The sequence below is a fragment of the Methylobrevis albus genome (assembly GCF_015904235.1).
GTDB lineage: Bacteria > Pseudomonadota > Alphaproteobacteria > Rhizobiales > Pleomorphomonadaceae > Methylobrevis_A > Methylobrevis_A albus.
The window spans coordinates 455,176-510,462 of the sequence record NZ_JADZLT010000049.1; the positions used below are offsets into that span (position 1 = coordinate 455,176).

Below are 55,287 nucleotides of genomic sequence, written 5' to 3' on the forward strand. Positions count from 1 at the left end.
CTACCGCAAGCCGCTCGCCGGCCTCGGCCTCGAGGAATCGCTGCTGCTGCGCTGGCTGAGGGCGCGGGGCACCTGAGCGAGATGCGGGGCGGCGGGCGCCGGTCCAGGCGCCCGCCGCCTTTTTCACTGCCCTGTCAGAGCAGGTGTTCGATCCGGATCGGCAACTCGTGCAGTCGCCGGCCGGTGGCGTGGAAGATCGCGTTGGCGATCGCGGGCGACGCGCCGACCATCGCGACCTCGCCGAGACCCTTCAGACCGGCCGAATTCGCAAGCGGGTCGGGCTGGTCGATGAAGCCGACGTCAATCGCGCCGATGTCGGCGTTGACGGCGACGACATAGTCGGCGAGGTCGTTGTTGAGGTAGCCGCCATAGCGCGGGTCGACCTCGGTCGCCTCGCGCAAGGCCGCGCCGATCGCCCAGACCACGCCGCCGCGCACCTGGCTCTCCGCCGTGCGCGGGCTGATCACCCGGCCGCAGTCGACGATGCTGACGACCCTCGGAACCCGCACCCGCCGCGTGGTCGGCTCGACCCGCACCTCGACGAAATGGGCGATGTAGCTCATCGTCGTGAAGGTCGGATACGCCGGCCCGGCGACGGCCGGCGCGCCGTACTGCAGGGCCTGCAGCACGTCCTGGCCCTGTCCCGGACCGACCTCGGAGACCTCGATCTCGAGAAAGGGCCGGCGTACCGTGGCGAGCCGGCGGTGCAGGTTGCCGGCGATCTCCCGGCCGTCCAGCAGTTCGGCGACCGCCTCGCGCATCCGTGCGGCAGCCCGCATCGCCACCGGCACGGCGCCGGCGCTGCCCCACGAGCCGGCGGTGATGTGCTGCGGCGCGGCCGTGGTGTCGCCGATCAGGATCTCGAGCCGCTCGGGGTCGATCTCCAGGCTCTCGAGCAACACCGATGCGATCGCCGTGCGGATGCCCTGGCCCATCTCGTGGCCCGAGGCGGCGTAGCGCGTACTGCCGTCCGCGCCGATGCGCAGCGTCGCGACCGCCGGCACCATCATCGAGGGATAGGAGCCGCAGGCGACGCCCCAGCCGACCAGGCTGCCGTCGTCCGCCGTCATCGAGCCGGGCTCGGCGGTGCGGCTCGACCAGCCGAAGCGGCGCGCGCCTTCCTCGAGGCAGGCGTTCAGATGGTTGGACGAGAAGGGCTGGCCGGTGCGGAAATCGACGTCGCCGGTGTTGGCGAGGCGCAGCGCGACGGGATCCTGGCCGAGCCGGTAGGCGAGTTCGTCGACCATGCTCTCCATGGCGAAGCCGGATGCCTGAGGGTGCGGTGCGCGCATCCAGCCGGGCGGCTGGCGATCGATGCGGACGTCGGCCGACGTGCCGAGATAGTTCGCGATGCCGTACATGCGCGAGGTGGTCTCGTGATACTCGGCCGAGGGGAAGATGCCGTGGCGCGACTGCTCCTGCTCGGCATCATACTGCATGGCGACCATGCGGCCCTCCGCGGTGGCACCGAGGCGGATCCGGTGGCGGCTCAGCGGCCGATAGGTGGCGAGGTGGAAGATCTGGCCACGCGGCGTCACCAGCTTCACCGGCCGGCCGAGCAGCATCGAGGCATGGGCGATCAGCGCCGTCTGACGCTGGCCGAGGCCGCCCTTCTGGCCGAAGCCGCCGCCGACATAGGGGCTCTTGACGTCGACGACGCCGGGATCGATCCCGAGGGCGCGCGCGGTCATGCCCCGGGTGCCGCCGGCGCCCTGGGTCGCTTCGTGCAGCGTCAGCCGCCCGGCTTCCCAGACTGCGGTGGTGGCCAGCAGCTCGATCGGGTTGTGGTGCTGCGTCGGGGACAGGAACTCGCCCTCGACGACCACTGCCGCGCTCGCGAGCGTCGCCTCGGCATCACCGAAGACGATCTCCTCGCCCATTTCGCGCACGCCGCCCTCGCTGTCGATCAACGCCGCGAACGGGGCCGCGGCATAGGTGCAGACCACCGCCGCGGCACCCTCGATCGCCGCCTCCAGCGTTTCCGCGACGACGAGCGCCACAGGCTGGCCGCGATAGGCGATCTCGCGCTCCAGCGTCGGCGGCGGCGGGGGAGGTCCGTTCTCGATCACGGGCGGCGGCGCCGGGAAATCCGCCTCGGTCAGCACACGCACCACGCCGGGCACGCGCAGTGCGGCAGCGGTGTCGAGGCCGGTCAGCGTGCCCTTCGCGATGCGTGCCGGCACCATCATGGCATACAGAACGCCCGTGACCGGCACGTCGGCGGAAAAGCGGGCGACGCCGAGCACCTTGTCGCGGGCGTCGATGCGGGCGCGGTCGGGGAACGAGGCGGGGATCATGTGCGGCTCCTTTCGGCGGCGATCAGAAGGGCGTCGGCAACGGTGCGCGCGCCAAGTTCGAGCTTGAAGCCGTTGTGATGGCCAGGGGTGGCGGTGCTGAAGGCGGCGCGCCCCGCCGCGAGGGCGGTTTCGATCGTCAGCGGCTGCCCGACGAGCAGGTCCTCGGCCTCCGTGGCGCGCCAGGGGCGGGTCGCGACGCCGCCGAGGGCGATGCGGGCACGGGAGACGAGGTCGCCATCCCGCTGCACGACCACAGCGGCCGACGCGAGGGCGAAGGCGTAGGATTCCCGGTCGCGGATCTTGTGGTAGGTGGAGCCGCTGCCGGCGGCCGGTCGCGGAATCTCGATCCCCGTGATGAGTTCGCCGGGGGTGAGGGAGAACTCGAGGTGCGGCGTGTCGCCGGGCAGGCGGTAGAGGTCGGCGACCAGCATCCTCCGCGCGCCGGCCGGGCCGACGATCTCGACACTGGCGTCGAGGGCCGTCAGCGCCACCGGCCAGTCGCCGGGCGACACCGCGGTGCACGAAGCGCTGGTGCCGAGCACCGCCTGGCCGCGGTCGAGCCCGTCGATGGCGGCGCAGCCACTGCCTGGCTGGCGCTTGTTGCAGGGGAAGGCACCGTCGGCGCCGTTGCGGAAATACATGCAGCGGGTTCGCTGCAACAGGTTGCCGCCCACCGTCGCCATGTTGCGCAGCTGCTGCGAGGCGGCCTTTGCCAGCGACTCGGCGAGCACCGGATAGTCGCGGCCGATGTCGGGGTCGGCGGCGATCGTGCTCATCGGCACCAGCGCGCCGACGCGGAGCCGCTCGTCGCCGATGTCGACCTCGCCGAGGCCGGCGATGGCGGTGACGTCGATCAGGAGCGGCGGCCGCTCGATGTCGAGCTTCATGAGGTCGTAGAGCGTGGTGCCGCCGGCGATGTAGCGGGCACCCGCTTCGGCATTGGCGAAGGCGGCGACGGCGTCCTGCGGCGTCGCGGGCCGGATGTAGTCGAACGGGTGCATCAGCCCCTCCCCATCGTGGCGGCGGCGTCCTCGATCGCGGCGACGATGCCGACATAGGCGCCGCAGCGGCAGATGTTGCCGCTCATGTATTCGCGGATGCGCTCGGGCGACGTGGCGTTGCCCTCGGCGACGCAGGCGACCGCGGCCATGATCTGGCCCGGCGTGCAGTAGCCGCACTGCAGGGCGTCGTGGTCGATGAAGGCCTGCTGCATCGGGTGCAGCGTGCCGGGCTCCGACAGGCCCTCGATGGTCAACACCTCGCGACCCTCGAGCTTGGCGGCGAGCGTCAGGCAGGAGGCGACACGGCGGCCGTCGACGTGGACGGTGCAGGCGCCGCACTGGCCGTGGTCGCAGCCCTTCTTCGCGCCGGTGAGGGCGAGACGCTCGCGCAATAGGTCGAGCAGCGAAGTGCGGGTGTCGATGTCGACCGACACCGCGGTCCCGTTCACGGTCGTTTGCAGCCGGAGCCCATGCCGGGGCGCGGAGGGCAGCGGGGCGACATCGGTCGCGGCAGCGGCCGGGCCGGGCGCGGCGCCGGTGAGCGCCGCCGCGGCGACGACGGCGCCCCCTTTCAGGGTGTCGCGGCGCGACAGGTCGAGACCGTTGCGGGGCGGTACGCGGTCGTCGACGGAATGGTCGTCGGTCATGATCTCTCCTCAGGGCGAGCGAAGGCGATGCGGGGCGCTTGCCCTCGCCTGCAGTGCGGTTCGACGGAATGGGCGCGGCCCTGCCGCACGGGCGCGGCGCCGCAACCCGCGAAAAGCGCAAAAACGCCGAATTTCCGGCAAGATGCAGTCTTCGCGTCAATCCAACATAGGCCCGGGTCGTGCCGGGCGACTTGCCCGCAACTGCAGAAAACTTGCCCGATTCTTCAGCCCCAGGTGACTTCGGCAGCGGGGGCGATAAACTGTCCGTGAGAGGGAGGCGGCGCGTGGAAAAGCTGAAGCAGGCGGTCCGGAACTATGCGCTCCGGCATCGCAACCATGACGGCCTCGCCCTGACGCCGGTGCCGGGCCTCAAGCTCAAATGCGTCGAGGCCCCGCAGGGGCGGCACTATGCGGTGTTGCGGCCCTTGGTCGTCTTTGTGCTGCAGGGCGCCAAGCGCATGACGATCGGGCTCGAGAACCGCACGATCACGGTCGGGCATTCGGCGATCGTCAGTGTCGACATGCCGGTCGTCACGCATATCGAGCGGGCGAGCCCGGAGCAGCCCTATCTCGCCGTCGCGGTTGAACTCGAGATGGCGATGCTGGCGGAAGCCGCGACCTATCTCGCGCCGGCCCGGACGGAGGGCCGTGCGCCGCCGCTTTTTGCCGACGATGCCGAGGCGGCGGCGCTCGACTGCGTCATGCGTCTCGTCGGGCTCTGCGACCGGCCGGCCGCCATTGCTCTGCTTCGGCCCGGCATCATGCTCGAGCTGCACTACTGGCTGCTTCGCGGGCCGCACGGCGCCGACCTCGGCGTGCTCTGCGATCCCGCCAGCCAGGCGAACCGGCTCGCCGCGGCGATCGCCATCCTGCGCACCGAGTTCCGCACGCGGATCTCGGTCGAGCGCCTCGCCGCCGAGGCCGGCATGGGCCTGTCGACGTTCCACACGCATTTCAGGCGCCTGCTGTCGTTGTCGCCCGGGCAGTACCAGAAACGGCTGCGGCTGATCGAGGCGCGCCGGCTGATGCTGGAGGAGGGGGTCTCGGCGAGCAGCGCCGCCTATGAGGTCGGCTACGAGAGCGTGTCGCAGTTCACACGCGAATATGCCCGTCTGTTCAACGCGCCGCCGAAGCGCGACGCGCAGCGTGCCCGCTCCGCGTCGGGCGGCCTTGGCACACGCGCCGGCGACGGCCGCATGCCCGGCCCGGCGGTTGAGGCTGGAACCACCCAGGCCGCGCCGCCGCGCTGAGCGGCGGGGAAGGCCCGCCCGCCCTGCGGCTCACAGGCACGCAAGCGTCGTCGAGGTGAGCAAGTGATACGCCGGCAGGCGTGTCTTCGAGAGCATCAGGCCGCGCCGAAGCCGCGCGCCTGCTCGCCGAAACGATCTACCCTGCCGCAGCGAGATGCGCATTTCGCCTGTCTCGAGGGTTCACGCGCGATCCAACGGACGTCGCCGGGACGACGGATGCGCTTCGGGGCGATCCGGAGAGGCATTCCTGATATCTCGCAGCGTATGCTGACCCTGACCCTTCGAAATCTCGAGAGGGATGGCCTCGTCGCCCGCCACGACTACCCTGAACTGCCGCCACGGGTTGAATACGAGCTGACGGACCGGGGGAAATCCATGCTGAAGCCGCTGGCCGGATTTACCGACTGGATCCGGGATACCTGGCAGGAGATCGAAGCGTCGCGGGCCGAATTCGATGCTGCGGAACGCCGAGCCGAGCGCTGACGAGAAGCCGCGAGCGACCACGATCGCCCGGACGCCCCGCCGCAGAGGCCGGCACGGGTCGCTCGACGTCGAGGCCGGCCGTTACCGCCTGCAGGACGGAATTCCCGGTCAATCAGAATGCCTGGACCGCTTGGTTTTCAACACCGGCCGACGCGCACTCGAACCGAGAAACCTCGGACGGCTCCGAAAAAATGGTGCGGGTGGTCGGGGTCGAACCGACACTCCTTGCGGAACCGGATTTTGAGTCCGGCGCGTCTACCAATTCCACCACACCCGCACGGGTCCGGACCCGCACGGCCGACGCCGCAGGGGAACGCCTCGTTGCTATAATCGAGGCGGCGGACAATTTCCAGATGCCGCGATCGGGGCCGGACATCGCCGCCGGGAGCCGCGGTCGGCCCGGGATGACCGCGCGCTTAAGCCGGACTTAACCGGGCGGGTGCGAGAATCGGCCGACCGACCTCTGGCGGCAGCGTGGCGGCGATCGCCGGAAGCTCACCATTGCCGTGCCCGCCGCCCCGGCTTGCGGCCACCAAAGCCGATGGATCCTTCGCGTGGATGATGTCGTCCGTCCCGACCTGACCGAGACCGGCGCGACCCGCCCGGCGCCGACCGTGGCCGGCGGCGGCGCTGCGCCCGCGACGCCGGACCCGACCGCGATCGTCGGGCACGAGCTGCGCGGGCCGCTCGGCGCGCTGCTCGCCTTCGCCGACATGCTGGTCGACCGGCTCGGCGAGCGGCCGGAGGAGCGACGCCTCGCCGAACTCGTCCGCATCGCCGGCGCCCAGGCGCTCGGCATCGCTGACGACCTCGTCGACGCGGCGAGCCTTTCCGCCGGCCGGTTTCGAACCCACGACGCCGCGTTCTCGCCGGCCGGCCTCGTCCGCCGCACGGCGGAGCTCTATGCGCCGCTCGCCCGGCTTAAGCACGCGCGGATCAGCGTCGAGGTGGCGGCGGACGTGCCCGACCTCGTCGTCTCCGACGAGCGACGCATCGCGCAGATCCTGACCAATTTCATCCAGAACGCGCTGAAGCACGCCGCGGCGAGCCCGGTGCGGCTGTCGCTGCGGCGCGGTCCGGCGGCAGGCACGCTGTGGTTCGAGGTCGCCGACGACGGGCCGGGGCCGGCGGAAGCCGCGCGGCTCGCCCCGTTCGCGGCGCGGCCGGCCGACCGGCCGCCGCTCGAGGGCGCCGGCATCGGCCTCTGGATCTCGGCGCGGATCGCCGCGGAACTCGGTGCCGGGATCCGCATCCTCGACGGCAAGCCCGGCACCCGGGCGGTGCTGGAGACCGCGCCGCTCGTCGTCGCGGTGCCGCCGGCGACGACGCGCAACCCGCCGCTGGTGCCCGGCACGCCGGCCCCCGGCCTCGCGCTCGACGGCCTCTCGGTGCCGGCCCGCGGCGCACCCTATTCCGGCCGTCTCGCACTGGTGGTCGACGACAGCGCGGTGTCGCTGTCGCTGACGACGGCGCTGCTCGCGAGCTTCGGCTTCGAGGTGGTCACCGCCCGCTCGGCCGCGGAGGCCGAGATCGTCGCGGCGCGGCGGATGCCCGACGTGGTGCTGATCGACTGGTCGCTGGTCGGCGAGACCGGCGCCGACGTCGCCGACCGGCTGGTCCGGGCCTTCGGCGCGCAGTTGCCGCCGATGGTCGCCGTCACCGGCATCGACCGGCTGCCCGCCGACCGCCGCTTCCGCGCCGCGCTGCGCAAGCCGTTCGCGCCGCGCGACCTCTACGACATGCTCGGCGGCGTGCTCGGCCGCGGCATCGCCAGCGGCGGCGCCGGCTGAGGCGGGTGCCTGCCGGGCCGCGGCGCGCCGGCGGCCCGGCGCCGTCTTCTGGAATCAGTCGCTCAGGCCGCGGCGACCTCGCCGAGGAAGCCGTCGATCATGCGCTGCAGGGTGGCGGCGGTGGTGGCGGCGTCGCGGGCCGAGCCGGACACTTCGCCGGCCGAGGCGCGCGTCGCGTCGGTGGCGGCGTTGACCCCGGCGACGCTCTCGTCGACCCGGACGACGCCGCCGGTGACGCGGGCGACGGTGGCGCTGATCTCGCCGGTCGCGGCGCCCTGCTGCTCGACGGCGGCGGCGATCGCCGCGGTGAAGCCGGCGACCTCGCCCATCAGGGCCGTGATCTCGTGCGTCGCGGTCACCGCGCCGCGGGTCGAGGCCTGGATGGCGCCGATCTGCTGGGCGATCTCGGCGGTGGCCCGCGCGGTCTGGCCGGCCAGCGACTTCACTTCCGTCGCGACGACGGCAAAGCCGCGGCCGGCCTCGCCGGCCCGCGCCGCCTCGATGGTGGCGTTGAGGGCGAGCAGGTTGGTCTGCGCCGCGATGTCGGAGATCAGCGTCACCACCTCGCCGATGCGGCCGACGGCTTCGGCGAGGGTGCCGATCGTCGTGTTGCTGGTTTCGGCGCTCTGGGTGCCGCGGGCGACGACGTCGTTGGTGCGCGCGACCTGGTCGGCGATGGCGCCGATCGAGGCGGCGAGTTCTTCGGCGGCGGTGGCGACGGTCTGCACCCCGGCCGTCGTCTCGGCCGAGGCTCCGGCGGCGGCGGCGGCGCGGCCCGCGGTGTTCTCGGCGACGCGGATCAGGTCGTCGGCGGTGCCGCGCATCGCGTCCATCCGCGCGGCGACCGAGGCGAGCGCGTCGGCGACCTCGCGGCGGAAGCCGTCGATCAGGGCGTCGATCCGGTGCTGACGCGCCGCGCGGGCGGCGGCGTCGCGGGCGGCGTCCTCGCCGAGGCGGCGCCGTTCCAGGGCGGTGTCGCGGAAGACGGCGACGGCGCGCGCCATGGCGCCGGCCTCGTCGCGGCGCGCCGTGTCGGGCACTTCGGGCAGGCCGCCGGCGGCGAGGTCGACCATCACGGTGCGCAGCCGGGCCAGCGGGCCGGTGATGCCGCGGCCGATGGCGAGGCTGAGCGCGAGGCCGGCGAGCGCGGTGACGGCGGCGCCGATCAGCAGCAGCCGCAGCGTGCGGGATTCCGTTTCCGCCGCGGTTTCCCGGGCGTCGCCGCGCACCCGCGCCACGTCTTCGAGGATCGCCGCGGTCATGCCGGGGACGAGGTCGAACTCGAGCGCCAGCTGGTCGGCGATCGGGGCGCGGCGCACGATGGCTGTCGCCCAGGCGTCGAAGGCGGCGGTGAAGGCGGCGAGCCGCGTCGTCAGCTCCGCCTTGTCGGCGTCGGCGATCTCGGCGCGGTCGATGTAGCGCTGCAGCCGCCCGGCGGCGGCATCGACGCCGCCGCGGGCGGTGTCGTTGCCGGTGAGTTGGAACTCGGCCCGGGCGAGGCCGAGCTGGGCGTTGCCCTGCACGATGCGGACGGTGGCTTCGTTCATGCCGCTCTTCGAGAGCTTCGCGATCAGGCTGCCGAGATCGGTGCCGGCCGCCTGCAGCGCCCCGGCGAGGCCGGCGTCGGCGGCGTAGCCGATCTCGCCCTGCAGGGCCGACAGCGCTTCGAAGTGGCGGGCGACGGTGGCGAGCGAGACGACGATGGCCTCGGCCTCGGCCTTGTCCGCGCCGATCGCTGCGACGTCGTCGACGATGGCGGCGGCGATGGCGCCGACTTCGGCGACGCCGCTGCTGATGCGGGCCGCGCCCGCGGCCGAGGGCAGGCCGAGGAAGGCGCGCTCCTCGGCGACGAGGCCGTTCACCCGGGCGCGGAGGTCGAGCACCGTCTCGCCCAGCACGGCCGCCCGGTCGGTGGCGGCCGCGGCGCGGCCGATCTGCTCGAGCCCCGACCAGGCGAACAGGGTGACGGCGGCGAGGCCGGCGAGCCAGACGGCGCAGGTGAGCGCCAGGCGGACGCGCAGCGAGAGCCGGCCGAAGACGTCGGCGGCCCGGCGGGAGAAGGCGATGGTCATCGATGACGTCCCGGGAAGTCGCGTTGCAGTGCGAGTCGGACCGACGATAGGGACTTCAATCTTAACGGGAGGTGTTCGGGGGGTGCTCAATTTTTCGGCCGATACGTATGCGATGCATACGATCGCCGTGCCCGGCCCAGGGGGAGTCGGCGGCTAGTTTCCGGCGGCTTCGGCCGCAACCTTGTCGCGGAAGGCGCGGCGGATCACCTTGCCGGTGGTGGTGAGCGGGATCTCGTCGACGAAGGCGATCTCGCGCGGGTATTCATGGGCCGACAGCCGGCCGCGCACGAAGGCCTTGATCGCGTCGGCGAGCGCCGCGTCGGGCTCGACGCCCGGCTTCAGCACCACGAAGGCCTTGACGATCTGGGTGCGCACCGGGTCGGGCTTGCCGACCACGGCGGCGAAAGCGACCGCCGGATGGGCGCCGAGGCAATCCTCGATCTCGCCCGGGCCGATGCGATAGCCGGCCGAGGTGATCAGGTCGTCGTCGCGGCCGACGAAGCTGATGTAGCCGTCCTCGTCGGCGATGCCCTGGTCGCCGGTGAGCAGGTGGTCGCCGCGGAACTTCGCCGCCGTCGCTTCCGGCTGGTTCCAGTAGCCGAGGAACATCACCGGGTCGGGCCGGGAAATCGCGATCTCCCCGGCCTCGCCGGGGGCGGCAACGCTGCCGTCCGGCTTCAGCAGCACGACGTCGTGGCCGGGGATCGGCTTGCCGATCGCGCCCGGCCGCGTGACGCCGAGGCCGGCGGAGGAGCCGATGACGGCGTTGCACTCGGTCTGGCCGTAGAACTCGTTGACCGGAACGCCGAACGCCTCCTGCGCCCAGAGGCAGGTCTCGCGGCCGAGCCGCTCGCCGGCCGAGCCGATGGCGCGCAGATGCAGCCGGGCGGCGCCCGCCACCGTCTCGCCGGCGCCGCGGATCATCTTCAGCGCCGTCGGCGGCAGGAAGGCGTTGGTGACGCGGTGGCGGATCATCAGCGCCACCGCGCGCTCGGGATCGAACTTCTCGAAGCGGAAGGCGACCACCGGCACGCCGACGTAGAGCGCCGGCAGCAGCGCATTGAGCAGGCCGCCGGCCCAGGCCCAGTCGGAGGGGGTCCACATCACGTCGCCCGGCCGCGGCAGGCCTTCCTGCGCGAGCTGGATGCCCGGCATGTGGCCGAGCAGCACGCGGTGGCCGTGCAGCGCGCCCTTCGGCGGGCCGGTGGTGCCGGAGGTGTAGATCATCAGCGCCGCATCGTCCGGGCGCGTCTCTTCGGGGTCGAAGGCGTCGGAGGCGCGGGCGATGGCGTCGGCGAACGCCACCGTACCGGCGCCGGGGCCGGGGCCGCCGACGGTGAGAACGAGGCGGAGGTCGGGCAGGTCGGTGCGCAGCGGCGCCACCGTCTCGGCGCCGGCGACCGTGGTCACCAGGGCGGCGACACCGGCGTCGCGCAGGCGGTAGGAGAGGGCGTCGCTGCCGAACAGGATCGCCAGCGGCACGGCGATGGCGCCGAGCTTGTAGGCCGCGACATGGGCGATCAGCGCCTCCGCCGACTGCGGCAGCAGGATGCCGATGCGGTCACCCGGCTGGATGCCGGCGGCTTTCAGCGCGTTGGCGAGGCGGTTGGAGCGGGCGGAGAGGTAGCCGTAGGTGGCAAAGCGCGGCGAGCCGTCCTCGCGGTGGATGATCAGCGCGGGCCGGTCGGGCTCCACCGCCGCCCAGCGGTCGATCACGTCCGTGCCCATGTTGAACCACGCCGGCAGCGCGAAGCGGAAGCGCCGGTCGAAGTCCTGATGGCTGGTCGGGCGGGTCAACATGCCGCGGGCTCGGGACCGGACGGATGAAGGGATGTGGCGAATTCGGCGCCATCATGACCTTCGCATGCGCACAAATCAAATGGATTGTGCGCTGCACAATTCCGTCATCCGGCTATCATTCGTGCAGACGCCGGCGGTTTCTGCCGAGCATCGGTCATTCCGTTCACCGCCCGCGCCCGGGCCGCGCGCCGCCGATCCCGGCGCGCCGGGCGGCGGTCCGCCGCGCGCCGCCCTCCGCTGCCTATTGTCCGGGCGTCACGCCCGGCATCGCGGCGGCCAGGGTGCCGGTGTCATACGGCCGGGCGAAGATCACGCTCCAGTAGACCTTGTACTTCGAGTTCGGGTTGTAGGCGGTGCCGATGCCCATCACCGTCATCTCCGGGTCCTTCATGCCGCGGTCGTGCGGCGGCGAATCGCGCCAGCCGGAGAAGGCCTCCGCCAGCGTCCGGTAGCCCGAGGCGATGTTCTCGCCGGCGGCCTGGCCGCGATAGCCGGCGTCGTTGAGGCGCTTGTTGAGGTTGCCGAAGGGCGGGAGGCTGTGGCTCAGCTTGTCGGCGTCGGCCATCTGGCGCGCGTAGGTCGCGGCGATGCGCGACAGTTCCGGATCGACGCGCAGCGGCCCGACCCCGGCACGCGCCCGGTATTCCGTGATCATCTGCGCCGCCTTCTGCGCATCGACCCGCGCCGTCGGCGAGGCGAGGTCCTGATAGAAGCTCGGCCGCCCGGTCGGCGGCGGCGAACTGCTGGCGACGCAGCCGGCCAGAGTGGCGGCGGCGAGAACGGCAAGGGCGGCGAGCCCGAAGGGGGAGGCGGTCATGGGCGGGTCCTGTCGGTCATTCGCATCGGGGCGGCGGGGGGAGAGTGCCGGACTGCGCCCGATTCGTCGCCCCGGAACGGCACGGCGGACCGGAGGCGACGATCACGTCGGCTTGAGCCGGGGATGGACTTCCGCCGCGCACGACCGTCCGAGCGCCGTCCCAAGCGAGAGCACGAGGCACCGGATCACCTGACAGGGCGACTGTGGCGCCGGCGCGGCGAAGACCGGTCTGGCGCCGGTGAACGACGTCTTTCGCAGTGCGCCGCACGCGTGCGGCAGACGGGTTTCTTCGCGCTGCATCATGCTCTAGGGTCGGTCATCCCACCGCAGGAAAGCCGTCATGCCGATCGTCAACCGCATTGCCGCCGCCGCCGCCGAGCACACCCTCTGGCGCCGCGATTTCCACCGTCATCCGGAACTCCAGTACGACGTCCACCGCACCGCGGCGACGGTGGCGGAAAAGCTCCGGAGCTTCGGTCTCGACGAGGTGGTGACGGGGGTCGGCCAGACCGGCGTCGTCGGCGTGCTGCACGGCCGGCGCGGCCCGGGCGGGCGCTCGGTCGGCATGCGCGCCGACATGGACGCGCTGCCGATCCGCGAGGCGACCGGGGCGGAATGGTCCTCCACGGTGCCCGGCAAGATGCACGCCTGCGGCCACGACGGCCACACCACCATGCTGCTCGGCGCGGCGGAATATCTCGCCGAGACGCGCAATTTCGACGGCACCGCCGTGTTCATCTTCCAGCCGGCGGAAGAGGGCGGCGCGGGCGCCAAGGCGATGATCGACGACGGCCTGTTCGAGCGCTTCCCGATCGACGAGGTCTACGGCATGCACAACCATCCGGGCATGCCGGTCGGCCGCTTCGGCATGCGCTCCGGGCCGATCATGGCCGCCGCCGACGTCATCGGCATCCGCATCGAGGGCCGCGGCAGCCACGCCGCCGAGCCGCACGCCGGCGTCGACCCGGTGCTGGCGGGGGCCGCCATCGTGCAGGCGCTGCAGCAGATCGCGTCGCGCAACGTCGACCCGCTGCAGTCGGCGGTGGTCTCGGTGACCTGTTTCCACGCCGGCGAGGTCGACAACGTGCTGCCGCAGGTGGCGGAACTGCGCGGCACCGTGCGCACGCTCGATCCCGCCGTGCGCGACGCCGTCGAGGCGCGGTTGAAGGCGATCATCGCCGGCATCGCCGCGGCGCACGGCGTTGCCGCCGAGGTGTCCTATCGCCGCGGCTATCCGGTGACCGTCAACCACGGGGCCGAGACCGCGCTGACGGCGGCGATCGCGCGCCGCGTCGCCGGCGACGACAAGGTCGACGAAGCGGTGCCGCCGATGATGGGCGCCGAGGATTTTTCCTACATGCTGGAGCGCCGCCCCGGCGCCTTCATCCTGATCGGCAACGGCGACAGCGCCAACCTGCACCACCCCGCCTACGACTTCGACGACGCCGCGCTGCCCTATGGCGCGTCCTACTGGGCGACGCTGGTGGAGACGGCGCTGAAGGCGGCGTGAGGGGGGCCTTCGGACGGGGCGTGCAGGGGCCGCCTGGTTCAGCATTTGTGGCGAGGCCGGCGCGCCCGGCCTCGCCCTTCGAGACGGCCCTTCGGGCCTCCTCAGGATGAGGCCTTCGGGAGTTTTCGCCCTTATTGTCAGTCGCTTGATCGGTTTCTGCTCTGAAGTCCGTCCTTTCCCTCACCCTGAATTCGTCCTTTTCCCTCACCCTGAGGAGGTCGCGGAGCGACCGTCTCGAAGGGCGAGGGAAAAGCCGGGGCGTTGGCGGGCCAATGTCCTGATTCCGAGGTCTGTGCGCCAAATCGGCCAGTGAGTGGCACCACCAGGGAACTCAGAAATCTTTTCAAGATTGCATGATGCATGCACTTGTCATCTGTGTTGCCGCTGGCCTTACCCTGCTCCCTGCTCCCTGCTCCCTGCTCCCTGCTCCCTGCTCCCTGCTCCCTGCTCCCTGCTCCCTGCTCCCTGCTCCCTGCTCCCTGCTCCCTGCTCCCTGCTCCCTGCTCCCTGCTCCCTGCTCCCTGCTCCCTGCTCCCTGCTCCCTGCTCGTCACCCCTCGCCGTCCCAATAATCGACCGCATCCGCCGCCCGCAGCGTGAGGCTGACGCGCCGGGCCGTCTTGTCGCCGCCGGGGGCGGCGCCGGCGAAGACGGTGACCTTGCCGCTGTCGGGATATTGCATCACATCCGGGTCGTGCATGGAGCTGACGGCAAGGTAGCGCAGCGCTTCGGTGGGGCCGGCGATCAACTGGTGCGCCGTCTCGGGGCCGCCGGCCGGGCAGACGACGACGTCGCCGGCGGCGACGGCGTGGGTCTCCTCGCCGTAGCGCAGCGTGCCGCTGCCGCCGAGGATGACAAAAAGCTCGTCGTTGGCGTGGTGGCAGTGGTGCGGCCAGCCTTTGCGGCCGGGCGGGATCTCGACATAGCGCGCGCCGAGGCGGCGGGCGCCGAGCGGCGCGGCGATCGCGGCGAAGCGGGCTTCGAAGGCGTCGCCGTGCGCCTGGGTGATGAGGGGAAGGTCCGCCGGGCGGAGGATCGGCCGGGTCATGACGGGCTCGCTTTGCTGGAAAGGTCGGGCAGGGGGCTTCCCTACTGAAGCGCGCCCGCGGGCGCGGCACAACGGGGCGAAGAGGGGCAAGGCGAAGAGGGCGCGAGCGAAGAGGGGCCGGGGCGACAGACACCGGGGCGAGAGGGACCGGGGCGAAGAGGGACCGGGGCGGCGCGGCCGGCTCAATGAAAATCCCGCGATTTGGGGATGACGCGGACGTGGCGCGGGTGGCTGGAAGCGCGCGAGTGCTGCGGGTGCAGGAACTCGTCGGCGCGCGACAGCTGGAAGCGCGGCTTGTCCTCTTCCGACAGGCGCTGCAGGTCATGGGTGCGGTCGACGAGGTCGTCGGCGACGAGGTGGACGATGTTCTCCGGGCTGCGCTGGATGCGGCCGCGGATCTCGATCAGCCGGGCGCCCATCACGACGCGGCGGTAGCGCTCCAGCATGCGCGCCCAGATCACCACGTTGCAGACGCCGGTCTCGTCCTCGATCGTCATGAAGACGACGGTGCCGTTGCCCGGGCGCTGGCGCACCAGCACGACGCCGGCGGTGCGCGCGGCGCGGCCGTCGGCGAGGGCCGCGACGGCGGCGCAGCTCGCGAGGCCCTCGCGGCCGTAGTCGGCGCGCAGGAAGGCCATCGGGTGCGCCTTCAGCGACAGCCGCACGGTCTGGTAGTCGGCGACGACCTCCTGCGCCAGCGGCATCGCCGGCAGCGCCGCGTCGGGCTCGGGCGCAAGTTCCGCGGCGTCGGCGGCGGCGAACAGCGGCAGCGGCGCATCATCCGGCAGCCGGCGCACCGCCCACAGCGCCTCGCGCCGCGAAAGGCCGAGCGAGCGGCAGGCATCGGCATCGGCGAGCTTTTCCAGCGCCGCCCGCGGCAGCGCGGTGCGCCGGGCGAGGGTCTCGAGGTCGGGGTAGCCGGCGCCGCGCCGGCTCGCCAGCACCTCGGCCCAGACCTCGCGGAAGCCGTCGATCTGGCGCAGGCCGAGGCGGAGCGCCGGGCCGCGTGTCCCCGCCGTGCGCCAGCCGCGCGCGCCGGACGCCCCGGCCGGGCCGTCGGCGGCGCGGCGCGGCTCCAGCGTGTTGTCCCAGCGGCTGTGGTTGACGTCGATCGCCCGCAGCGGCACGCCGTGCTCGCCGGCGTCGCGCACGATCTGCGCCGGGGCGTAGAAACCCATCGGCTGGGCGTTGAGCAGCGCGCAGGCGAAGACGGCCGGGTGGTGGCACTTCAGCCAGGCCGAGACGTAGACGAGGTGGGCGAAAGCGGCGGCGTGGCTTTCGGGGAAGCCGTAGCTGCCGAAGCCCTTGATCTGCTCGAAGCAGCGGCGGGCGAAATCCGGCGCATAGCCGCGCGCCACCATGCGGTCCACCATCTTCGCCTCGAAGGCGCCGATGCCGCCGACGTTGCGGAAGGTGGCCATGGCGCGGCGCAGGGCGTTCGCCTCCTCCGGCGTGAACTTCGCCGCCACCATGGCGAGCCGCATCGCCTGCTCCTGAAACAGCGGCACGCCCTTGGTCTTGCCGAGCACCTGGTGCAGCTCGTCGGCCGGCCCGTGCTCGGGCGCGGGCGCCGGGAACTCGATCCGCTCGCGCCCCTGCCGGCGGCGCAGGTAGGGGTGCACCATGTCGCCCTGGATCGGGCCGGGACGGACGATCGCCACCTGGATGACGAGATCGTAGAACTCGCGCGGCCTCAGCCGCGGCAGCATGTTGATCTGGGCGCGGCTCTCGACCTGGAAGATGCCGATGCTGTCGCCCTCGCACAGCATGTCGTAGACGACCGGGTCGCCGGCCGCGATCGAGGCGAGGTCGTGCTCGATGCCGACGTGGTCGCGCAGGAGGTCCAGCGCCTTGCGGATGCAGGTCAGCATGCCGAGCGCCAGCACGTCGACCTTGAGCAGGCCGAGTTCGTCGATGTCGTCGCGGTCCCATTCGATGAAGGTGCGACCCTCCATGGCGGCGTTGCCGATCGGCACCGTCTCGTCGAGGCGGTCGCGGGTGAGGATGAAGCCACCGACGTGCTGGGAGAGGTGGCGCGGGAAGCCGATCAGCCGGCCGGCGAGGCGGATGGCGCGGGCGATTTCCGGGTTATGCGGATCGAAGCCGGCCTGGGCGACGTGGGCGTCGGGGATCTTCTCGCCCCAGCCCCAGGCGGTGCCGGCGATGGCGGCGGTGACGTCCTCGCTGAGGCCGAGCACCTTGCCAACCTCGCGGATCGCGCTGCGCGGGCGGTAGCAGATCACGGTGGCGGCGATGCCGGCGCGGTGGCGGCCGTAGCGTTCGTAGATGTGCTGGATCACCTCCTCGCGGCGCTCGTGCTCGAAATCGACGTCGATGTCGGGCGGTTCCTGGCGCTCCTTGGAGATGAAGCGGGCGAACAGCACGTCGATCTCCTCGGGATCGACGTTGGTGATGCCGAGCAGGAAGCAGACGACGGAATTCGCCGCCGAGCCGCGCCCCTGGCAGAGGATGCCGCGGCTTTCGGCGAAGCGGACGATGTCGTGGATGGTGAGGAAGTAGCGGGCGTAGTCGAGCTCCTCGATCAGGGCGAGTTCGCTGACGAGCAACTGCTCGACCTTCGCCGGGATGCCGCCGGGATAGCGCAGCACCGCGCGGCGCCAGGCGAGGTCGGCGAGGTGCTGCTGCGGCGTGCGGCCGGGCGGCACCGGCTCGTCGGGATAGTCGTAGCGGAGTTCGGAGAGGGAAAAGTCGATGCGGGCGAGGAGGTTGGTGGTCTCGGCCACCGCCTCGGGGGCGTCGGAAAACAGCCGGGCCATCTCGCCCGGCGGCTTCAGGTGGCGCTCGGCGTTCTCCTCCAGCCGCCGGCCGGCGCTCTCCAGCTTCAGGCCCTCGCGGATGCAGGTGATGACGTCCTGCAGCGGGCGCTGCGCGGGGTCGTGGTAGAGTACGTCGTTGACGGCGAGCAGCGGTACGCCGAGCCGTTCGGCGAGGCGACGTCGCTCGGCGAGGCGGCGGCGGTCGGCGCCGCGGCGCAGCATGGTGGCGCCGAGCCAGAGCGCGCCGGGCGCCGCCTCGGCGAGACGCGTGAGCGCGGCCGCCTCGGCGCCCGCCACGGCGGGCGAAACCGCGCCGGCCAGGCCGGCGGCCGCGCCCGTGGCCGGCATGGCGATCAGCAAGAGGTCGCCGGTGTGGGCGAGGAGATCGTCCAGCACGAGCGGGCATTCGCCCTTGGCGCCGCGCAGGTTGCCGGTGGTGAGCAGCCGGCAGAGCCGGCCCCAGCCGGCGCGGTTCTCCGGATAGGCGAGGATATCGGGGGTGCCGTCGGTGAAGGCGAGGCGGGCGCCGACGACGAGGCGGAAGCCGAGCTCCGCGCCGGTCGCCTCGCGGTAGCGCCGCTTCAGCACGCCGAGCGCCGCATGGGCGCGGACGACGCCGGCAACGGTGTTGCGGTCGGCAAGGCCAAGGCCGGCGAGGCCGAGGGCGGCGGCGCGGGCGACGAGGTCGGCCGGGTGCGAGGCGCCGCGCAGGAACGAGAAGTTCGAGGCGGCGGCGAGTTCGGCGTAGATCACGGGCGGCCTCCTCGAGGCGAGACGGTTGCGGGCAGGCGAAAGGTCGGCCGAAGTTCAGGATCAGGCGAAGAGGCCGTGCACGAACCAGCGCGGCCGGGTCTCGGCGGCGACGAGGCCCGGCAGTTGCTCCGCGTCACTGCCGCGGCCGGGCCGGGCGGCGCGCAGCGGCGCCGCGCCGTAGAGCCCCTCGCGGAACAGCCAGAAGCGGCGGCCGCCGCGGTCCTCGACGCGGAAATAGTCGCGGGCCGGGCCGGCGCCGGCGCTCTCGATGCCGCCGCTCTCGCCCTCGTCGCCCGCCGGCACCAGCCACCATTCGGCGGCGATCCGTTCCGGACCTTCGGCGGCGACGACGTCGTGGATCAGCCGGCGCCAGCGGAAGCGGATCGGCGGGCCGTCCGGCACCTCCGCCATCGCCTCCACCGGCTCGGGCGGATCGAGCAGGCGCAAGGGGCGCAGCGGCGGCTCGCCGGGGGGCAACTGCGGCCAGCCGCCCGGCGCCTGCCGATGCGGGGCACCGGCCGCGAGCGCCGGCACGGCGCGGTAGGCGCGCTCGGGCACGTGGCTGCCGGCGGCGCCGAAGCGCAGCACGCGGTCCGGGCCGAAGCGGGCGCCGAGGCGGTCGACGAGGTCGGCCACCGCCTCGGCCTCGCCGCTGGCGCCGCCGAAGGCCTGCTGCGCCGGGTCCAGCGGCTCCACGGCGAGGGCGGCGAGGCGGATCATGTCGAAGCCGAAGCCCGGGTCGAGCGGGTCGGCGAGGCTGCCGAGCCGGTCGGCGAACAGGCGCATCACGGCGGCGGGGTCGCGCAGCGGCCGGCTGGTGGCGACGGCGACGCGGTGCACGGCGCCATCGGCGCGAAATAGGCTCGCCTCGAAGCTGCGGCCGCCGAGGCCGTCCTCCTCGAGCCGCTCGGCGAGGCGGCGGGCGAGGCTCGCGAGGCTGGCGAGCACGTCGTCCATCAGCGCGACGGGTTCGGGAAAGCCGCGCTCGGCCATCAGGGCGGCCACCGGGCGCTGCGGCGAGATCGGGTGCTCGGCCTCGCCGAGGGTGCGGGCGAGGCGGCTTGCGAGATCGGCGCCGAAGCGGGCGACGAGCGGGGCGCGCGGCCGGTCGGCGAGGTCGGCGATGCTGCGCAGCCCGGCGCGGGCGAGCGCGGTGACGCGGTCGGCGTCGAGGCCGAGGGCGGCGATGGGCAGCGGGCGCACCGCCGCGGCCTCGCCCCCCGGCGCGACCACGCCGCCATCCGGGCCGCCGGGGCCGAAGCGCGCCACCGCCCGGGCGGCATCGGCGGTGCCGGCGACGGCGACGCGGGCGGTGAGGCCGGCGCGGGCGAGGCGGGCGGCGACGTCGCGGCTCATGGCGGCCTCGCCGCCGAACAGCGCGGCACAGCCGGTGACGTCGAGCATCAGCCCGTCGGCGCCGTCGCGGCCGACCAGCGGCGTGAAGCGGTCGCACCAGTCGGCGAGGCGACCGAGCAGCGCCGCGTCGGCGGCGGGGTCGTCGTCGGCGACGACGAGGTCCGGCACGCGGGCGCGGGCGTCGGCAAGGCTCAGGCCCGGCGCGAGACCCAGGCCGCGGGCGACGCCGTCGGCATGGACGACGCGCAGGGCGCCGCGCTGCTTGGCGAGCAGCAGCAGCGGCCGGTCAGCCGGCATGCCGCCGCGGCGCCGCAGCCGGTCGGTGGAGAGGAAGGGAAACCACAGGGCGAGGTAGCGCCGGCTGGCGGAAAACAAGCTCGTCATGGTCCCACTCCAGGCTGAAGCGGCCGGGCGGAAAGCCGGCCCGGTGCCTCTGCAGTTCGATCTCGAAGGCCGGGCGGCCCGGCGCGTTGGCGCCGAGGCGGATGGACGGGCCGGCGGCGACGCCCCAGCGGCTGAGCCCGGCGCTCGGCTCGGGCGCCGCGCCGCTGCGCACCAGCACGCAGCCGACGCCGGATTTCGCCGCCGCCGCGGCGAGGCGGCGCGAGGCGGTGAGGTCGAGCGCCCGCGCCGGGCCCCAGAGCTCGAGCACGACGGCGGCGAGCGCGGCGCAGCGCAGCGCCTCGTGCGCCGCGCGCAACGCCCCGGTCGCATCGCGCACCGCGACCAGCACCAGCCGCTCCGGGTCGGCGCCGAAGGCGGCGAGCCCGGGCGGATAGAGTGCGCCGTGCTCGCGCCCGGCCATCGCCTGCTGCACCCAGACGGTGGTGCGGCCGGGCGCCGCCGCGCGGGCCGGGCGCGCCGCGCCGCCCGCCGCCAGCCCCCGCCCGTCCTCGGGTTCCGCCGCCCGCGCCATGCAGAGCGCCATGGCGAGGCCGAAGCCGGCCGCGGCGGCGCCGTCGCCGGCCTCGTGCGCGAACACCTCGTGCAAGGCGGCCCGCGGCAGTCCGCCGCCGACGGCCGCGTCCAGCGCCGCATGGCCGAAGCCGAAGCGGGCGACGGCCGGCGGGCCGAGCTGGTCGCTCTCGATATGGGCAAGGCTCCGCCGGAGCCGGGTCAGGATGTCCTGCACGGGTCTCTACTCACCAGTTCATGATTTGTTCTAGAAAGACTCCGTCGCCGGAGAGAGTCAAGACGGAGTCTTGGACGGGGCGGCCGGGGACGGGACACGGCTGTCCGGTTCAGCTGTTTCAAACCCGGCCCAAGTAATTGGAGTCGTTGACAAATTGCGATGCTTGACGAAGCTGGACACGGCCGCGAGCCGCCAGCGCCCCGGCTTTTCCCTCGCCCTTCGAGACAGCCGTGGGGACGGGAGGGCGGTGATGCCCAGCCGCAGGACTCCCCCCGGTGGGCGGAAAGCCGGGTGCGGCGACCTCAAAACGCAGCACGGCCCGCCTCGGGGTCGAGGCGGGCCGCGTCGGCAGATCGTTGGCCGGAAAACCGTCAGCCGTTGGCGATGTACTGGCCGCCGTTGATCGTCAGCACCGCGCCGGTCATGAAGCCGGCCGATTCGGAGGCGAGGTAGACGGTGAGGGCGGCGATCTCCTCGGCCTTGCCGAGGCGGCCGACCGGGATGCCCTTGATGATGCCCTTCAGCACGTCTTCCGGCACCGCCGAGACCATGTCGGTGTCGATGTAGCCCGGGCAGATGCAGTTGACGGTGATGCCCTTGAAGGCGCTTTCCTGGGCGAGCGCCTTGGTGAAGCCGATCACGCCGGCCTTGGCGGCCGAATAGTTGGTCTGGCCCATCTGGCCCTTCTGGCCGTTGATCGACGAGATGTTGACGATGCGGCCGAAGCTGCGGGCGCGCATGCCCTCGATCACCGGCTTCGTCATCGTGAACATCGAATCGAGGTTCGTCGAGATCACGGCCTTCCACGCGTCGAACGACAGCTTGTGGAACATCGCGTCGCGGGTGATGCCGGCGTTGTTGACGAGGATGTCGACCGGGCCGAGTTCGGCCTCGACCTTGGCGAGGCCGGCGGCGCAGGCCGCGGCGTCGGCGACGTCCCACTGGTAGACGGCGATGCCGGTCTCGGCCTTGAAGGCCTCCGCCTTCTCGACGTTGCCGGCGAAGGTGGCGGCCACGGTGTGGCCGGCGTTCTTGAGGCCGATCGAGATGGCCGCGCCGATGCCGCGCGTGCCGCCGGTGACGACTGCAATGCCCATGGTGTTCTCCCCTAGCTGGATGTCGCGCCGCCCTCCGGCGCGGTGCCGCATTCTTCTTATCTGCCCGGCGGCCCGGGGCGCCGCGACCTGTCGTCCCGGCGACGAAAGCGGGACGACGGGTCGCAGATCGCGCCGAGGCCGGCGGTGCCGGCCTCGGCGCGCGTGTTTCAGCGCTCGACGGTGAGGGCGACGCCCATGCCGCCGCCGATGCACAGGGTGGCGAGGCCCTTCTTGGCGTCGCGGCGCGTCATCTCGTGCAGCAGCGTCACGAGGACGCGGCAGCCCGAGGCGCCGATCGGGTGGCCGATGGCGATGGCGCCGCCGTTGACGTTGACGATGTCGGGGTTCCAGCCGAGGCTCTTGTTGACGGCGCAGGCCTGCGCCGCGAAGGCCTCGTTGGCCTCGACGAGGTCGAGGTCGCCGATCGCCCAGCCGGCCTTTTCCAGCGCGCGCTTCGAGGCCGGGATCGGGCCGGTGCCCATCACGGCCGGGTCGACGCCGGCGGTCGCCCAGGAGGCGACGCGGGCGATCGGGGTCAGGCCGCGCTTCTCGGCCTCGGCGGCCGACATCAGCAGCACCGCGGCGGCGCCGTCGTTGAGGCCGGAGGCGTTGGCGGCGGTCACGGTGCCGTCCTTGGTGAAGGCCGGGCGCACCTTGGTGACGCTGTCGAGGGTGGCGCCGTGGCGGATGTACTCGTCGTTCTCGACGACGGTGTCACCCTTGCGGCCCTTCACGGTGAAGGGCGTGATCTCGTCCTTGAACTTGCCGGCCTTCTGCGCCGCCTCGGCCTTGTTCTGCGAGCCGACCGCGAAGGCGTCCTGGTCCTCGCGGCTGATCTGGAACTCCTTGGCGACGTTCTCGGCGGTGATGCCCATGTGGTAGCCGTTGAAGGCGTCCCAGAGGCCATCCTTGATCATGGTGTCGACCATCGCGTAGTCGCCCATCTTGACGCCGTTGCGCAGGTGCTGGCAGTGCGGCGACAGCGACATGCTCTCCTGGCCGCCGGCGACCACGATGGCGGCGTCGCCGGAGGCGATCTGCTGCATGCCGAGGGCGACGGCGCGCAGGCCCGAGCCGCAGACCTGGTTGAGGCCCCAGGCGGTGGTGCCGATCGGCAGGCCGGCGGCGATGGAGGCCTGGCGGGCCGGGTTCTGGCCCTGGCCGGCGGTGAGCACCTGGCCGAGGATCACCTCGTCGACCTCGCCCGCCTCGACGCCGCTGGCGGCGAGGAGGTCGCGGATGACGGCGGCGCCGAGCTCGTGCGCGGAGGTGCCCCCGAACGCGCCGCCGAACGACCCGACGGCGGTACGCTTGGCTGAGACGATGACGATGTCGGACATGGAATGGCTCCCGGTTGCGGCACTTGCGGCCGATCGATGGCGCCGGTCCGCTGCGAGCCGGCATGCGGCCGGCGATCTCGCGCGGCCGTCGTTCGCCGCACTAGAGGCGCTTCGCTTCGGGTCTGTCAACCGCAGGGCGGGTCGACTTAGGGGGGTTGCGGCCGGGGGTCGCGCCGGCGGATGCGGCGGCGGGGTGCCCGCCGGGCCGGGGTGCGCAAAACCCCGCATAGGCCTCGCCCATACCTCGCCCGTGCCTCGCTGCACCGCGGGGTGCCGGCGTGTGCCGCCCGTGTCATGCTGCGGCCGTGCTGCGCAGCAAAAAGCGCTTGGCCGCGGCTGCGAAAAGCCCTTACTCTGTTGCCAAGACAGCGGGTTCGCCGGTGGCCGGTGGGGCTGGCGCAAGGGCCGGACGGCATCGCCGCATCGGTCCGCGATCACCGCTGCGGTGCGAAGGGCGAGGGAGGCCCATCCGATGGCGAAGAACGACGAACCGACGGTCATCAAGAAATACGCGAACCGGCGCCTCTACAACACCGGCACCAGCACCTACGTCACGCTCGAGGACCTCGCGTCGATGGTGAAGGGCGGCGAGGATTTCGTCGTGTTCGACGCGAAATCCGGCGACGAGATCACCCGGTCCGTATTGACCCAGATCATCTTCGAGCAGGAAGGCAAGGGGCAGAACCTGCTCCCCGTCACCTTCCTGCGCCAGCTGATCCGCTTCTACGGCGACAGCATGCAGCAGCTGGTGCCGAGCTATCTCGAGCAGTCGATCGCCTCGCTGACGCGCGAGCAGGAGAAGTTCCGCCATCAGATGACGCAGGCCTTCGGCGGCACGACCATCGAGACGATGGAAGAGCAGGTCCGGCGCAATGCGGAGATCTTCGAGCGGGCGGTGCGGATGTTCATGCCGTTCGGCCCGTCCGGCGTGGTCGATCCGGCCGACGCCCGCGGCGACACCGCAGCTCCGGCGAAGCCCGCCCGCGACACCGACATCGACGCGCTGAAGCAGCAGCTCGAGGCGATGCAGCGCCGCCTCGACCAGCTCGCGCCCGACCGCGCCAACTGAGAGCTCGCCGCCGGGTGCCCCGCGACCGGAGCCCGGTCGCGGGCGACGGACAGGCTCGCGCCGTCAGCTGCCTTCGGTGAACGCCTTGCGGCTGGAGCGCTTGGCTTTGGCGCGCCGGGTGCGGGCGGGGAAGCCGGTCTGGGTCGCGACGATCGGCCCTTCGAGCAGCCCGACGAAGGGCGGATAGCCGGTGCTGCCGCTGTCGGCGGCGCGGATCTCGGTCGTGCCGAGGGCGGCGCGGACCGCCGGGGTGATGCGCAGCATCGGGTCGCCGGCAAAGCGGCCCTGGAAGGCATCGACGCCGATGCCGCGCAGGATCTGCGCCGAGACGTCGTCCTTCACCCATTCCGCCACCGAGCGGATGCCGAAATGGTCGGCGAGCGTCACCAGCGCGCGCACGAAGATCGCGCTGTCGGGATCCTCGGCGATGTCCGCGATGTAGGAGCCGTCGATCTTGACCCAGTCGACCTCGATGTCGCGGAGCAGCACGAACGACGTGTAGCCGGCGCCGAAGTCGTCGATGGCGATGTGGCAGCCGAGGTCGCGCAGCATGCCGGTCAGCGCCGCCATCTCGGCGACGTTGCGCATCGCCGCCGTCTCGGTGATCTCGATGGTGAGGCGGCCGGGAATCGAGCGATCGGCGGTGACGGCGGCGAGCAGGCGCTCGATCCAGGCCGGCTCGCGGGCGCTTTCCACCGAAACGTTGACGGAGAGCTTCAGGTCGCTTTCGGCGGCGAGGTCGGCGAGGGCGAGGTCGAGCACGCGGACGTCGATGCGCCGCATCATGCCGATGCGCTCGGCGGCGGCGATCAGCGGGCCGGCGGAGACGACGGAGCCGTCCTCGCGCACCAGGCGGCACAGCGCCTCGTAGTGGATCAGCCGGCCGCTGCCCGCCTCGACGATCGGCTGATAGGCGAGCACGAAGCGGTTGCCGGCGAGACCCGAGGTGATGGCTGCGGCGAGGTCGAAATTGCGCCGGCGCAGCGCGTCGCGCTCGGGCGAGGGCTGGTAGAATTCGAAGCCGCCGCGGCCGCGCTGCTTGGCCATGCCCAGCGCCTCCTCGGCGCGGGTCAGGGCCTGCTCCACGTCGCGGGCGTGGCGCGGGAACACGACGCCGCCGATCGAGATGCTGACGTTGAGGTTGGTCTGCGGCGTCGCGACCACCACGCTCTCCACCGCCTCGCGGAAGCGCGCGGCGGCGACGGCGAGCGCCGCCTCGTCGCACTCGTGCAGCAGGGCGCCGAACTTGTGGCCCGACAGGCGGCCGAGCAGGTCGACCTGGCGCATGTCGCGGCGAATCCGCTGCGCCACCGTCATGATGATGCGGTCGGCGACGTCGTAGCCGAAATTGAGGTTGATGCCGGCGAGATCGTCGATGGCGATCGAGAGAAACGCGCCGGAGCCGCGCTGGTCGCGAACGTAGCGGTCGATGGTGGTGCCGAGCGCCGCGAGCAGCGAGGTGCGCGACAGCGTGCCGGTGAGCGGGTCGATGGTGCCGATGTGGTCGGGTGCGACGCCCGAGCCGCCGAGGTCCTCGACCCGGCGCAGCACGCCGGTGACGCCGAGCGGCTGGCCGGTGGCGTCGAGCTCCCAGGTGCCGGCGTCCTCGATCCAGACCGGCAGATCCGTGCCGGCGACGTCGGGGCGGATCGCGAAACCCGAGCGGTAGCGCCGCACCGGCCCGAGGTCGCCGTCGAGCGCCGGCAGCGGGAAGGCCATGCCGCGGGCGGCGAGCGTTTCGGCCGTCATCAGCCGGCGCAGGGCGCGGCCGGTGCCCGGCAGGTCGATCGGCTGCAGTTTCAGCAGGGCGGCGGCGCCGGGGCCGAGCGCCAGGCGGTCCGAGCCGATCTCCCAGCGGAATGCGGCAAAGCCCGCCGCGCACATCAGCTCGGCGGCCGCGTCGCTGGAGAGTGCCGCCGTGATTGCGGTCTCCTCGCCCATGGGCCTCGCCTCCGAACGTGATCTTGCCGCCATGATCGCGTGCGCCGCCTGCATTCCGTCCGCACCCAGTTCTGGCCGCGGCGCCGACGCCGGAGCCGGCGAGGACGCGGGAGTGAACGATCCCCGGCCGAGGATCAAAACCTACGCTATCCCGGTTAAGGAAGCGCGAAGGCTGCTTTGACGCACGCAGGGCTTGTCTGTTAAGGTTTTGTTAACCAATTCATGCGGGCGGCCCGCCGCTTGCTGGGTTGAGCGCAGGAGGACCCGCAGCGTCGCTGCGGCTGTCCCACACCGAGACCCGGCCGCATTCCTGTCCCGAAACGGGACGGGCGGCCGCCCGAGGAGAGACTGGTCATGATCGACGGCATCGGCCGTGCAGGCGGGGCGGGACGGATGGGGATCGGGCGCAGCGCCGCGCTCCGCCCGACCGGCCGTGTCGCGCCCGCCGACGCCGACGGCTCGGTCGCCGACGACCAGCCGCGCGAGGATCGTCCGGCGAGCCGGGCGCTCGCACTGGTCGAGCCCGCCGCCGACCGGGCCGGGACCGATTTCGGGCCGCGCTTTGCCGCCGCGGCGCCGTTCCTGACCCAGCTCATCGTCGACCGTGAGGGCGGCCCGCTCGCCGGCGAGCGCCGCCGCCAGCGCAGCACCGGCCTGGTCGGCACCCGCGCCAGCGCCGCCTATGGCGCCACCGAGCGCCTCGCGACCCGCATCGAGCCCGGCTTCCTGCTGCGTCGCAGCGTCTGAGCGGGCCGGCTCGTTCTCACCTCCGACGAAATCTTGCCCGCTGGGGCACATGGCTGCCGCTCGGCACCCATCCACGCGCGGGGACGAGATCCCTCCCGGACACCGGACATGAAAAAGCCGCCCCGGAGGGCGGCTTTCGGATGGCGCGTCGGCGCCGGTCGTTCGAGGCAGCACGCCCGCCGGTGGCGGGCGAAGGATCCCGTCAGACGGTTTCCTTCGGCTCCAGGATCTGGCGGCCACGGTACATGCCGGTCTTCAGGTCGACATGGTGCGGGCGGCGCAGTTCGCCGGAGGTCTTGTCTTCGACGTAGGTCGGGGCCTTGAGCGCGTCCGCCGAGCGGCGCATGCCGCGCTTCGACGGCGAGGTCTTTCGTTTCGGCACAGCCATGGGGAGTACTCCAGATCGTCCACTTGGCGCCGCGCCCGCCGTGATGCCGCGCAGCGTCATGAGACTGCGGGCGCCACGGGGAGTTCCCGGCACCGGAATTTGGCGGCTTATACAGAGATCGGGCGGCTTTGACCAGAGCGGCGGCCCGAAAAATCGCCGCGCCGCGCCGCCGGGTCCCGGCGACGCCCGGTTCCGGGGACGGCTCAGGGGTCGAGCACGCAGCCGACATAGGCGCCCGACTGGCGCTCGCGCTGCTCGATGATGCGGGCATAGTTGGCGTGGCCGCGCGAGGGCTTCGCCGGGTTGCGGGCGATCGGGTTCGGCAGCGCCGCGGCGAGCAGCGACGCCTCGCGGCGGCCGAGATCCGCCGCCGGCTTGCCGAAATAATGCTGCGCCGCCGCCTCGGCACCGAACAGGCCCGGGCCCCATTCGGCGACGTTGAGATAGATCTCCACGGTGCGCCGCTTGGTCCAGACGAGGTCGGCGTAGGTGGCGATCGGGATCTCCAGCGCCTTGCGGACATAGGAGCGCGACGACCACAGGAAGAGGTTCTTCACCGTCTGCATCGAGATGGTGCTGGCGCCGCGCGACGGGCCGCCCTCGGCCTCCAGCACCAGCGACAGCGCCTGCCAGTCGACGCCGCCGTGCTGGCAGAAGCGGCCGTCCTCGCCCATGATCACGGCGCGCACCAGATAGGGCGAGATCGCCTCGATGCCGACCCAGTCGCGCTCGTAGCCGCCGAGGCGCACCGCGTCGCGCAGCATCAGCGTCGAGACCGGCGGCGCCACGGCATAGACCGGCACCAGCACCAGCGGCAGGGCGACGAGCGCCGCGACGAAGAACAGCGCCAGCCGCCACAGGCGGCGCAGCGGCCGGCGGCGGGGGGGATCGAAGCGTGGTTCGATCCGGTCGTCGAGGCTGTCGTCCTGCATCATCGCCCGCCCGGTGCGTCGTCGCCTTCCTCTGTAGCCTCCGGGCGGGCGGCGAGACAAGGCCGGCCGCCGCACCGTCCGCCCGCCGGACCCTCGCAGCCCTCGTCCGCCCCCGGCGCGCCGGCATGGATTCGGCCGCCGGCATCGGCTAAGCAGGCGGCCGGGACGGCCCGGCATCGGGCCGGCGGCAAGGATGTCGGCGCGGCGGGCTACGGATGACTGAGGACGAACTCGGAGGGCGGCTGGCGGCGACCGCCGAAGCGGCCGTTCAGCGGCTGGCGGCGGCGCTCGGGGCTGCCCCGCTCGCCGGCGAGACGGCGCGCCCGGCGCGGCTGCTGGCGGCGATGCGGCACGGTGTGCTCGGCGGCGGCAAGCGGCTCCGGCCGGCGCTCGTCGTCGAGACGGCGCGGCTGTTCGGCCGCGACATCGACGACGGCCACGGCGATATCCTGCTGGCCGCGGCGGCGCTCGAATGCGTGCACTGCTATTCCCTTGTCCACGACGACCTGCCGGCGATGGACGACGACGACATCCGCCGCGGCCAGCCGACGGTGCACCGCGCCTTCGACGAGGCGACGGCGATCCTCGCCGGCGACGCGCTGCTCACCCTCGCCTTCGACCTCCTCGCCGACCCGGCCGGCGAGCCGGATGCGGCGATCCGCATCCGGCTGGTCACGCGGCTGGCGCGGGCGGCGGGCATGGGGGGCATGGTCGGCGGCCAGATGCTGGACCTCGCCGCCGAGGGGCGCTTCGATGCCCCGGCGGCGCCGATGGGCGAGGCCGAGGTGCGCAGCCTGCAGGCGATGAAGACCGGGGCGCTGCTGCGCTTTGCCGTCGATGCCGGCGCGATGCTCGGCCGGGCGAGCGGGGCGGACGCCGCGTGGCTCGCCCGCTACGGCGATCTCGTCGGCCTCGCCTTCCAGCTCGCCGACGACCTGCTCGATGCGACGGCCGATGCCGCCACCGTCGGCAAGGCGACGGGCAAGGACGCCGGCCGCGGCAAGGCGACCCTCGTCGCGCTGCACGGCGTCGAGGCGGCGCGGCGACGGCTCGACGATCTCGTCGCCGAGGCCGAGGCGGTGCTGCAGCCGTTCGGCGAGCGCGCCGACGCGCTGGTGGCGATCGCCCGCTTCATCGCCGCGCGGCCGAGCTGATGCGGCGGCGTCCGGGTGCGGAGTTGATGGTCCGATGGCGTTTCCCCGCAGCCTGCTGATCGGCGTGCTCGGCTTCCGGCGCCGGCGGCGGCTGCTCGCCGCGGTGGCGATCGGGCTCGTCGCGGGGGCGGGATTGCCGGCGATGACGCCGCTCTCCGCCATCGAGGGCGCGCTGCTCGGCTGGAACCTCGGCGTCGCCGCCTATCTCGGGCTGGTGGTGCAGCTCTTCCTCGCCACCGACGTCGCTGGCATCCGCCGCCGCGCCGCGGCCGAGGACGAGGGCGCGGTGGCGCTGCTGCTGTTCGGCGTCGGGGCGACGCTCGCCAGCATCGCGGCGATCGTCGCCCTGCTCGCCGGCGGCTCGGCCTCGGGCGTGGTCGGCTGGCACTTCGCGCTGGCGGTCACCACCATCCTCGCCGCCTGGGGCTTCGTGCACACGGTGTTCGCCGTGCACTATGCGCACGAGTACTACGCGGCCGCGCCGGAGCGGGACGGGGCGTCCGACGTGGGCGGCCAGGCGCCGGCGACCGAGGCCGGCGGGCTCGACTTTCCCGGCGGCGATGCGCCGGACTATCTCGATTTCCTGTATTTTTCCGTGGTGGTCGGCGCCACCGCCCAGACCGCCGACATCGCCACCACCACCCGGCGCATGCGCCGCATCGTGCTGGTGCACGGCGTGCTGGCGTTCTTCTTCAACACCACGATCTTGGCGCTGATGGTGAACATCGGGGCGGGGTTGCTCTGAGGGTGTGTGCCGTGCGGCCTCCCCCCTCCCTGTCCCTCCCCCGCTGCGCAGGAGAGGGGACGATGGGCGATGGGTTTTTCGCACGACAGCGGTTTCGCCGACTCGAAGCGTCAACGGAGACGGCGCTCTAACCTCCTGCGTCCCCTCTCCTGCGAAGCGGGGGAGGGACAGGGAGGGGGCCGGCCCACGGCACGGCCCGAGCCTCACTCCGCCGCGTCGCGCCCGCCGGCCGTGCCGAACCGCTTCTCGATGTAGTCGAGCACCAGCGCGCGAAAATCCTCGGCGATCGCCGGGCCGCGCAACGTCACCGCCTTTTCGCCGTCGATGTAGACGGGGGCGGACGGGGTTTCGCCGGTGCCGGGCAGCGAGATGCCGATGTCGGCGTGCTTCGATTCGCCCGGGCCGTTGACGATGCAGCCCATCACCGCGACTTTCAGCGCCTCGACGCCCGGATAGCGCGTGCGCCAGACCGGCATCTCGTCGCGGATCTGGTCCTGGATCTTGCGGGCGAGCTCCTGGAACACGGTCGAGGTCGTCCGGCCGCAGCCGGGGCAGGCCGCGACCACCGGCAGGAAGGCGCGGAAGCCCATCACCTGCAGGAGTTCCTGCGCCACCTGCACCTCGCGGGTGCGGTCGCCGCCGGGCTCGGGCGTCAGCGAGACGCGGACGGTGTCGCCGATGCCCTGCTGCAGCAGGATGCCCATTGCCGCCGACGAGGCGACGATGCCCTTGGTGCCCATGCCCGCCTCGGTGAGGCCGAGGTGCAGGGCGTGGTCGGAGCGGCGGGCGAGCTCGGCATAGACGGCGATCAGCTCCTGCACGGCGCTGACCTTGGCCGAGAGGATGATCTTCGAGCGCGGCAGCCCGATCTCCTCGGCGCGTTCCGCCGAGAGCAGCGCCGAGCGCACGATCGCCTCGCGCATCACCTCGGCCGCCGTCTGCGGAAAGCCGGCGGCCTGGTTCTCGTCCATCAGGTGGGTGAGGAGCTCCTGGTCGAGCGAGCCCCAGTTGACGCCGATGCGCACCGGGCGGTCGTTGCGGATCGCGGTCTCGATGATCGCGCCGAACTGCAGGTCGCGCTTCGCCTTGAAGCCCACGTTGCCGGGGTTGATGCGGTATTTTGCGAGCGCCTCGGCGCAGGCCGGGTGATCGGCGAGCAGCTTGTGGCCGATGTAGTGGAAGTCGCCGATGAGGGGCACGTCGAGGCCGAGCCGGTCGAGCCGCTCGCGGATCTTCGGCACGGCGGCGGCCGATTCGTCGCGGTCGACGGTGATGCGCACGAGTTCGGAGCCGGCGCGGGCGAGGTCGGCGACCTGGCGCACGGTGGCGTCGATGTCGGCGGTATCGGTGTTGGTCATCGACTGGACGACGACCGGCGCGTCGCCGCCGACGGTGACGCCGCCGACCTTGACCGCGACGGCGCGGCGGCGGGGCAGGGGCGCGGTGGAGATGGTCATCGCAGCGTGCTCGCGGAACGGGGCTGATCGGGACGGGTCTGGAACCGGCCGAGCCGGACGGGGCGGGGCGTCATGCCGGGCTCAACCGGCGGTCTGGGCGGCGGGCGTGGCGGCATCGCCCTCCGCCTCGCGGCAGCGCCGGCAGCGGCCGCGGAGTTCGAGCACGGCGGAGCTCGGCAGAAAGCCGGTGCCGGCGGCGATGTGCTCGATGATGGCGAGCAACTCGGCCGGCTCGGCTTCTTCGGCGACGTTGCAGCTCTCGCAGAGCAGGAACACCACGGCCGGGTCGCCGGGGCCGTGCTCGTGCGAGCAGGCGAGGAAGGCGTTGCGGCTCTCGATGCGATGGGCGAAGCCGTTGCCGATCAAAAAGTCGAGCGCACGATAGACCGAGATCGGGCTCGGCCGGCGGCCGCGCACCGCCATGCGGTCGATGATCTCGTAGGCGCTCATCGGCACATGGTCGGCGAGCAGCACGTCGAGCACGTCGCGGCGCGGTGCCGTCATCTTCAGCCCGCGCGTCGCGCAGGTCTGCTCCACCCGCGCCATCGCCGAATGGCGGCAGCGGCTGTGGTCGTGGTCGTGGGTATGGTCGTGAGGCTCGGGCACGCCGTCTGTTCCATCGCCGCAGTGGCCCCTGATATAGCGGCGCGGGCGGGCGGAAGGAAGGCTCGGGCGGTCGGTTCGTGTCGAAGCGGGCCGCAGCCGGAGCCGGTCGGATCGCGACGATGTGAGGACGACCCCCTCGATCTTTTTCGCTTGAGCGCGCATTTACCGCAGTGCACACCAAACGGCGACGCCTCGCCGCACCGCCTTGCCAGCCCTTCTGGGGCCGGATCTCCGGCCGCGGCCTCCGACGGCGTCCCACCCGCCCGCAGATCCACACGGACGGTCACGCGCAATGCGCCAGATGAGGAGCCTCGCCATGCTCAAGGGAAAAGCCGCCGTCGTCACCGGATCCACCTCCGGCATCGGCCTCGCCGTCGCCACCGCCTTCGCCAAGGCCGGGGCCGACGTGATGCTGAACGGCTTCGGCGACGCCGCCGCGATCGAGGCGACGCGGGCGAAGCTCGCCGCCGACACCGGCGTCACGGTGCTCTATTCGGCGGCCGACATGTCGAAAGGCGCCGAGATCGCCGCGATGATCGCCGAGGCGCACGCCGCCTTCGGCCGGCTCGACATCCTCGTCAACAATGCCGGCATCCAGTTCGTCTCGCCGGTCGAGGATTTCCCGGTCGAGAAGTGGGACGCGATCATCGCGATCAACCTCTCCGCCGCCTTCCACGCGACGCGCGCCGCGATCCCGTTCATGAAGGCGCAGAAGTGGGGCCGGATCATCAACACCGCCTCGGCGCACGCCCTCGTCGCTTCGCCGTTCAAGTCGGCCTATGTCGCGGCGAAGCACGGCATCGCCGGCTTCACCAAGACGGTGGCGCTGGAAGTCGCCACCGCCGGCATCACGGTGAACGCGATCGCGCCGGGCTACGTCTGGACGCCGCTGGTCGAGAAGCAGATCCCCGACACCGCCAAGGCGCGCGGCATGACCGAGGAACAGGTGAAGCGCGAGGTGATCCTCGCCGCGCAGCCGACCAAGGAGTTCGTCACCGTCGAAGAGATCGCCGACCTCGCGCTCTATCTCGCCTCCGACAGCGCCCGCTCGATCACCGGCGCGGTGCTCTCCGTCGACGGCGGCTGGACGGCGGCATGAGCGAGGGGGCGAAGGTCGAGGGGGCGGGCCGCGACGCCGCCCCGGCGGGAGCGCGCGACATGAAGCTCATGAGCCGCGTCAAGCCCGTCAACCTCGCCCTGCAGGGTGGCGGCGCGCACGGCGCCTTCACCTGGGGCGTGCTCGACCGGCTGCTCGAGGACGGGCGCATCGGCTTCGAGGCGATCTCCGGCACCAGCGCCGGCGCGATGAACGCGGTGGTGCTCGCAGCCGGGCTCGAGGCCGGCGGGCTCGACGGCGCCCGCGCGGCGCTCGATCGCTTCTGGCGCAGCGTCAGCCTCGAGGGGCGCATCGCCGGGCCGCGCACCTCGCTGATCGAAAGCTGGTTCGGGGCCTGGCGGATGCCGTTCGACGTGCCGCGCTTCCCGTTCTTCGATCTCCTTTCGCGCGTCGCCAGCCCCTACGACCTCAACCCGCTCAACATCAACCCGCTGCGCGACCTCGTCGCCGAGCAGGTCGATTTCGACAAGGTACGCAGCTGCCGCAAGCTGAAGCTGTTCATCTCGGCGACCAATGTCGCGACCGGCAAGATCAAGGTGTTCACCAACGCCGAGCTGACGCCCGAGGCGGTGATGGCCTCGGCCTGCCTGCCGTTCCTGTTCCAGGCGGTAGAGGTGGACGGCGAGCACTACTGGGACGGCGGCTACATGGGCAACCCGGCGCTGTTTCCGTTCTTCGGCATGACGAAGACGCCGGACATCCTGCTCGTCCAGATCAACCCCATCGAACGGCGCGAGGTGCCGCGCGAGGCGCAGGGAATCGTCGAGCGGGTCAACGAGATCACCTTCAATGCCTCGCTGCTGCGCGAACTGCGCGCCATCGACTTCGTCAACCGGCTGATCGCCGAGGACCGCCTCGACCGCACCCGCTACCACGAGCACTTCGTGCACCGGATCGAGGGCGCCGAGGCGATGGGGGCGTTCAATGCTTCGACCAAGCTCGACACCTCGTTCCACTTCTTCGAGGAGCTGAAGGAGATCGGCCGGACGGCGGCGGAGAGTTTTCTCGACCGGCATTTCAAGGACGTCGGCCGCCGCGGCACGGTGGATCTCCGGGGCGCGTTCATGTGATAGGCGCCGGCCGGCAAGGATCCCTCCCCCTCGTGGGGAGGGTGGCCCGGCGAAGCCGGGTCGGGAGGGGTGACGGCGTCGCCTCGATTTGCCGAGAGGCCGTAACCCCTCCCGGCTCGCTGCGCTCGCCACCCTCCCCACAAGGGGGAGGGATGGTGCATGATCGCTTCGCCTTGTCCTGACCCTTCCAATCCCGGGAACCCCATGACCGCCACCCCCGACCGCCGCGTCATCCTCATCACCGGGGCCTCCTCGGGCATCGGCTTTGCCGCCGCGCGCGACATGGCGGCGCGCGGCTGGCGGGTGTTCGCGACGGCGCGGACGGAGGAGGACCGGGCGAAACTGGCGCTGCTGCCCGGCGTCGAGCCGGTGCACCTCGACTATGCCGACCCGGCCTCGATCGCCGCCTGCGCAGAAACGGTGCTCGCCGCCACCGGCGGGCGGATCGATGCGCTCTTCAACAACGGCGCCTATGGCCAGCCGGGCGCGGTGGAGGATCTCCCCACCGCGGCGCTGAAGGCGCAGTTCGAGGTCAACGTGTTCGGCTGGCACGACCTCACCTGCCGCGTGCTGCCGGCGATGCGGGCGCGCGGCGGCGGGCGGATCGTGCAGTGCTCGTCGATCCTCGGCTTCATCGCGCTGAAGTACCGCGGCGCCTACATAGCCTCGAAGCACGCGGTGGAGGGGCTGACCGATACGCTGCGGCTCGAGGTGCGCGGCGCCGGCATCCACGTCTCGTCGATCCGGCCGGGGCCGATCGCCACCCGCTTCGTCGAGACCAGCATGAAGATGTTCCGCCAGAACATCGACATCCCGTCGTCGCCGCACCGGGCGGCCTACGAAAAGCGGCTCGCCAAGATGCAGATGGGCGGCGAGAACAAATGGAAGCTGCAGCCGGAAGCCGTGGTCGCCTGCCTGATCCACGCCTGCGAGAGCCCGGATCCGAAGCCCTATTACAGCGTCACCTTCCCGACCAAGCTGCTCTGGGTGCTGAAGCGCCTCGTGCCGTCGCGCAGCTTCGTCAAGCTGCTGCGCTGGGTGTCGAACCGCGAATAGCGCCGACGGATCGGCGTTACTTCAGCGCGATCAGCCGCTCGAAGGCGCGGCGCGGATAGTCGGCTTCGCCGAGCGCGTTCAGCTCGGTGTCGAGTTCGGCCGCGTCGTCCTCGATGCGCTTGCGGATCTTCTCGAGCTCGTCGTCGGTCAGATGCTCGATGCCGATGAAGAGGTTGCGGGCCTCTGCTGTCGCGCGGATCAATTCGTCGAGCTTTGCCTGCACGGCGGCGGCGTCGCGGTTCTGGGTGTTCTGGATCAGGAACACCATCAGGAAGGTGACGATGGTGGTGCCCGTGTTGATGACGAGCTGCCAGGTGTCGGAAAAGCCGAACAGCGGGCCGGTGACGATCCAGACCAGCACCATCGCGCAGCAGATCGCGAAGGTGAACGGCTTGCCGGTCCAGTGGGCGATGCGGCTGGCGAGGTCGGTGAACAGGCGGCTGAAATTCATCGGGGGCCTCTGGCGAAGAAATCGAATCGCGGTAGCTTGAGGGGGTGGGCGCCTTCGGGCCTGCGGCGGATGGTGAACCGAAGGATGGAGTTCTGCACGCTTCACAGACCTGACACAGACGCTATACATTATGCGGGCGTCATCCTCGGGGTGACCGAGGAGAGGCGGTAGAGAGGAGCGAGAGGTGACGATCGCGGTCTCGCCGGACGGTCATCCGGCTCTGGTTCTCAACGCGGACTACCGTCCGCTGAGCTACTATCCGCTGTCGCTGTGGTCGTGGCAGGACGCCGTGAAAGCCGTGTTCCTCGACCGCGTCAACATCGTCTCCGAATACGACGTCGCGGTGCGCAGCCCGACGTTCGAATTCCGCCTGCCGTCCGTCGTCTGCCTGAAGTCCTATGTGCGCCCGTCGCGCCATCCGGCCTTCACGCGGTTCAACGTGTTCCTGCGCGATCGCTTCCAGTGCCAGTACTGCGGCTCGAAGGACGAACTCACCTTCGACCACCTGATCCCGCGCTCGCGCGGCGGCCAGACGACGTGGGAGAACGTGATCACCGCGTGCTCGCCGTGCAATCTCAAGAAGGCGAACAAGTCGCTGAAGGAATCCGGGCTGAACCCGTTCCAGATGCCCTATTCGCCGAGCGTGCAGGACCTGCACAACAACGGCCGGCTGTTCCCGCCGAACTACCTGCACGACAGCTGGCTCGACTTCCTCTACTGGGACACCGAGCTCGATCCGTGAGGCGCGAGGGCGCGCCGAGCTGCAACATCCTCCGGGATGCGCACAGCTCTCCGATTCAGCAGGCGGCGAAGTCGGGCGTTCCCGACCTCGTCCTTCGAGACGGCCCTGCGGGCCTCCTCAGGATGAGGTCTTCGAGAGTTTCAGTACGACGTCTTCCGCCGTTTTTCTCGGTAAAACAGCTACATAACCTTTCCCCTCACCCTGAGGAAGCCGCGCAAGCGTCTGTCTCGAAGGGCGAGGGAAAAGCCGGGGCGTCCGCGTGACGATATCAGTCCGGCGCCCGGTGCCGTGATCCATCAGAGCCGGCTCAGCAATTCCCGTTTCTTCTCGGCAAATTCCTCGTCGCTGAGCACGCCGCGGTCGCGCAGGGCGGCGAGGCGTTCGATCAGGTCGAGCGGGTCGCCGGCGACGGGCGTCGCGACGCGCGGCGTCGGGCTCGGGGCGTCGGCCGGGATGATCACGGCCGCGCCCGCGGGCGGGCTCGAGATCGAATCCTGCCAGGCATCGCCGCCGAAGGTCTCGGTCGTCTCGCCGGGGATTTCGTCCCGGTCGAGATAGTCGGATGTCCCGCCCTGCTGCTGATACTGCGACGGGTTCTGGGACGAGTTCTGGGGCTCGGCGTCGACGCGGCGCAGATCGCTCGCGCGCACCGTGCCGTGCTGGCTCTGGAACGAGAGGTCGCGGCCGGAGCCCTGCTGCTGCGAGACGCCGCCGATCAGGTGGTCGCCGGTGTCGTAGACGATCACGCCGCTGCCGTCGTCGATGGCGAGGCGGCGGGTGTCCGGGAACACGGCGTAGCGCATGCCGTTCTGGCTGCCGCTCGACGATGGCTGGCCGAGGTCGGCCGGCCAGCCGGGCGAACCGGCGAACGCGCCGAACGACGATCCCTGACCGCCGCTCTCCAGCGATCGGGCGAACGGCGAGCCGTTGTCGGCGAGCGCGGCGGCGAGTTCGTCGGCGAGGCTGCCGACGCGGTTGCGCAGGCCGTTGTTGAACATGTCGCCGATCATCAGCATGCCGCCGCGGCTCCATTGGCCCATGCCGCCGAATTCGGGGTGGCTGAACTGGGCCATCTGGCCGCCGCCGGCCTGCATGGCGACGAGCAGGGTGGACGCGGCGTCGGCCGAGAAGCCGTGGCGGCCGGCGATCTCCTCGATGCGGTGACGGGCTTCCTGGGACAACGGCGAGGCGGTGGTCATGACGGCTCTCCAAGGGCGGCCCGGCGCAGTATGCAGGGGCCGGCGGTGCCCCGGGTGGCGGGGCGGGCGGCCGAAGCCGATTGCGCGGCGGGAACAGCTGCGCTTATAGACGGCAACGCCGCCGCGAGGCGAGCGGTTCCCACCCGATCCGATCGCGACGCCGTTCGCGGCGAGCCCTGCGAGCGATCCATGCCGCGTTCCTCCCTCCCCACCGAGGCCGTGCCTCCGGACACCGCGCCGCCCCGCGCGCCGGCCGACCGCCGCCGCCGCGCCACGCTGGTCGGCCTCACCGCCGTGCTGATGTGGTCGCTGCTCGGGGTGTTCGCGGCCGGCACCGGCGCGGTGCCGCCGTTCCTGCTCAACGGGCTGTGCTTCGGGCTCTCCGGGCTCGGCGCGCTCGGCTGGCTGCTCATCTCCGGGCGCGGCCTCGGCGCGCTGCGCCAGCCGGCGCATGTCTGGCTGCTCGGCACCTTCGGCCTGTTCGGCTTCCACGCGCTCTATTTCACGGCGATCCGCAACGCGCCGCCGGTCGAGGCGAACCTCATCAACTACCTCTGGCCGCTGCTGATCGTGCTGTTCTCCGGGCTTTTGCCCGGCGAGCGGCTGCGCTGGCACCATGTCGCCGGCGTCGCGATCGGCTTCATCGGCGCCGGGCTGCTGATCACGGGGGGCGGCGGGCTCGACCTCTCGGGCGGTCACGCGCTCGGCTACGGCGCGGCGATCGCCTCGGCGCTGACCTGGTCGAGCTATTCGGTGCTGTCGCGCCGGCTGCCGGAGGTGCCGACCGAGGCGGTGACCGGCTTCTGCCTCGTCACCGCGCTGCTGAGCTTCGCCGGGCACGCGCTGTTCGAGACCACGGTCTGGCCGGCGGGGGCGTTCGAGTGGACGATGGTCGCGGGGCTCGCGGTGTTCCCGGTCGGCCTCGCCTTCTTCGTCTGGGACTACGGCGTCAAGCGCGGCGACATCCAGGTGCTCGGCGCCTCGGCCTATGCGGCGCCGGTGCTGTCGACGCTGCTGCTCATCCTGTTCGGCTTCGGGGCGTTCACGCTGAATGCCGCGCTCGCCTGCGCCCTCGTCACCGGCGGCGCGCTGCTCGCCGGCAAGGACCTGTTCCTGAAGCGCGGCTGATGGCGGTTCAACTCCGCGGTCGCGGCCGCGGATACCAGTCGGGCGGAGCGAGTTCGAAGCCGGCGAAGCGGAAGCCGGGCGCCACCGTGCAGCCGACCAGCGTCCAGGGCCCGAGGCTCTCGGCGGTCTGCCACCAGCCGGGCGGCACCACGGCCTGCGGCCGCTGACCCTGGCCAAGCTCCGGTCCGAGATGATGCGCCTCGGCGTCGTGGCCGTTCGGCGACAAGGTCAGCGCCAGCGGCGCCCCGGCGTGCCAGTGCCAGACCTCGGCCGCGTCGATCCGGTGCCAGGCCGAGAGTTCCCCCGCCCCGAGCAGATAGTAGATCGCCGTCGAGCGCGCGCGCCCGTCCGGCCCCTCGATGTCCTCGAAGGTCTGGCGATAGTGGCCGCCTTCGGGGTGCGGCCGAAGATCGAGCAGGCGGATCACCTCGGCGGCGGAGAGGGCGCGGGCGGCATCGGTCGGGCTCGTCATCGGGGGCTCTCCGGTGGAGGGTCAGCCGCGGTTCTTGCGCTCGCGGATCTCGGCGAACACCGCGACGGCCGGGTGGCCGGCGAGGCCGACCTGGGCCGCGATCGCCGGCTCGCCGGCGCGCAGGAACGGGTTGGTCGCGATCTCCGCGCCGATCGTCGAGGGGATCGTCGGCCGGCCGGCGGCGCGGGCCGCCTCGACCTCGGCCGCCCGGGCGACGAGGGCGGCGTTGCCCGGGTCGATGCCGAGGGCGAAGCGGGCGTTGGAGAGGGTGTATTCGTGGCCGCAGTAGACGGCGGTCTCGGGCGGCAGCGCCGCGAGGCGGAGCAGCGATGCCCACATGTCGGCCGGCGTGCCCTCGAACAGCCGCCCGCAGCCGAGCGCGAACAGCGTGTCGCCGGTGAAGACCGCGGCGATCTCGGGCAGATGATAGGAGAGGTGGCCCGCGGTGTGGCCCGGGGTGGCGAGCGCGGTGACGGCAAGGCCGGCGACCGTCGCGGTTTCGCCGTCACCGAGCGTGCCGTCGAGCCCGGCGATCCGCGACGCCTCGGCGGCGGGGCCGAGCACGCGGGCGCCGCTCGCCGCTTTCAGGGCGGCGAGGCCGCCGACGTGGTCGTGGTGGTGGTGGGTGATCAGGATGTCGGTGAGCTGCCAGCCGCGGGCGGCGAGTTCGGCCGCGATCGGCGCTTCCTCGGGCGCATCGACCAGCAGCGTGCCGCCGCCGTCCGGCCGGTGGACGAGGACGGCGTAGTTGTCGCTGAGGCACGGGATGACGGCGATCTCGACGTCGGGCATGGCAAACTCCTCGTTGGTCCTCGGCTCGCCGCCGGGCGGGCGGGTTGCCGCCGGGCGGCCGTCACCGCATGTTAGGCGGTGTGTGCGACGCTGGTACGGACGGCCAGACCTTAAGCAGTCGGCACCGGGGTGCCAACGGCGCAGACGTCGGCGGCAGCAAGGGACAGCATGTATCTCGACGTCATCGACCTGCGCGACTTCTACGCCGAAGAGCTCGGGGCGACGGTGCGGCAGATCCTGCTCGACCGCATCCGCGGCGCCTGGCCGAACGTGCGCGGCGACCGGCTGCTCGGCCTCGGCTATGCGACGCCCTATCTCGGCGCCTTCCGCGAGGAGGCCGAGCGCACCATCGCCTTCATGCCGGCGGCGCAGGGGGTGGTGAACTGGCCCGGCGACGGGCCGTCGGCCGCCGCCCTTGTCGTCGACGACATGCTGCCGCTGCCCGACGCGGCGGTCGACCGGGTGCTGGTGGTGCACGCGCTGGAGATGGCGAACGACCCGCGCGAGGTGCTGCGCGAGGTGTGGCGCGTGCTGTCGCCGGGCGGGCGGCTGCTGATCGTGGTGCCGAACCGGCGCGGGCTCTGGGCGCGGGTCGACAGCTCGCCCTTCGGCTACGGCCGGCCGTTCTCGCGCACCCAGCTCACCGCGCTGCTGCGCGAAAGCCTGTTCTCGCCGGTCGCCTGGCGCGAGGCGCTGCACATGCTGCCGGTAAAGCGCCGGCGGGTGCGGCGGCCGTCGTCGCCGTGGGAGCGGATCGGCGCCCGCTTCTGGCCGGCGTTCGCTGGCGTCATCATCGTCGAGGCGACGAAACAGCTCTACCAGGGCCTGCCGGTGCGCAAGCCGGCGCAGGTGCGCGCCTCGTTCCGGCCGAGCCTGATCCCGGCCGGCGTGCGGCCGACGGCGGGGCGGAGCGCGCCCGAGCAGCCGGCGGGCTGAGCCGATCCCAGGGGTCGTGTGCGCAAACGTTAGGCATTGCGCAAGTGCCCTGCTCCATAGTGCCCCGAACGTCCTCGAACGGCAGACCTGATCGTGATCGAAGGCTCGAATCGCATGTTCCTGCGCCGGGTCATCCTGCCCTTGGCGGGATTGATCGTTCTCTTGCTCGTCGGGGCGGGGATCGGCATGACGGTGACGTCGCGCTACCAGACGGAAGTCGCGATCGGCGAGCAGGTCCGGCTGGCCGAGGGGGCATTGGCGGTGCACGGCGGCCAGCTCGCCAAGGCCGCGGCCGACTATGGCAACTGGGACGACGCGGTCGTCGCCCTCGTCGACCGGTTCGACGCCGACTGGGCCGAGGTCAACATCGGGCAGGGCAGCGAGACGAGCTACGGCGCCGAGTTCGCCTTCGTCGTCGACGACGAGGACCGCACCATCTATTCGCGGATCGCCGGCGTCAGCGGCGCGACACCGTTCAGCCGCGTGCTGGACGGGGCGGCCGGCGACCTGATCGCGCGCTGGCGGCGCGGCGATCCGGTCCGCGCCGCGACCGGCCTCGTCGAGGCGTCCGGCGTCCCTGCCGTGATGGCGATCGCGCCGGTGCGGCCCTACAACGATACCGAACGGCCGCAGCAGACCGGCTACGGCATCATCTTCGTCGATGTGCTCGACGAGGCCCTGCTCGCCAATCTCGCGCGGACCTACCTGCTGCCGGGCCTCCGCATCGTCGGACCGGACGTCGCCGGGGTCGATTACCGCGCCTCGTCCCCGATCGCGATGCATGCTGCGGGCGCCACCGGTGCCGAGCCGCGCTTCCTCGCCTGGGACCCCGCTCGCCCCGGCGATCTCCTGATGGAGCGGGCGGCCCCGGTCCTCGCCATGATCGCCATCGCCTTCCTCGCGATGACCGTGCTGGTGCTGCGCCATGCCGCGGAGGCCGCCCAGCTCATTCGCCAGAGCGAGGCGCGGGCGCTGCACGACGCGCTCACCGGCCTGCCGAACCGCATCCTGCTGCAGGACCGGCTCGAGCGGGTCGTCACCGGGATCAGCAAGCGGGTGCACGGGGTCGCGGTGCTCTTTCTCGACCTCGACGGCTTCAAGGCGGTCAACGACCGGTACGGCCATGATGCCGGCGACGACCTCTTGCAGCAATTCGCGGCGCGGCTGGAGCGCTGCATCCGCGAGATCGATACTGTCGCCCGCTTCGGCGGCGACGAATTTGCCGTGGTGCTGCCGGGCGAGACAGACCATGACCGCATCCGCGCCCTTGCCGAGGCGATCATGGCGGACGTCGCCCGCCCGTTCCGCCTGCGCTCCGGACCGGCCGAGATCGGCGTCAGCATCGGCGTCGCCATCGCCCCGGGCGACGGCACCGCCGCCGCCGAACTGCTGCGCAAGGCCGACGTCGCGCTCTACCGGGCCAAGGCCGAGGGCAAGGGCCGGGTGCGGTTCTTCACCGAGCCTTCCGAGCGACCGGATCCTGCGCCGCGGCACGCACCGGTCTGAGCGGCCGCAAGCAGGCCGCCCGTCAGCGCCGCTTCAGCAGGAACACGGCCTGCGCGCCGATCAGGTTCCACACCCACCACGGCGCGTTGAACGGCACGCGGTTGCCGTTGCCGTCGAGCGCCACGGCCTTTTCCACCGTCGCACCGATCTCGCGGCAGAGGGCGACGAAGTCGCGGATCGTGCAGAAGTGGATGTTGGGCGTGTCGTACCAGCTGTACGGCAGGCGCTCGCTGACCGGCATGCGGCCGCCGAACATCAGACGCAGGCGGACGTCCCAGTAGCCGAAGTTCGGGAACGAGACGATCGCCTTGTCGCCGATGCGCAGGAGTTCCTGCAGCACGGTCTTCGGCGCCATGGTCGCCTGGATCGTTTGGCTGAGCACGGCGTAGTCGAAGCCGCGGTCGGGGTAATAGGCGAGGTCGCGGTCGGCGTCGCCCTGGATCACCGACAGGCCGCGCGCGACGCAGGCGTTCACCCCCGCCTGGCTGAGTTCGATGCCGCGCCCGTCGACCCCCTTCTCGGCGGCGAGATAGGCGAGCAGGTCGCCGTCGCCGCAGCCGATATCGAGCAGTCGGGCGCCGGGCGCGACGAGCTCGGCGACGACGCGCAGGTCATTGCGGATCCGTGCCGGCGCCGGCCGGGTGGAGGGGGTTGCCGCGTCGCTCACCGGCCGCCTCCGCGCTGGACAACGGCCTTGACGGCGGGCTGGGTCGGCGGGGCGTCGCCGGCAATCCGGGGTGCCGCTGGTCCCTCGATGCCGCGGGCGCGGGCGGCGCCGGTGAGGAAGCCGCGCACGGTGGCGAACAACTCCGGCTCGTCGAGCAGGAAGGCGTCGTGGCCGCGGTCGCTGGCGATCTCGACGAAGGAGACGTTGGCGCCGGCGGCGTTGAGCGCGTGCACCACCGCCTTGCTCTCGGTGGTCGGGAATAGCCAGTCGGTGGTGAACGAGGCGACGCAGAACCGCGTCCTGGTGCCGGCGAAGGCGTGCGCCAGCACGCCGCCGTGCGGGGCGGCGAGGTCGAAGTAGTCCATCGCCCGCGTCACGTAGAGATAGGAATTCGCGTCGAACCGGTCGACGAAGCTCATGCCCTGGTGGCGCAGGTAGCTCTCGATCTGGAAGTCCGCCTCGAAGCCGAAGGTGACGCGCTCGCGGTCCTGCAGGTTGCGGCCGAACTTCGCGTGCAGCGACTGGCCGGACATGTAGGTGATGTGCGCCGCCATGCGCGCGACGGCGAGGCCCTTGCGCGGGCTGCGGCCGGCCTCGAGATAGGCGCCGCGGCACCAGTCCGGATCGGCCATCACCGCCTGGCGGCCGACCTCGTGGAAGGCGATGTTCTGCGAGGAGTGGCGCGCGCCGGTGGCGATCGGCACCGCGGCGAACACACGCTCGGGGTAGGCGGCCGCCCATTCGAGCACCTGCATGCCGCCCATCGAGCCGCCGACGACGGCGAACAGCGTGTCGATGCCGAGGCTCTCCACCAGCGCCGCCTGGGCGCGCACCATGTCGGGAATGGTGATCAGCGGCAGGTCGACGCCGTAGGGCCGGCCTGTCGCGGGATCGGTGCTCGCCGGGCCGGTGGTGCCCATGCAGCCGCCGAGCACGTTGGCGCAGATGACGAAGAAGCGGTCGGTGTCGACCGGGCGGCCGGGGCCGACCATCAGCCCCCACCAGCCGGGCTTGCCCGTCACCGGGTTCGGGCTCGCGACATACTGGTCGCCGGTCAGCGCATGGCAGACCAGCACCGCATTGCTGCGGTCGGCGTTGAGCTTGCCGACGGTGGTGTAGGCGATCTGCCAGGGGCTGAGCAGTGCGCCGCCGTCGAGCCGCAACGGCTGGTCGTCGCCGAAGCGGGCGACGAGGCTCGACGGCCGGTCCGCCTCGCGGCGCCGGCGCCGTTCCGTCTCGTCGAAGTCGTCCGCCGCGCTTCCCATCGGTGGGCCCGTTCCGCCTCGTTGTCGCCGCGGCGTCGCAAGCCCGGCCCCGGAAGTGGAGCGTAGCTAGGGAGCGGGGCCCCCCGCTGTCAACACCGGCGCCATCAACAGGCGGTGCGCGCTGGCGGCCGCGGCACGCGATCACATTCCCCGGCCGCGTTTCCCTTTTGCCTTTCGCGGGTGCGTTGCCTATGAATAGCGCCCGGCCGCCGGCCCCGTGCCGCCGGCCCTTCATCCATCGTTCCGACGAGCTGACGCCGACGAGTTGCCCGATGAGCGCTGACGACAGACCCCGCGCCGCGGCGACCCCGACCGCTTCGGACGAGACCCCCATCACCGCCACGCCGGCGCCCGGCAGCCCCGCCGCGCTCGCCGAGCTGCGCGGGCGGATCGACGCGCTCGACGCCGAGATGCACCAGCTCCTCGTCCAGCGCAGCGAGATCATCGAGGCGCTGATTTCGGTGAAGGGCACCGACCGGCCCGGCGCCGCCTTCCGCCCGGCGCGCGAGGCCTCGATGATGCACGCGCTCGTCGACCGCCACCGCGGCCGGCTGCCGATCGTCACCATCGAGCACGTCTGGCGCGAGATCATCTCGACCTTCACCTGGCTGCAGCAGGGCTACACCGTGCACGTCGCCACCGGCGACGCGCACGAGACGCGCGACATCGCCCGCTTCTACTTCGGCTTCACGGTGCCGTTCGTCACCACCGAGCGCCCCGAGGAGGCGATCGCCGCCGTCGGCCGCTCGACCTCCGACCTCGCGGTGATTCGCATCGGCGCGGTCGAGGGGGCCTGGTGGAGCCGGCTCGGCACGGCGGACGAGCCGCGCATCATCGGCCGACTGCCGTTCATCGACCAGCCCGGCCGGCCGGTGGCGACGCCGGCCGTGGTGATCTCGATGGCGCTGAAGGATCCCGTCGCGCCCGAGATCGCCGTCTTTTCGACCACCGGCCCGGCCGACGCCGCGGCCCGCGCCCGGCTCGCCGCGGCCGGCATCGACGTCATCGCCCATGCCGGCCTCGCCTCGGGCGCCACCGCGCTGCTCGTCGCCGTCGACACGGCAGAGGGCGATGCCGATCCCGTCGCGGTCGTCGCCGCCGCGGCCGCGGCCGGCGTCGCGCTCGGCCCGCTGCGTGCCGTCGGTGGCTATGCCCGTCCGATCGTGCTGCCCGCCGCCGACTGACCGTTTTGTCCTTATCGCGTTCCTGAACGGAGCCCGCCGCCGATGACCGCCGCCACCGCCCGTCCCGCCTCGCGCCCCACGCCGCGCCCGGGCGTCCTCGCGATCGAGGCCTATGTTCCGGGTCGCTCCAAGGCGGCGCCGGGCGTCAAGCTGTTCAAGCTCTCGTCGAACGAGACGCCGCTCGGGCCGAGCCCGCAGGCGATCGCCGCCTATCACGGCGTCGCCGACAAGCTCGAGCTCTATCCCGACGGCGCCTCGACGGAGCTGCGTGAGGCGATCGCCGGCGCCTATGGCCTCAACCCGGCGAACATCGTCTGCGGCAACGGCTCGGACGACCTGCTCGAGCTCGTCACCCACGCCTATATCGGCCCGGGCGACGAGGGCGTGTTCACCGAGCACGGCTTCCTCGTCTACCGCATCGCGATCCTCGCGGCGGGCGGCACGCCGGTGGTGGTGCCGGAGACGGGCTTCACCGCCGACGTCGACGCGATCCTCGCCGCGGTGACGCCGCGCACCAAGATCGTCTTCCTCGCCAACCCGAACAACCCGACCGGCACGTATCTGCCGATCACCGAGGTGAAGCGCCTGCATGCGGGGTTGCCGCCCGAGGTGCTGCTGGTGCTCGATGCGGCCTATGCGGAATATGTCCGCCGCAACGACTACGAGGCCGGCATCGAGCTGATCGGTGCCTCCGAGAACGTGGTGATGACGCGGACCTTCTCGAAGATCCACGGCCTCGCGGCGCTGCGCATCGGCTGGCTCTACGGCCCGGCGCACGTCGTCGACGCGGTCAACCGGGTGCGCGGACCGTTCAACGTCTCGGCCGCCTCGATCGCCGCCGGCGTCGCGGCGATCGGCGACAAGGGCTTCATGGAGGCCGCCGTCGCGCACAACAGCCACTGGCTCGAGGTCGTCACCACGGAGCTTGCCGCGCTCGGGCTCACCGTGACGCCGAGCGTCGGCAATTTCGTGCTGATCCACCTGCCCGAAGCGGCCGGCAAGGACGCCGCCGCGGCGGACGAGTTCCTCGTCTCGCGCGGCATCGTGCTGCGCCGGGTTGCGGCCTACGGCCTGCCGAACGCGCTGCGGATGACGATCGGCTCGGAAGAGGCGAACCGCGCCACGATCGCGGCGTTCGCCGAGTTCCTCGGGGGGGCGCGTTGAGCGACGCAGGGAACGACGGCGCCATCGCCGCGCCAGCACCCGTGCCGATTCCGGTGCCGGCGCAGCCGATGTTCGGCCGCGTCGCCATCATCGGCATCGGGCTGATCGGCTCGTCGATCGCCCGCGCGGTGCGGGCGCGCGGGCTCGCCCGCCACATCGCCATCGCCGACCGCTCCGCCGATCACCTCGAGCGCGCCGAGGCGCTCGGGCTCGGCGACAGCCTGCACGCCGGCGCGGACGCCGCCGTCGTGGGCGCCGATCTGGTGGTTGCCTGCGTGCCGGTCGGGGCCTGCGAGGAGGTCGCGAAGCTGATCGCGCGCGATCTCGCCCCCGGCGCCATCGTTACCGACGTCGGCTCGGTGAAGGGCTCCGTCGTGCGACAGATGCGGCCGCACCTGCCGGCCGGCATCCACTTCATTCCCGGCCATCCGGTGGCGGGCACCGAGTTTTCCGGTCCCGACGCGGGCTTTGCCGACCTCTTCGACGGGCGCTGGTGCATCCTGACGCCGCCGTCGGACGACGTCGATGCGGACGCGATCGCGCGGCTCACGGCGTTCTGGCGCGCGCTCGGCTCCAACGTCGAATGCATGACGCCGGACCATCACGACCTGGTGCTGGCGATTACCAGCCACGTGCCGCACCTCATCGCCTACAACATCGTCGGCACCGCCGACGACCTCGAGGCGGTGACGCAGTCGGAGGTGATGAAGTTCTCGGCCGGCGGCTTCCGCGACTTTACTCGCATCGCGGCGTCGGATCCGACCATGTGGCGCGACGTGTTCCTGCACAATCGCGAGGCGGTGATCGAGGTGCTCGGCCGCTTCACCGAAGACCTGATCGCGCTGCAGCGGCATATCCGCTGGGGGGAGGGCGACGATCTGTTCGAGCTCTTCACCCGCACCCGCGCCATCCGCCGCGGCATCATCGGCATGGGCCAGGAAACGCCGGCGGCGGACTTCGGCCGGCGCAAGGGCTGAGCCCCGGCCCGCGACGTGCGGCTCAGGCGTCGCCCTCGGCGGCGGCGAGGATCCAGTCCTCCAGCACCGCCGCCGGGCCGTGGCGGTCGGCCGAGCGCAGCAGGAAATAGCCGCGGTCGGGCCGGACCAGCGGCGCGCCGACCCGGACCAGCGTGCCGTCGGCGAGATGGCCGTCGACGAGGCCGGTCCAGCCGAGCCCGACGCCCTGCTCGGCGAGCATCGCCTGCACCACCATCGGATAGGTGTTCAGCGCGAGGTCGCTGCCGGAATGGCGGCGGTCGATGCCGAAGGCTGCGAACCAGTCGCGCCAGCCGTACCAGCGCGGCCGCGGCGTGCTGTCGAGATGCAGCAGCGGCGCCGCCGCGATGGCGCTTGGCTCGGCGAGGGGTCCGTGGCGGCGCAGGAAGCCCGGCGCGCAGACCGGGAACACCTGCTCGGGGATCAGGAGCCTGGCGCCGGGCGGAAAATCCGCCGCCGCCCCGAACAGCACCGAGGCATCGACGAAACCCTCCGGCCCGGTGTCGACGAAGGGCGAGGCGACGATGTGCACCTCGATGCCCGGCTGGGCACGGCGGAAGGCGGCAACGCGCGGCATCAGCCAGAACGAGGCGAAGCCGTAGTCGGTGAAGAGCCGCACCACCGGCGAGCGCGCCTGGCGGCGCAGATCGCGTACCACGGCGTCGACGTCGCGCACCGCCGCCGCGGCGGCGCGGTACAGCGTCTCGCCGGCCGGCGACAGCCGGCTGCCGCGGTGGCCGCGCACGAACAGCGCGACGCCGAGTTCTTCCTCGAGCCGGCGGATCTGGTAGCTCACCGCCGGTTGCGACAGGCCGAGCGCCTCGGCCGCGGCCGTCAGGCTGCCGAGCCGGCCGGCTGCCTCGAAAACGCGCAGAACGCCGACGTCGAGGTCACGGAACGCCATAAAATTCCTTGATGGCAACGATTGAAAAGCAGCGGCTTCACAGGGTGAGAAACTTAAGCGTCTGATGGGAGCCACAGCAAGGCCGCAGCGGACCGACCCCCGGTTTTCCGTGAAGCGGCCTGCCGGCCGCCGTCACGCCGATGTCCGCCGCACCGAGCAGGGGAAGCCATCATGACCCAGACCCTCCGCCGTCTCGTCCTCGCCGCCGCGCCCGTCGCGCTGCTCGCCGCCGGCCCGGCCCTCGCCGCCGACGCCGAGAGCTGCAAGACCATCCGCATGTCCGATCCGGGCTGGACCGACATCACCTCGACCAACGCCATCGCCAGCGTCGTGCTGGACGCGCTCGGCTATACCGCCGACATCAAGACGCTGTCGGTGCCGATCGGCTACGAGGCGATGAAGAACAAGGACACCGACGTGTTCCTCGGCAACTGGATGCCGGCGCAGCAGTCGTTCATCGACGACCTCAACGCCGCAGGCGCGATCGAGGTGGTGACGAAGAACCTCACCGGCGCGAAGTTCACCCTCGCCGTGCCGAGCTATGTCGCCGAGGCCGGGGTCAAGGACTTCAACGACCTCGCCGCCAACGCCGACAAGTTCGGCAGCGAGATCTACGGCATCGAGCCGGGCGCGCCGGCCAACTCGAACATCCAGAAGATGATCGACGCCGGCGACTTCGGCCTCACCGGCTGGAAGGTGGTCGAATCCGGCGAGCAGGCGATGCTGGCGCAGGTGGCGCGGGCCGGCCGCTCGCAGGACTTCGTCGTCTTCCTCGCCTGGGCGCCGCACCCGATGAACGAGGTGTTCGACCTCACCTACCTCTCCGGCGGCGACGCCTACTTCGGCCCGAACTTCGGCGGCGCCGAGGTCTATACGCTCGCCCGCACCGGCTGGTCGGCCGAGTGCCCGAATGCGGCGACCTTGTTCCGCAACCTCGTGTTCGAGATCGGGCTCGAAAACGCCATGATGGGCCGGATCCTCAACGACGGCACCGATCCGGAGGCCGCCGCCAAGGCCGAGCTGAAGGCGAACCCCGCGGTGCTCGACGCCTGGCTCGCCGGCGTCACCACCTTCGACGGCCAGCCGGGGCTCGACGCGGTGAAGGCCGAACTCGGGCTCTGAGGGGATTGATGGGGGGCGGTGTCCGGCTGTTGCGCCGCGCCCCCTCATCCGGCCTTCGGCCACCTTCTCCCGCGAGGGGAGAAGGGGAGTTTGGCCGACTCCGCGATCAATGACCTCTCCGCAAGACCCATTCTCCCCTTGCGGGAGAAGGTGGCCGCGCAGCGGCCGGATGAGGGGTGCAGCCTCGCCGCGCAATCCGGCCCAGCCCGCACGTCATCCAGACCAGAAAACTCCGCGAAAGCCCGTCGATGACCCGCCCGAACGTCCTCATCCTGATGGTCGACCAGCTGAACGGGACGCTGTTCCCGGACGGGCCGGCCGCTTTCCTGAAGACGCCGCATCTCGCGGCGCTCGCGCAGCGCTCGGCGCGGTTCGCCAATACCTATACCGCGAGCCCGCTGTGCGCCCCGGCGCGGGCGTCGTTCATGTCGGGCCAGCTGCCGAGCCGGACGCGGGTCTATGACAATGCCGCGGAGTTCGGCTCCGACATCCCGACCTTCGCCCATCACCTGCGCCGCGCCGGCTACCACACCTGCCTCTCGGGCAAGATGCACTTCGTCGGGCCCGACCAGATGCACGGCTTCGAGGAGCGGCTGACGACGGACATCTACCCGGCCGACTTCGGCTGGACGCCCGACTACACCCGCCCCGGCGAGCGGATCGGCTGGTGGTACCACAACCTCGGCTCGGTCACCGGCGCCGGCGTCGCCGAGATCACCAACCAGCTCGAATACGACGACGAGGTCGCCTACCACGCGGTGCGCAAGCTCTACGACCTGTCGCGGCGGCAGGACGAGCGGCCGTGGTGCCTGACGGTGAGCTTCACCCACCCGCACGATCCTTATGTCGCGCGGCGGCGCTTCTGGGACCTCTATGCCGACTGCCCGGCGCTCGATCCGGTGGTGCCGCCGATCCCGTTTGAGGAGCAGGATCCGCACGCACAGCGGCTGATGCTCGCGAGCGACCATGCCGCGAGCCCGCTCACCGTCGAGGACGTGCGCCGCTCGCGGCGGGCCTATTTCGCCAATATCTCGTATGTCGACGAGAAGATCGGCGAGATCCTCGACGTGCTGGAGCGCGGCCGCATGGCCGAGGACACCATCGTCGTCTTCGTCTCCGACCACGGCGACATGCTCGGCGAGCGCGGCCTCTGGTTCAAGATGAACTTCTTCGAAGGCTCGGCCCGGGTGCCGCTGATGATCGCCGCCCCCGGCCTGCCGGCCGGGCGGGTCGGCGCGCCGGTCTCGACGCTCGACGTGCTGCCGACGCTCGCCGACCTCGCCGGCCTCGACCTTGGCGAGGTGATGCCGTGGACCGACGGCGAGAGCCTGGTGCCGCTGGCGCGCGGCACCGGCACCCGGTCGGCGGTGCCGATGGAATATGCGGCGGAGGGCTCGGTCGCGCCGCTGGTGGCGCTGCGCGACGGGCGCTGGAAGCTGGTGCTCTGCGAGGCCGACCCGCCGATGCTGTTCGATCTCGAGCGCGACCCGCACGAGCGCGACAACCGCTTCGGCGATCCGGCGGCGGCGAAGGCGCTCGCCCGGCTCGAGGCGGCCTGCGCCGCGCGCTGGGACCTCGCCCGCTTCGACGCCGAGGTGCGCGCCAGCCAGGCGCGCCGCCACGTCGTCTATGCGGCGCTGCGCAACGGCGCCTATTACCCGTGGGACTACCAGCCGCTGCAGCGCGCCTCCGAGCGCTACATGCGCAACCACATGGACCTGAACATCCTCGAAGAGTCGCAGCGCTATCCGCGCGGGGAGTGAGCCGGCGTGGCCGCGACCCGTCGCCTCCGGCTAGACTTCGCTGCGGAGACAGCGAATCGGGGGCGGGATGGCGACGGTCGGCTGGTATGGGCTCGCGGCGCTCGGCGAGATCGCGGGCTGCTTCGCCTTCTGGGCCTGGCTGCGGCTCGACCGGTCGCCGCTCTGGCTGCTGCCGGGCATTGCGGCGCTCGCGATCTTCGCCGTGGCGCTGACCCGGGTCGACAGCGATCACGCCGGCCGTGCCTATGCGGCCTATGGCGGCGTCTACATCGCCGCCTCGGTGCTGTGGCTCGCGATCGTCGAGCGGCAACCGCCGGATCGCTGGGACCTTGCGGGCACGACGCTGGCGCTCGCCGGCGCCGCCCTGATCCTCTGGGGACCGCGGCCGGCCTGAACGCCGCCACCGCGCCTCAGTGCGCCATGAACACCGGCAGTTCGGCGTTGGCGAGGATGTGGCTGGTGGCGCCGCCGAAGATCAGCTGGCGCAGGCGGCTCTGGGTGTAGCCGCCCTTGACGAGCAGGTCGACGCCGCGCGCGGCGCATTCGGCGAGGATCGCCGGGCCGTTGGCGAGGGTGGTGTCGGAGGGGGCGATCGCCTCGGCCGCCAGATCGTCGCGGCGCAGGGCTTCCGCCATTTGCTCTGCGTCGGGGCCGGGGGTAGTGCCGGGCAGGCCGAGCACGAAGATCTTGCTCGCCCGGCGCAGCAGGGGCTTGGCGAGCGCGACCGTGCGCGCGGTCTCGGTGGCGCGGTTCCAGGCGATCAGCACGGTCTCGCCAATCGTCTCGACCGGCTTCGGCGGGGCGATCAGGATCGGGCGGCCGCTTTCGAACAGCACCGCTTCCAGGGTCGCGCGGCGCGGCTCGCCGCTGCGGCTGCCCGGGCGGCCGACGACGGTGACGTCGAACAGGCGGGCGAAGGCGCCGACGTCGCCGTCGTCGAGGCGGCCGGCCCAGCCGATGCGCGGCGGCGGCAGGTCGGGCTCGTCGCGCATGCGCGCGGCGACGAACTCCTCGAAGAGATTGCGGGCGGCGACCTCGGCCTCGGCGTCGTTGCCGTCGTCGTAGCGCACGGTGTCGATCGGGATGTCCGACACCACGAGATCGGCGAAGCGCGGCAACAGGGCCGCGCCCTCGAGATGACCGCCGAAGCGCCCGGCGAGCCGCCATGCGGCCGTCAGTACGCTCGTCATGGCCCCGGACTGTTCCACCGGAACGAGGATGTTGCGCATGGCTGGCTCCCCTCTCAACCCTGCCGGCCCACCGCAGTGCCGGCACAGTCATGCTACCGCGTGAGCGCGCATCCCGCCATCACGTCCGCTGCCGGCTTGCACCGGACGGCGGGGAACCGGCCGGTCAGCCGTTCATCACGACGAACTCGTCGGCCTGGCGGTCAAGCACGTGCAACTCGCCGAGGCCGACGTCGAACCAGGCGCCGTGCAGCGTCAGCTTGCCGCGGGCGGTCAGCGTCTGGATGCAGGGGAAGGTGTCGAGATTGGCGATGGAGCGGCGGATCACGTCGTGCTCGAGCAAGGTCTGGCGCCGGGCGGGATCGGGCTCCGGGCCGTTGCGCACGCGCTCGGCATCGGGGGCGACGAGCGACATCCACTTGCCGATGAAATCGGTCGAGGTCAGCGGCACGTACTCGTTCAGCGCGGCGTGCACGCCGCCGCAGCGGCCGTGCCCCATCACCACGATGTGCTTGACCCTGAGCGCCACCACCGCGAACTCGAGCGCCGCCGAGGTGCCGTGCAACTCGCCGTCGGGCGTATAGGGCGGCACCAGATTGGCGACGTTGCGCACCACGAACACCTCGCCCGGACCGGCGTCGAAAATGACCTCCGGCGAGACGCGGCTGTCGCAGCAGCCGATGATCATGATCTCCGGACGCTGGCCGGCCTCGGCGAGCGTCTGGAAGCGGCTCTGCTCCGTGGGGAAGCGGCCGTCGCGGAACGACCGGTAGCCGTCCTGCAGGCGGGTCGGGAAGCTCGCGGGGAGTGGACCGGCGGGAACCGTCATGGTCGGGCGACCTCTCGGAATTCGGGGTGATGTCCGGCTTCGGCGCCAAGCAAGTTCCGCACCGCGGCTTTCACACCGCGGCCGGCGCCGGCTCCGACATATGCGGTCGGCGTGCGGCGGGCAAGCGGCAGGTCGTCGCTGCCGCCGGCCGGGCGATCTGCACGCTGCCGGCGGCGCGCCTCAGGCGTGGATCGCGATGCGCAGGCCGCGGGCGTCGCGCAGGTCTTCGGCCGGGAAGGCCTCGGCGGTGCCGGCGAGAATTCGGCCGGCGATCACCGCGCAGACGCAGGCGTCGACATAGTCGTCGAGCGCCGCGCCGCGCGGCGGCCGGGCGGCGAGGAAGGCCGGGTCGAAGCCGTGGCGGGCGAGCAGGGCGCGCCGCTCGGCGATGCCCTCCGGGTTGACGGCGCCCTTCACCTTCTTCGGCGTCGCCATCGGGCGGCCGCCGGCGAGGCGCCAGAAGGCGACTTCGGGGTGCACCTCGAAGACGCGGTCGCGGAGGCCGGCGTCGGCGACGAGCAGGGCGTCTATCTCGCGGATCTTCGGGAAGAGGTGAAACGCCTGCTTCGACACCTTGCGCGGCGGCTCGGAGGTGGCGAGCGCCGCGGCGCAGGCGGCGGCATAGTCGGGGGCCTCGACGGCGGAACGGGCGGGCACGGAAAAGACGCTCGACTGGCGGGGGCCGAGCAGCGGCCGCACCAGCCGCTCCGGGCCGCGCCCGCCAGGGCCGATCCGCTCGGGCAGGCCGATCGGCATGTCGACGGCGACCACCGCGGGCTGCTCGGGGCCGTCCAGCACATCGCGAAAGGTCTTCACGACACGCACGCTCGGCGTCCCGCTGCCGTCCGCGCGCCGGAACACCGCGATCCAGCCGCCGGGGCAGCCGTCGACGCCGGCGACGACCGGCGCCGCGGCGTTCGCCGCCCCGCTCACGGCTGCGGCGCCGGCCGCCGCGGCGCGGCGACGCGGCGGATGTCGACCATCGCCATCGGCCGCACCAGCGCGGACTGCTCGATGGTGAGGGCGAGTTCGTCGGCGCCGGCGCGGGCCGAGCGCACCAGCACCTCGAAGGTCGCCGCGACGGCGTGGGCGAGCGCCTTCTCGTCCGGCATGCCGATCACCAGGCGCTGCAGCAGCAGCGCGGCGAAGAGGTCGCCGGTGCCGCTCGGCGCACCGGCGACGAGCTGGTTCTCGGCCGCGACAGCGTCGGTGGCCGAGACCAGCAGCGTCGCGATCTTGCCGCGCATCATCGCCGGGGCCGAGGTGACGGCGACACGGGCCGGGCCGAGGGTGCGCGCGGCCGCTACCGCCTCGCCGGGTCCGGCGACCGGCGCAGCGGTGAGCCAGGCGAGTTCGGTCATGTTCGGCGTCGCGATGTCGGCGAGCGGCAGCAGGCGGTCGCGAATCGCGGCGGCGGTTGCCTCGGGCACGTAGAGGCCGCCGGCGTCGCCGATCACCGGGTCGCAGAGGTAGAGCGCGGCGGGGTTGGCGGCCTTGACGGCGGCGACCAGCGCGGCGATCGGCCCGGCC

The 55,287-nt window shown here is 72.1% G+C and carries 50 protein-coding genes and 1 tRNA gene (2 of these 51 cut by a window edge); 22 read left to right on the top strand and 29 right to left on the bottom strand.

Features of this window, described 5'->3' with window-relative positions; all coding sequences use genetic code 11:
- Positions 1 to 76, top strand: the final stretch of a protein-coding gene (locus tag I5731_RS09255; protein ID WP_235981648.1) for a DNA topoisomerase IB. 989 nt of this gene lie to the left of the window's left edge; the window shows 76 of its 1,065 coding nt (coding positions 990–1,065); its start codon lies beyond the left edge, outside the window; the stop codon is at positions 74 to 76.
- Positions 77 to 134: 58 nt separating this feature from the next.
- Here the strand turns inward: I5731_RS09255 and I5731_RS09260 are convergent, their stop codons facing one another.
- The 3 genes from I5731_RS09260 to I5731_RS09270 are packed head-to-tail and all read right to left on the bottom strand — an operon-like array spanning position 135 to position 3,945.
- Entirely contained in the window at positions 135 to 2,297 is a 2,163-nt protein-coding gene (locus I5731_RS09260; RefSeq protein WP_197311059.1) for a xanthine dehydrogenase family protein molybdopterin-binding subunit, read from the bottom strand.
- Complete coding sequence (locus tag I5731_RS09265) at positions 2,294 to 3,298, bottom strand: FAD binding domain-containing protein (protein ID WP_197311060.1); 1,005 nt, start codon at positions 3,296 to 3,298, stop codon at positions 2,294 to 2,296. The genes I5731_RS09260 and I5731_RS09265 overlap by 4 nt, the downstream gene beginning before the upstream one ends.
- Complete coding sequence (locus I5731_RS09270; RefSeq protein ID WP_197311061.1) at positions 3,298 to 3,945, bottom strand: (2Fe-2S)-binding protein; 648 nt, start codon at positions 3,943 to 3,945, stop codon at positions 3,298 to 3,300. The genes I5731_RS09265 and I5731_RS09270 overlap by 1 nt, the downstream gene beginning before the upstream one ends.
- Positions 3,946 to 4,229: 284 nt before the next feature.
- Between I5731_RS09270 and I5731_RS09275 the strand changes: the two genes are divergently transcribed.
- Positions 4,230 to 5,195 carry an AraC family transcriptional regulator gene (locus I5731_RS09275; RefSeq protein ID WP_197311062.1) on the top strand — a complete coding sequence of 322 codons (966 nt, stop codon included), beginning with the start codon at positions 4,230 to 4,232 and terminating at the stop codon, positions 5,193 to 5,195.
- 216 nt (positions 5,196 to 5,411) lie between these two features.
- Positions 5,412 to 5,678, top strand: coding sequence for a winged helix-turn-helix transcriptional regulator (locus I5731_RS09280; RefSeq protein ID WP_197311063.1), 267 nt, complete (start codon positions 5,412 to 5,414; stop codon positions 5,676 to 5,678).
- 192 nt (positions 5,679 to 5,870) lie between these two features.
- Here the strand turns inward: I5731_RS09280 and I5731_RS09285 are convergent.
- Positions 5,871 to 5,955 (bottom strand) — tRNA-Leu (locus tag I5731_RS09285).
- Between the two features lie 277 nt (positions 5,956 to 6,232).
- On the opposite strand from I5731_RS09285, the gene I5731_RS09290 reads away from it, so the two are divergent.
- Complete coding sequence (locus I5731_RS09290; protein WP_197311064.1) at positions 6,233 to 7,468, top strand: hybrid sensor histidine kinase/response regulator; 1,236 nt, start codon at positions 6,233 to 6,235, stop codon at positions 7,466 to 7,468.
- A gap of 62 nt (positions 7,469 to 7,530) precedes the next feature.
- On the opposite strand, the gene I5731_RS20015 is transcribed toward I5731_RS09290, so the two are convergent.
- From I5731_RS20015 to I5731_RS09305, 3 genes are all read right to left on the bottom strand, one after another.
- A complete protein-coding gene (locus tag I5731_RS20015) occupies positions 7,531 to 9,540 on the bottom strand; it encodes a methyl-accepting chemotaxis protein (RefSeq protein WP_197311065.1) in 2,010 nt (669 codons plus the stop codon).
- Positions 9,541 to 9,693: 153 nt separating this feature from the next.
- Entirely contained in the window at positions 9,694 to 11,340 is a 1,647-nt protein-coding gene (locus I5731_RS09300; protein ID WP_197311066.1) for an AMP-binding protein, read from the bottom strand.
- Between the two features lie 241 nt (positions 11,341 to 11,581).
- A complete protein-coding gene (locus I5731_RS09305; protein WP_197311067.1) occupies positions 11,582 to 12,157 on the bottom strand; it encodes a CAP domain-containing protein in 576 nt (191 codons plus the stop codon).
- 340 nt (positions 12,158 to 12,497) lie between these two features.
- On the opposite strand from I5731_RS09305, the gene I5731_RS09310 reads away from it, so the two are divergent.
- Positions 12,498 to 13,667, top strand: coding sequence for a M20 aminoacylase family protein (locus tag I5731_RS09310; RefSeq protein WP_197311068.1), 1,170 nt, complete (start codon positions 12,498 to 12,500; stop codon positions 13,665 to 13,667).
- A 549-nt stretch (positions 13,668 to 14,216) separates the two neighbouring features.
- Here I5731_RS09310 and I5731_RS09315 read toward each other — a convergent pair.
- The 6 genes from I5731_RS09315 to I5731_RS09340 all read right to left on the bottom strand — a co-directional run bounded on the left by I5731_RS09315 (position 14,217) and on the right by I5731_RS09340 (position 23,169).
- Complete coding sequence (locus I5731_RS09315; protein WP_197311069.1) at positions 14,217 to 14,714, bottom strand: cupin domain-containing protein; 498 nt, start codon at positions 14,712 to 14,714, stop codon at positions 14,217 to 14,219.
- A 182-nt stretch (positions 14,715 to 14,896) separates the two neighbouring features.
- Positions 14,897 to 18,244, bottom strand: a complete 3,348-nt coding sequence (locus I5731_RS09320) for an error-prone DNA polymerase (RefSeq protein WP_197311070.1) — start codon at positions 18,242 to 18,244, stop codon at positions 14,897 to 14,899.
- Positions 18,245 to 18,304: 60 nt separating this feature from the next.
- The gene (locus tag I5731_RS09325) at positions 18,305 to 19,984 is read right to left on the bottom strand and encodes a Y-family DNA polymerase (protein WP_235981649.1); all 1,680 of its coding nucleotides are present in this window, start codon (positions 19,982 to 19,984) and stop codon (positions 18,305 to 18,307) included.
- Positions 19,887 to 20,732: an ImuA family protein gene (locus I5731_RS09330; RefSeq protein WP_197311071.1), complete on the bottom strand. Its 846-nt coding sequence runs from the start codon at positions 20,730 to 20,732 to the stop codon at positions 19,887 to 19,889. Before I5731_RS09330 ends, I5731_RS09325 begins: the two co-directional genes overlap by 98 nt.
- 371 nt (positions 20,733 to 21,103) lie before the next feature.
- The gene (gene phbB, locus I5731_RS09335) at positions 21,104 to 21,829 is read right to left on the bottom strand and encodes an acetoacetyl-CoA reductase (RefSeq protein WP_197311072.1); all 726 of its coding nucleotides are present in this window, start codon (positions 21,827 to 21,829) and stop codon (positions 21,104 to 21,106) included.
- A 167-nt stretch (positions 21,830 to 21,996) separates the two neighbouring features.
- Positions 21,997 to 23,169, bottom strand: coding sequence for an acetyl-CoA C-acetyltransferase (locus I5731_RS09340; RefSeq protein ID WP_197311073.1), 1,173 nt, complete (start codon positions 23,167 to 23,169; stop codon positions 21,997 to 21,999).
- Positions 23,170 to 23,641: 472 nt separating this feature from the next.
- Here I5731_RS09340 and phaR point away from each other — a divergent pair, with 472 nt between their 5' ends.
- Entirely contained in the window at positions 23,642 to 24,238 is a 597-nt protein-coding gene (gene phaR / locus I5731_RS09345; protein ID WP_197311074.1) for a polyhydroxyalkanoate synthesis repressor PhaR, read from the top strand.
- A 63-nt stretch (positions 24,239 to 24,301) separates the two neighbouring features.
- On the opposite strand, the gene I5731_RS09350 is transcribed toward phaR, so the two are convergent.
- Positions 24,302 to 26,179 (bottom strand): bifunctional diguanylate cyclase/phosphodiesterase, encoded by a 1,878-nt coding sequence (locus I5731_RS09350; RefSeq protein WP_197311075.1) that lies wholly within the window; start codon positions 26,177 to 26,179, stop codon positions 24,302 to 24,304.
- Between the two features lie 354 nt (positions 26,180 to 26,533).
- Here I5731_RS09350 and I5731_RS09355 point away from each other — a divergent pair, with 354 nt between their 5' ends.
- Positions 26,534 to 26,926, top strand: coding sequence for a hypothetical protein (locus I5731_RS09355; protein ID WP_197311076.1), 393 nt, complete (start codon positions 26,534 to 26,536; stop codon positions 26,924 to 26,926).
- Between the two features lie 202 nt (positions 26,927 to 27,128).
- On the opposite strand, the gene rpmF is transcribed toward I5731_RS09355, so the two are convergent.
- Positions 27,129 to 27,314, bottom strand: coding sequence for a 50S ribosomal protein L32 (gene rpmF / locus I5731_RS09360; RefSeq protein WP_126539967.1), 186 nt, complete (start codon positions 27,312 to 27,314; stop codon positions 27,129 to 27,131).
- 203 nt (positions 27,315 to 27,517) lie between these two features.
- Entirely contained in the window at positions 27,518 to 28,246 is a 729-nt protein-coding gene (mtgA, locus tag I5731_RS09365) for a monofunctional biosynthetic peptidoglycan transglycosylase (protein ID WP_197311077.1), read from the bottom strand.
- Positions 28,247 to 28,461: 215 nt separating this feature from the next.
- Between mtgA and I5731_RS09370 the strand changes: the two genes are divergently transcribed.
- A complete protein-coding gene (locus tag I5731_RS09370; RefSeq protein WP_197311078.1) occupies positions 28,462 to 29,400 on the top strand; it encodes a polyprenyl synthetase family protein in 939 nt (312 codons plus the stop codon).
- Positions 29,401 to 29,434: 34 nt separating this feature from the next.
- Positions 29,435 to 30,145 carry a DUF1345 domain-containing protein gene (locus I5731_RS09375; protein WP_197311079.1) on the top strand — a complete coding sequence of 237 codons (711 nt, stop codon included), beginning with the start codon at positions 29,435 to 29,437 and terminating at the stop codon, positions 30,143 to 30,145.
- A gap of 203 nt (positions 30,146 to 30,348) precedes the next feature.
- Here I5731_RS09375 and ispG read toward each other — a convergent pair whose 3' ends face one another.
- Together ispG and I5731_RS09385 are read right to left on the bottom strand one after the other, a co-directional pair.
- Entirely contained in the window at positions 30,349 to 31,602 is a 1,254-nt protein-coding gene (gene ispG / locus I5731_RS09380) for a flavodoxin-dependent (E)-4-hydroxy-3-methylbut-2-enyl-diphosphate synthase (RefSeq protein ID WP_197311080.1), read from the bottom strand.
- Positions 31,603 to 31,683: 81 nt separating this feature from the next.
- Complete coding sequence (locus tag I5731_RS09385; RefSeq protein ID WP_328838498.1) at positions 31,684 to 32,208, bottom strand: Fur family transcriptional regulator; 525 nt, start codon at positions 32,206 to 32,208, stop codon at positions 31,684 to 31,686.
- Positions 32,209 to 32,524: 316 nt separating this feature from the next.
- Between I5731_RS09385 and I5731_RS09390 the strand changes: the two genes are divergently transcribed.
- The 3 genes from I5731_RS09390 (at position 32,525) to I5731_RS09400 (ending at position 35,451) form a co-directional block, all read left to right on the top strand.
- Complete coding sequence (locus tag I5731_RS09390; RefSeq protein WP_197311081.1) at positions 32,525 to 33,307, top strand: 3-hydroxybutyrate dehydrogenase; 783 nt, start codon at positions 32,525 to 32,527, stop codon at positions 33,305 to 33,307.
- Entirely contained in the window at positions 33,304 to 34,395 is a 1,092-nt protein-coding gene (locus I5731_RS09395) for a patatin-like phospholipase family protein (protein WP_235981650.1), read from the top strand. The genes I5731_RS09390 and I5731_RS09395 overlap by 4 nt, the downstream gene beginning before the upstream one ends.
- A 204-nt stretch (positions 34,396 to 34,599) precedes the next feature.
- Positions 34,600 to 35,451, top strand: a complete 852-nt coding sequence (locus I5731_RS09400) for an SDR family oxidoreductase (protein WP_197311082.1) — start codon at positions 34,600 to 34,602, stop codon at positions 35,449 to 35,451.
- Positions 35,452 to 35,467: 16 nt separating this feature from the next.
- Here I5731_RS09400 and I5731_RS09405 read toward each other — a convergent pair whose 3' ends face one another.
- Entirely contained in the window at positions 35,468 to 35,902 is a 435-nt protein-coding gene (locus tag I5731_RS09405; RefSeq protein ID WP_197311083.1) for a low affinity iron permease family protein, read from the bottom strand.
- Between the two features lie 184 nt (positions 35,903 to 36,086).
- Between I5731_RS09405 and I5731_RS09410 the strand changes: the two genes are divergently transcribed.
- On the top strand, positions 36,087 to 36,644 hold the full coding sequence (locus I5731_RS09410) for an HNH endonuclease (RefSeq protein ID WP_197311084.1): 558 nt from the start codon (positions 36,087 to 36,089) through the stop codon (positions 36,642 to 36,644).
- 296 nt (positions 36,645 to 36,940) lie between these two features.
- Here the strand turns inward: I5731_RS09410 and I5731_RS09415 are convergent, their stop codons facing one another.
- The gene (locus I5731_RS09415; protein WP_197311085.1) at positions 36,941 to 37,843 is read right to left on the bottom strand and encodes an SHOCT domain-containing protein; all 903 of its coding nucleotides are present in this window, start codon (positions 37,841 to 37,843) and stop codon (positions 36,941 to 36,943) included.
- 189 nt (positions 37,844 to 38,032) lie between these two features.
- On the opposite strand from I5731_RS09415, the gene yddG reads away from it, so the two are divergent.
- Positions 38,033 to 38,971 (top strand): aromatic amino acid exporter YddG, encoded by a 939-nt coding sequence (yddG, locus tag I5731_RS09420; RefSeq protein WP_197311086.1) that lies wholly within the window; start codon positions 38,033 to 38,035, stop codon positions 38,969 to 38,971.
- Between the two features lie 7 nt (positions 38,972 to 38,978).
- On the opposite strand, the gene I5731_RS09425 is transcribed toward yddG, so the two are convergent.
- Together I5731_RS09425 and gloB are read right to left on the bottom strand one after the other, a co-directional pair.
- The gene (locus I5731_RS09425; RefSeq protein WP_197311087.1) at positions 38,979 to 39,443 is read right to left on the bottom strand and encodes a cupin domain-containing protein; all 465 of its coding nucleotides are present in this window, start codon (positions 39,441 to 39,443) and stop codon (positions 38,979 to 38,981) included.
- Positions 39,444 to 39,464: 21 nt separating this feature from the next.
- Positions 39,465 to 40,235, bottom strand: a complete 771-nt coding sequence (gene gloB, locus I5731_RS09430; protein WP_197311088.1) for a hydroxyacylglutathione hydrolase — start codon at positions 40,233 to 40,235, stop codon at positions 39,465 to 39,467.
- A gap of 168 nt (positions 40,236 to 40,403) precedes the next feature.
- Here gloB and I5731_RS09435 point away from each other — a divergent pair, with 168 nt between their 5' ends.
- The gene (locus tag I5731_RS09435) at positions 40,404 to 41,171 is read left to right on the top strand and encodes a class I SAM-dependent methyltransferase (protein WP_197311089.1); all 768 of its coding nucleotides are present in this window, start codon (positions 40,404 to 40,406) and stop codon (positions 41,169 to 41,171) included.
- Positions 41,172 to 41,285: 114 nt separating this feature from the next.
- Positions 41,286 to 42,677 (top strand): diguanylate cyclase domain-containing protein, encoded by a 1,392-nt coding sequence (locus I5731_RS09440; protein ID WP_197311090.1) that lies wholly within the window; start codon positions 41,286 to 41,288, stop codon positions 42,675 to 42,677.
- Between the two features lie 22 nt (positions 42,678 to 42,699).
- Here I5731_RS09440 and metW read toward each other — a convergent pair whose 3' ends face one another.
- Complete coding sequence (gene metW / locus I5731_RS09445; protein WP_197311091.1) at positions 42,700 to 43,344, bottom strand: methionine biosynthesis protein MetW; 645 nt, start codon at positions 43,342 to 43,344, stop codon at positions 42,700 to 42,702.
- Positions 43,341 to 44,609 carry a homoserine O-acetyltransferase MetX gene (metX, locus tag I5731_RS09450; protein WP_197311092.1) on the bottom strand — a complete coding sequence of 423 codons (1,269 nt, stop codon included), beginning with the start codon at positions 44,607 to 44,609 and terminating at the stop codon, positions 43,341 to 43,343. Before metX ends, metW begins: the two co-directional genes overlap by 4 nt.
- 272 nt (positions 44,610 to 44,881) lie before the next feature.
- Here metX and I5731_RS09455 point away from each other — a divergent pair, with 272 nt between their 5' ends.
- From I5731_RS09455 to I5731_RS09465, 3 genes are all read left to right on the top strand, one after another.
- Positions 44,882 to 45,793, top strand: a complete 912-nt coding sequence (locus I5731_RS09455; protein ID WP_197311093.1) for a chorismate mutase — start codon at positions 44,882 to 44,884, stop codon at positions 45,791 to 45,793.
- A gap of 42 nt (positions 45,794 to 45,835) precedes the next feature.
- Positions 45,836 to 46,957, top strand: coding sequence for a histidinol-phosphate transaminase (gene hisC / locus I5731_RS09460; RefSeq protein ID WP_197311094.1), 1,122 nt, complete (start codon positions 45,836 to 45,838; stop codon positions 46,955 to 46,957).
- 68 nt (positions 46,958 to 47,025) lie between these two features.
- A complete protein-coding gene (locus I5731_RS09465; protein WP_197311193.1) occupies positions 47,026 to 47,934 on the top strand; it encodes a prephenate/arogenate dehydrogenase family protein in 909 nt (302 codons plus the stop codon).
- Between the two features lie 22 nt (positions 47,935 to 47,956).
- Here the strand turns inward: I5731_RS09465 and I5731_RS09470 are convergent, their stop codons facing one another.
- On the bottom strand, positions 47,957 to 48,856 hold the full coding sequence (locus I5731_RS09470; RefSeq protein WP_197311095.1) for a LysR family transcriptional regulator: 900 nt from the start codon (positions 48,854 to 48,856) through the stop codon (positions 47,957 to 47,959).
- A gap of 171 nt (positions 48,857 to 49,027) precedes the next feature.
- Between I5731_RS09470 and choX the strand changes: the two genes are divergently transcribed.
- From choX to I5731_RS09485, 3 genes are all read left to right on the top strand, one after another.
- Positions 49,028 to 49,978, top strand: coding sequence for a choline ABC transporter substrate-binding protein (gene choX, locus I5731_RS09475; RefSeq protein WP_197311096.1), 951 nt, complete (start codon positions 49,028 to 49,030; stop codon positions 49,976 to 49,978).
- A gap of 248 nt (positions 49,979 to 50,226) precedes the next feature.
- A complete protein-coding gene (betC, locus tag I5731_RS09480) occupies positions 50,227 to 51,741 on the top strand; it encodes a choline-sulfatase (RefSeq protein ID WP_197311097.1) in 1,515 nt (504 codons plus the stop codon).
- Positions 51,742 to 51,808: 67 nt separating this feature from the next.
- Positions 51,809 to 52,135 (top strand): YnfA family protein, encoded by a 327-nt coding sequence (locus tag I5731_RS09485; protein ID WP_197311098.1) that lies wholly within the window; start codon positions 51,809 to 51,811, stop codon positions 52,133 to 52,135.
- 16 nt (positions 52,136 to 52,151) lie between these two features.
- Here the strand turns inward: I5731_RS09485 and I5731_RS09490 are convergent, their stop codons facing one another.
- The 4 genes from I5731_RS09490 to pdxY form a co-directional block, all read right to left on the bottom strand.
- Positions 52,152 to 52,931, bottom strand: a complete 780-nt coding sequence (locus I5731_RS09490; protein ID WP_197311099.1) for a universal stress protein — start codon at positions 52,929 to 52,931, stop codon at positions 52,152 to 52,154.
- 163 nt (positions 52,932 to 53,094) lie between these two features.
- Positions 53,095 to 53,757, bottom strand: a complete 663-nt coding sequence (locus I5731_RS09495; protein ID WP_197311100.1) for a carbonic anhydrase — start codon at positions 53,755 to 53,757, stop codon at positions 53,095 to 53,097.
- Between the two features lie 180 nt (positions 53,758 to 53,937).
- The gene (locus I5731_RS09500; RefSeq protein ID WP_197311101.1) at positions 53,938 to 54,690 is read right to left on the bottom strand and encodes a DUF429 domain-containing protein; all 753 of its coding nucleotides are present in this window, start codon (positions 54,688 to 54,690) and stop codon (positions 53,938 to 53,940) included.
- Positions 54,687 to 55,287: the 3' portion of a pyridoxal kinase gene (pdxY, locus tag I5731_RS09505; RefSeq protein ID WP_235981651.1), read on the bottom strand. The gene runs 311 nt beyond the window's last position; 601 of the gene's 912 nt are visible here — the last part of the coding sequence; its start codon lies off the right edge, out of view — the gene reads right to left on this strand; it ends in the stop codon at positions 54,687 to 54,689. The genes I5731_RS09500 and pdxY overlap by 4 nt, the downstream gene beginning before the upstream one ends.

What these genes read in the sequence shown, in the direction of transcription:
- I5731_RS09305 (WP_197311067.1), bottom strand. Translation starts at nt 12,157, where the DNA reads ATGACCGCCTCCCCCTTCGGGCTCGCCGCCCTTGCCGTTCTCGCCGCC.
- I5731_RS09280 (WP_197311063.1), top strand. Translation starts at nt 5,412, where the DNA reads ATGCGCTTCGGGGCGATCCGGAGAGGCATTCCTGATATCTCGCAGCGT.
- I5731_RS09390 (WP_197311081.1), top strand. Translation starts at nt 32,525, where the DNA reads ATGCTCAAGGGAAAAGCCGCCGTCGTCACCGGATCCACCTCCGGCATC.
- phbB (WP_197311072.1), bottom strand. Translation starts at nt 21,829, where the DNA reads ATGGGCATTGCAGTCGTCACCGGCGGCACGCGCGGCATCGGCGCGGCC.
- I5731_RS09435 (WP_197311089.1), top strand. Translation starts at nt 40,404, where the DNA reads ATGTATCTCGACGTCATCGACCTGCGCGACTTCTACGCCGAAGAGCTC.
- I5731_RS09310 (WP_197311068.1), top strand. Translation starts at nt 12,498, where the DNA reads ATGCCGATCGTCAACCGCATTGCCGCCGCCGCCGCCGAGCACACCCTC.
- I5731_RS09465 (WP_197311193.1), top strand. Translation starts at nt 47,026, where the DNA reads ATGTTCGGCCGCGTCGCCATCATCGGCATCGGGCTGATCGGCTCGTCG.
- hisC (WP_197311094.1), top strand. Translation starts at nt 45,836, where the DNA reads ATGACCGCCGCCACCGCCCGTCCCGCCTCGCGCCCCACGCCGCGCCCG.
- metX (WP_197311092.1), bottom strand. Translation starts at nt 44,609, where the DNA reads ATGGGAAGCGCGGCGGACGACTTCGACGAGACGGAACGGCGCCGGCGC.
- I5731_RS09455 (WP_197311093.1), top strand. Translation starts at nt 44,882, where the DNA reads ATGAGCGCTGACGACAGACCCCGCGCCGCGGCGACCCCGACCGCTTCG.
- I5731_RS09340 (WP_197311073.1), bottom strand. Translation starts at nt 23,169, where the DNA reads ATGTCCGACATCGTCATCGTCTCAGCCAAGCGTACCGCCGTCGGGTCG.
- I5731_RS09265 (WP_197311060.1), bottom strand. Translation starts at nt 3,298, where the DNA reads ATGCACCCGTTCGACTACATCCGGCCCGCGACGCCGCAGGACGCCGTC.
- mtgA (WP_197311077.1), bottom strand. Translation starts at nt 28,246, where the DNA reads ATGCAGGACGACAGCCTCGACGACCGGATCGAACCACGCTTCGATCCC.
- rpmF (WP_126539967.1), bottom strand. Translation starts at nt 27,314, where the DNA reads ATGGCTGTGCCGAAACGAAAGACCTCGCCGTCGAAGCGCGGCATGCGC.
- I5731_RS09325 (WP_235981649.1), bottom strand. Translation starts at nt 19,984, where the DNA reads ATGACGAGCTTGTTTTCCGCCAGCCGGCGCTACCTCGCCCTGTGGTTT.
- ispG (WP_197311080.1), bottom strand. Translation starts at nt 31,602, where the DNA reads ATGACCATCTCCACCGCGCCCCTGCCCCGCCGCCGCGCCGTCGCGGTC.
- I5731_RS20015 (WP_197311065.1), bottom strand. Translation starts at nt 9,540, where the DNA reads ATGACCATCGCCTTCTCCCGCCGGGCCGCCGACGTCTTCGGCCGGCTC.
- I5731_RS09440 (WP_197311090.1), top strand. Translation starts at nt 41,286, where the DNA reads ATGTTCCTGCGCCGGGTCATCCTGCCCTTGGCGGGATTGATCGTTCTC.
- I5731_RS09270 (WP_197311061.1), bottom strand. Translation starts at nt 3,945, where the DNA reads ATGACCGACGACCATTCCGTCGACGACCGCGTACCGCCCCGCAACGGT.
- I5731_RS09495 (WP_197311100.1), bottom strand. Translation starts at nt 53,757, where the DNA reads ATGACGGTTCCCGCCGGTCCACTCCCCGCGAGCTTCCCGACCCGCCTG.
- choX (WP_197311096.1), top strand. Translation starts at nt 49,028, where the DNA reads ATGACCCAGACCCTCCGCCGTCTCGTCCTCGCCGCCGCGCCCGTCGCG.
- I5731_RS09400 (WP_197311082.1), top strand. Translation starts at nt 34,600, where the DNA reads ATGACCGCCACCCCCGACCGCCGCGTCATCCTCATCACCGGGGCCTCC.
- I5731_RS09415 (WP_197311085.1), bottom strand. Translation starts at nt 37,843, where the DNA reads ATGACCACCGCCTCGCCGTTGTCCCAGGAAGCCCGTCACCGCATCGAG.
- I5731_RS09375 (WP_197311079.1), top strand. Translation starts at nt 29,435, where the DNA reads ATGGCGTTTCCCCGCAGCCTGCTGATCGGCGTGCTCGGCTTCCGGCGC.
- I5731_RS09260 (WP_197311059.1), bottom strand. Translation starts at nt 2,297, where the DNA reads ATGATCCCCGCCTCGTTCCCCGACCGCGCCCGCATCGACGCCCGCGAC.
- gloB (WP_197311088.1), bottom strand. Translation starts at nt 40,235, where the DNA reads ATGCCCGACGTCGAGATCGCCGTCATCCCGTGCCTCAGCGACAACTAC.
- I5731_RS09395 (WP_235981650.1), top strand. Translation starts at nt 33,304, where the DNA reads ATGAGCGAGGGGGCGAAGGTCGAGGGGGCGGGCCGCGACGCCGCCCCG.
- I5731_RS09405 (WP_197311083.1), bottom strand. Translation starts at nt 35,902, where the DNA reads ATGAATTTCAGCCGCCTGTTCACCGACCTCGCCAGCCGCATCGCCCAC.
- yddG (WP_197311086.1), top strand. Translation starts at nt 38,033, where the DNA reads ATGCCGCGTTCCTCCCTCCCCACCGAGGCCGTGCCTCCGGACACCGCG.
- I5731_RS09370 (WP_197311078.1), top strand. Translation starts at nt 28,462, where the DNA reads ATGACTGAGGACGAACTCGGAGGGCGGCTGGCGGCGACCGCCGAAGCG.
- I5731_RS09350 (WP_197311075.1), bottom strand. Translation starts at nt 26,179, where the DNA reads ATGGGCGAGGAGACCGCAATCACGGCGGCACTCTCCAGCGACGCGGCC.
- betC (WP_197311097.1), top strand. Translation starts at nt 50,227, where the DNA reads ATGACCCGCCCGAACGTCCTCATCCTGATGGTCGACCAGCTGAACGGG.
- I5731_RS09300 (WP_197311066.1), bottom strand. Translation starts at nt 11,340, where the DNA reads ATGTTGACCCGCCCGACCAGCCATCAGGACTTCGACCGGCGCTTCCGC.
- I5731_RS09355 (WP_197311076.1), top strand. Translation starts at nt 26,534, where the DNA reads ATGATCGACGGCATCGGCCGTGCAGGCGGGGCGGGACGGATGGGGATC.
- I5731_RS09490 (WP_197311099.1), bottom strand. Translation starts at nt 52,931, where the DNA reads ATGACGAGCGTACTGACGGCCGCATGGCGGCTCGCCGGGCGCTTCGGC.
- I5731_RS09485 (WP_197311098.1), top strand. Translation starts at nt 51,809, where the DNA reads ATGGCGACGGTCGGCTGGTATGGGCTCGCGGCGCTCGGCGAGATCGCG.
- I5731_RS09315 (WP_197311069.1), bottom strand. Translation starts at nt 14,714, where the DNA reads ATGACCCGGCCGATCCTCCGCCCGGCGGACCTTCCCCTCATCACCCAG.
- I5731_RS09470 (WP_197311095.1), bottom strand. Translation starts at nt 48,856, where the DNA reads ATGGCGTTCCGTGACCTCGACGTCGGCGTTCTGCGCGTTTTCGAGGCA.
- I5731_RS09425 (WP_197311087.1), bottom strand. Translation starts at nt 39,443, where the DNA reads ATGACGAGCCCGACCGATGCCGCCCGCGCCCTCTCCGCCGCCGAGGTG.
- phaR (WP_197311074.1), top strand. Translation starts at nt 23,642, where the DNA reads ATGGCGAAGAACGACGAACCGACGGTCATCAAGAAATACGCGAACCGG.